This is a genomic window from Ochrobactrum sp. BTU2, from assembly GCF_024539785.1.
Taxonomy (GTDB): Bacteria; Pseudomonadota; Alphaproteobacteria; order Rhizobiales; family Rhizobiaceae; genus Brucella; species Brucella anthropi.
Genome location: NZ_JAHWRG010000003.1, coordinates 57,672 through 115,342, shown reverse-complemented (window position 1 = coordinate 115,342; position 57,671 = coordinate 57,672). Strand labels below are relative to the sequence as shown.

Below are 57,671 nucleotides of genomic sequence, written 5' to 3'. Positions count from 1 at the left end.
ATGTGTCGAATATGGCGAGCTTCGGACAGGGTAAGAACAAGAAAGAACGGATTGACTACAAGCCTCGCCCCGACCTGGTTCGTCCGGCTCCGGGGGATAAAGGTCAGTTGCCCGCTCCGCAACAAAGCGTTGTTAGCGCCAACGATCCGAATTGGCCAGAATCGCCGGAACAGCGTCGCAAGCGTTTGCGTGACGAGATCACGGCAAACCGCGATGATCCGAATTTCGTGTCGCCGGTCGTTCAGGATGGTCCGGTAGCGTCCAACATTCAGGCAGCATTGCCGCGTGGTAACAGCCGCCGCGAAGATTATGAGTCCCGTACGCCGACATTCGACCCGGCAAAGGTTGCGGCCTACAAGGCTGCACGCCAGCAGCAGGTTCAGGGTTCCTCCACGACACGCCGTTATTTGAGCGAACCGCCGCTTACTTATCGCGAGCCTGCGTCTACTGCAGCTGTAGGCGAATTGGGTACGGACGAGGCGCAAAAGGAACGTGAGCGCAAGAAGGCATCCGGCAAATCCAAGGGCTGGCGCGACTATCTGCCTTGGAACTAATCGTTTGCTGAATTTATTTTCTTGATAATAAGCCGCAGTAAATAGAATTTACTGCGGCTTATTATTTCAGTAGTTTTAGTGAATGTTTAATCTGTTTTCTCGCAGGAAAGATTATTAAATATTTTTAATGTTGGCAGTTCTGACGTATATTTGATTTCAATCAAAGATTTCTTTCATGCAGATCGTATCATGCCAACTTGGGAAGTAAGGTATGATTTGATGAACGATACGAACACTATCTGGGATACGCCGTCGGGATATGGTCTAATCAGTCGATCTCTTCATTGGCTGATGGCTCTCCTGTTTCTTTGGCAGTTTGCGTCAGCAGTTCTACGCGTCGTGGCTAAAGATACGACGATCTACAATATCTTCTGGTCGGCTCATTACCAGCTTGGTTTCGCGCTTCTGGTGCTTGTACTATTACGCGGGGTCTGGGGATTGTTGAACTCAGGTCGTCGTCCGCATAAGTCAGGCCATGTCGGCAAACTGGCTAAACTCGGGCATCTCGTTATCTATGGCCTGATGTTCGCAGTGCCTGCATTGGCTCTGCTGCGCACATATGGCGGCGGGCGAGGCTTCTCATTTCTTGGCATCCGGATTTTCGAGCAGACCGATGTGAAAAATGCCGCGCTGACCGCTCCGGGCAGCGCATTGCATGGTTTGCTGGGTTGGGGCCTGCTTGTGATAATTGCGGGACACGTTCTGATGGCTCTTATTCATCATTTCATGCTGCGAGATAATACGCTGCGCTACATGGCTGGACACAAGGCTCTGAGCAGAAGCTAGCGCTTGTCGCGGAAGAAATCCCGCAGGATTTTCTGTGAATCCCCCTCGGAGAAACCCGCATAAATCTCCGGTACATGGTGGCAGGTGGGCTGCGTATAAAACCGTGGCCCATGTTCAACGCCGCCACCTTTCGGGTCGGAGGCGCCGTAATAGAGGCGACGTATACGGGCGAAAGAAATGGCGGTTGCACACATCGCGCATGGTTCCAGCGTCACATAAAGATCGCAGTCGACCAGACGTTCGGATTGTAGGGCTTTTCCAGCCTCACGAATTGCAAGCACTTCGGCATGGGCTGTTACGTCATTGAACTCACGTGTACGATTGCCTGCTCGTGCAATGATCGTGCCCTGATGCACAATGACTGCGCCAATCGGAACCTCTCCACGTGAACCTGCAGCGCGCGCTTCTGCAAGTGCTATCTCCATGGGGGTAGCCATCTTTGGGTCCGGGATTTTGGCACTCTTATTCATGGCTGTTCCATTTCGTGCATTCTTTCGGAAATTTCGCTCGCAAGCCATGAAGCGATTTGTTACTGCATAATTCCCGAAATCGAAACCGATTTGCGAACGGATTTATACAGCGTTCCTGTTTCCGGCTGTCCCTTGCCTGTCATTAAAGGTGTAAGGTGACACGGCAGCGCTGCTGAAAGGCCAATACCAGATGACTAAAGATGATGACAACAAGGATGGCAAGCGTCCGCATGGCCGTGGAGGGCGCTCCGATCGTCCCGCTCGGCCAGATCGTGACACTCGTCCGCGCCGCGATGACGGCGGACGTGACAAGCCACGTAAATTCGGACCGCGCGACGCCGAGGGGCAAGAGGACACGGGCGAACGTATCGCCAAGCGTCTGGCACGAGCAGGCATAGCTTCACGCCGTGAAGCGGAAACGATGATCGCTGCTGGCCGTATTGCCGTGAATGGCAAGGTGCTTGAGAGCCCTGCGGTCAATGTCAAGCGCACGGATATTATTACGGTCGACGGCAAGCCATTGAAGCAGACCGAGCGTACCCGTCTCTGGCTTTATCACAAGCCTGCGGGTCTTGTGACGACCAATCGCGATCCTGAAGGTCGCCCAACGGTTTTCGAGGCACTGCCTGCCGAGATGCCACGCGTACTTTCAGTTGGTCGTCTCGACATCAATACCGAAGGTCTGTTGCTGCTCACCAATGATGGTGGTCTGTCGCGCGTTCTGGAGCTGCCTTCCACCGGCTGGCTGCGCCGCTATCGCGTTCGCGCCCACGGCAAGGTCACACAGGTACAGCTTGATGAGCTGAAGAACGGCATTGCCGTCGATGGCGTCTTCTACGGCAGTATTGAAGCAACGCTTGAGCGTGAGCAGGGTGCCAATGTCTGGATCTCTATCGGATTGCGCGAAGGCAAGAACCGTGAAGTAAAGAATATTCTGGGCGCTCTTGGTCTGACTGTTGGACGTCTTATCCGCGTTTCATTCGGTCCTTTCCAGCTCGGTGATCTTGAAGAAGGTGCAGTCCGCGAAATCAAGGGACGTATCCTGCGAGATCAGCTTGGTGACAAGTTGATTGAGGATTCAGGCGCGGATTTCGATGCGCCTGTTCTGAACGAGTTTTCCAATGCCGCTGTTCAGGGACGGACTCGTCGCGACGTGGAAGATGAGGGCGAGGAAGGCGAACGCCGGCGTGGCCCGCGCGAACGTGAATGGATTTCCAGCAGTCCTCAGCGTCGTCGCGGTCGCGACGACAAGGGAGCCGAAAAGGTTGAACCGCGTCGTCGCGGAAACGCCAATGTCTGGATGGCTCCAGGTGCGCGTCCAAAGGGCGAAAATGCGGCTGCCAAGCCCGCCCGTGTCGAACGTCAAGTTCCGCATCGTTCAGCGAAATTCAGTGGCGATCTGCAGATGCGCCCGCGTCGGGCTGGTGATGAGGAGCAGGGACGCGACGAAGGTGGTGAACGCCGCTATAACAAGCGACCGGAAGGCCGCTTTGATAAGGACGCTCGTCCACAGCGTCCGCGTCCGGAAGGAAACCGCTCGGAAGAGGGACGTCCAGAGCGCCGTGAGCAGCGTGAGGATGGACGCAAGGAGCGTCGTCCCGGCAAACGCGAGCGTGCAGAATTGCGCGACGCGGAAGGCCGGACTGTAGAGCACGGTAAGGGCGGCTTCGAGGGCCGCAAGACGGGAAAGCCGGGCGGACCGCGTGGTGAAGGCCGTTTTGGTGCATCCGATCGCGATACGCGCTCAGGCCCGCGCAGCAGCGGACCGGGTAATAAATCTCGTCGTTTTGATGATGGTTCGAAGGATGGACCGCGTCGTGGACCAGGAAACAAGCCGGGTGGTAAACCAGGTGGAAAGCCGGGTGGCAGCAAGTCAGGCGGTGGCAGAACTGGAGGCGGTGGTGCGGATCGTCGGCGGTAGGTTCCGCGGGCGTGCGCTCGTAACACCTTCGACCAACGCCATTCGTCCCACCACCGATCGCACACGCGAGAGCCTGTTCAACATCCTCGCGCATAATTTCCCCAACAAGGTAGAGGGCGCACGCGTCCTCGACCTATTTGCAGGGACAGGCGCGCTTGGTCTTGAGGCCCTATCGCGCGGTGCGCGCTACGCGACCTTCGTGGAAGAATCTGCGGAGGGGCGGGGATTGTTGCGTCAGAATATCGAGGCTTTCAGTCTGCAGGGGCACACCAAGATTTTGCGGCGCGACGCCTGTCAGTTGGGTATCGTCGGTACGATGGAGCCGTTCGACCTGGTTTTTGCCGATCCGCCTTATGGGCGGCGTATGGGGGAAAAGGCATTTTTGTCTGCACTTCAAGGTGGTTGGCTTAATCCTGACGCACTTTTGGTGCTTGAAGAAGATGCTGAGGCGGCGCTCGAGCTTGATGAGCGATTCGTCGTGTTGGAAGAGCGCAACTACGGGGGCACGATTATTCGGCTGATCCAGTTGAAAGCCGCCGGTTGAATTAGCGGACGCTTCTGTTCGCATAAAAATTGAAATGCTGCCCGGAAAAACGGGCGGGAATGAAACCGATTGGAGATGTCGCTTGGTGAATAACCCCTCACTCCGGCGCTTGCTGTTGTCCACCGCCTTGGGTTTCGTGCTGGCTTTACCGGTGGCAAGCGGTGCAGTCCGGGCAGAAAGCCAACCTGCCGCTGCCGCCGAAACGCAACCAGCGCCCGTGTCGCCCCCAGTCGCTGAACAAACAGCGCTTCCAGAAATCATCCAGTCGGATGGGGTCAGTCATTTCACATTGCCAAATGGTCTGGAAGTGGTTGTCATCCCCGATCATCGCGCTCCAGTCGTGACCCAGATGATCTGGTACCATGTAGGGTCGGCCGATGAAGCGCCCGGCGTTTCAGGTATCGCGCATTTCCTCGAACATCTGATGTTCAAGGGTACGAAGAACCACCCAGCTGGCGAGTTTTCGGCGAAAGTCGCCTCCATCGGCGGGCAAGAAAACGCCTTCACCTCCTATGATTATACGGCCTATTTCCAGCGGGTATCTCCCGAAGCGCTGGAAATGGTGATGCAGTTCGAGTCGGACCGGATGGAAAATCTGGTGCTCAATGAAGAAGCGGTGAAAACCGAACGGGATGTCATTCTGGAAGAACGCCGGATGCGAGTTGATTCCAATCCGGCTTCCATGCTGATGGAGAATAGCGACGCTGTTCTTTTCTATAACCATCCTTATCGCAAGCCTGTAATTGGCTGGCAGCAGGAAATGGAAAAGCTAAGCCTCAAGAACGCCATCGACTTTTATCAGCAATATTACACACCGAATAATGCAACGCTCATCATCGCTGGAGACGTTTCACCGGAACGCGTACGCGAGCTGACGTTGAAGACATGGGCAAAGGTGCCGAAACGCGCCGAAGTTCTGCCGCGTGAGCGTCCTCAGGAGCCCGCGAAGCACGCCGCCCGCGTCGTGACGTTGCACGATGAGCGTGTAAGCACCCCCTCATTCCGTGTGTCGTGGCTTGTTCCTTCCTATGCGAACGAAAAACGGTTTCCGAATGTAAAACCAGGGGATGCCCCCGCCCTTGATCTACTGAGCGAAATTCTCGGCGGTTCGTTGCGTTCACGCCTTTATCAGGAATTGATCGTCAAGCAGGGTATCGCTGCCAATACTGGCGCGAGCTATGGTGGCGATGCGCTTGATGACGGCACGTTTTCTGTATATGGCGCGCCGCGCAATGGCGCGACGCTTGGCGATGTCGAAAAAGCCGTTGAAGCCGAAGTGGCACGGATCATCAAAGACGGCGTAAGCCAGACCGAGCTCGATCAAGCTCGCAATCGTTTCCTGAAAGCGGTTATCTTTGCACGCGACAGCCAGACAGGTATGTCCCGGATTTATGGCTCGTCGCTGTCTGTTGGGCAAACGGTTGACGATATCCAGAAATGGCCGGAGGTCATCAAGGGTGTGACAGTCGATCAGATCAAGGATGTGGCGACGCGTTATCTCGTTAAAGACCAATCGGTAACGAGTTACCTGCTTCCTCCGGACGCCGAGCCGGAGAGCGCTCGCGAGAACCCGGATGCGTCAGCGGGAAGCGCCGGGGCCAATGGTGCGGGAGGAGCGATCCAGTGAAGAACATTCTTACGTTGAACTTCAGACGTGTTTTCGACTTTCGCTATGCCGGGTCGGCTGTGGGTGTTCTTGCCGCATCCGTGACATTGTTGATCGTGTGCGCCTTGCCGGCGCGCGCAATCGAAATTCAGGAAGTTGTTTCGCCAAAAGGTATTCATGCCTGGCTGGTAGAAGACGATTCAGTCCCGCTTATTTCCATGCGGTTCTCATTCAAGGGTGGCACATCGCAGGATCCTTCCGGGAAGGAAGGGTTGGCTAACCTGATGACAGGGCTGTTCGATGAGGGGGCGGGCGACCTGAAATCGGATGCGTTTCAGGAGAAGATAGACAATCTGGGCGCGGAAATGAGCTTTTCTGCAACACAGGATTCCGTTTCGGGCGGTATTCGCATGCTCGCGGAAAATCGCGACGCAGCCACAAACTTGCTTGCTCTTTCTGTCAACAAGCCTCGCTTCGACCAAGATGCTATTGATCGTATTCGACAGCAGGTGGTTGCGAGTATCGAATCCTCACAACGCAACCCTTCGACGATTGCATCGCGTAAGTTCTCCGAAGTTCTCTATGGGAACCATCCTTATGCACGTCCCGATGATGGCACGGTGAAATCACTGCAGTCGATCACGCGTGACGATCTGGTGAACTTTCACCGCAAGAACTTTGCGCGTGACCGTCTGACTATCGGCGTTGTGGGTTCGATCAATGCGAAGGATTTGGAGGCGTTGCTGGATAAGGTGTTCGGCGATCTCCCCGCGATGGCCGAACTGGTTCCTGTACCCGATGCCAAACTGGCACTTGGCACGACGACCAGCCTCAATTTCGATATGCCGCAGACCTCGATCAGCTTTGTCTATCCGGCTATTCCGCGCAAGGATCCCGAATTCTTTGCAGCCTATCTGATGAACCATATTCTGGGTGGTGGCTTTACATCGCGTCTTTATGCCGAAGTGCGTGAAAAGCGTGGCCTTGCCTATTCGGTATCGTCATCCATGGTCATGCGTGATCATGTTTCGGCATTGATGATTTCGACTGCGACCCGTCCTGACAAAGCGCAGGAATCCCTGAAGATTATCCGCGAGCAGGTTGCTGCTATGGCCGCGGACGGGCCCACGGAAGAAGAACTTGCTGCTGCCAAAAACTTCCTCAAGGGATCTTACGCCGTCAACAATCTGGATTCATCCGCCGCTATTGCTGAAACTCTCGTTAGCTTGCAGGAAGCAGAACTTCCGCGTGATTATATCGACAAGCGCTCGGAGTTGATTGATGCTGTAACGTTGGATCAGGTCAAGGCTATTGCTAAGAAACTGCTTGAAGCGGAACCGGCAATATTGATTTTCGGCCCGGCCCAAAGCTAAAAGGTACCAAATTGGAAAAGGCAGTGCCGTCATCGCCCCGAATTGCCGTCGCTTTCGGCGGAGGTGGGGCACGCGGCATTGCCCACATCCATATTGTCGAGGTGCTCGATGAACTTGGTATCAAACCGGTTGCAATTGCAGGCTCGTCGATAGGTTCGATTGTTGGCGCCGGAATGGCGAGCGGCATGACGGGCAAGGAAGTTCATGAATATATGGCGGCGATTTTCAATCGCCGCTCCGAAGTCGCAAAGCGTATGTGGCAGACCCGCCCTGCGCGCTGGGTAGAATTGCTGAAAGGTGGCTTGCGCGTCAGCCAGTTCAATATCGAAAAGGTGCTGGACGTCTTTTTGCCTGCAAGCCTGCCGATGAATGTAGAAGAGCTGAAAATCCCGATGACTATCACAGCGGCGGACTTTCACGCCGCTCGGGAAATCCATATTCGCGATGGCGATCTGCATTCGGCCATCGCAGCATCCTGTGCCATACCACCAGTTTTCGCACCAGTACGCCGGGATGGCCGCATTCTGGTCGATGGCGGCTTGTTCAATCCAGTACCCTTTGATCTGCTGTTTGATGAGGCCGATATTGTCATCGGCATCGACGTTGTCGGCACGCCGGTCGGACCAGATGACTACATGCCAACCACATTCGAGGCAGTGATCGGGGCGAACCAGCTGACCATGTGCTCCATCATCGAAAACAAATTTCGAATTCGCCCCCCGCATATTTTCATTCGCCCTAATGTCGAGCGGATCGGTCTTCTGGATTTCCTGAAGTTCGAACAGATATTGTCACAGAGCGCCAGTGTTCGCGACGAACTGAAACGTGCTCTCGAACTGACAGTTGAGGGAAAAGTGGTGCCGATAAATTCAACGCTTGCAACCTGAATCTACCGGCTTCCTATACGTTTGCTATTCCGCCGGAACGGGTGATCCGACTGTGTCACTTGACGACGAGGCGGATACGATATCATCCGCGCCTTTGTCGATGCGCTGACCTTCGCGGACAGGTTTGACCAGAGGCTCTGGTGTGACCGGTTTGTTGAAGAGCAGATGGCGACCAGCCATGATTCCTTCCGAAGCCTGCACGTGGAGACGATCTTCGTCGCGCTGGCGAACGTCTTCACGAATTTCGTAGGCTTGGGTTTCGGCTATGCCGAGCCCTTCGAGTGTACGCTGACCAAACAGCAAACCGGATTCGAACGTTTCGCGCAGTTCATACTCGACACCTTGAGCGCGCAGTTGCAGCGTATGTTCCCGATCATATGAACGAACGAACAGCCGCACATCCGGGTATTCGGATTGTATAAGGTTGATGATGTGGTTGGTCGTTTCCTTCTTGTGGGTACAGATGGCAACGATCTTCGCTTTTCTTATACCTGCCGCTTCCAGCACGTCTTTACGAGTACCGTCGCCAAAATAAATACGGAAGCCAAATTTTCCGGCAGCACGCACGCGATTGGGCGAACTGTCAATCACGGTTACGTCGATACCGCCAGCGAGCAGGATTTGCGATGCAATCTGACCGTATCGCGAGAAGCCGATCATCAATACGTCAGAACCGGCACCTTCGAAGTTTTCCTCAATTTCATCGACAGTCTTGTCCTTGATAAGCAGCTTTGAGCCAATCAAAACGGAAAGCGGTGTTAGCGCCATGGATACGGTGACGGCGGCTACAAGCTCTGAACCGAGTGCGCTTGAGACTATGGATGCGGCAGAAGCTGCCGAGAAAAGAACAAAGGCAAATTCGCCGCCTTGCGGCAGAAGAAACGCAATTCGCACAGCATCGTTATGGTTGGACCGGAAGACACGGCACAGCAGATAGATGATCGCGATCTTGGTTGCCATGAAAATGGGAACAGCAAGAAGGATAACCTTCCAATACTGTACGATCACAGTGAGGTTCAGCGAAAGACCAACCGCCACGAAAAACAATCCGAGAAAGATTCCGCGAAATGGTTCGATATCCGCTTCAAGTTCGTGTCGGTAGGATGATTCCGCCAGCAAAACACCGGCGATAAATGCACCCATGGCCATCGAAAGGCCAGCCGCCTGAAGCAGGCTGGCTGATCCGAGCACCACAAAAAGCGCTGCTGCGATCATCACTTCGCGAGCGCCGGTATTGGCGATAATGCGGAACATCGGATTGATGAGATAACGTCCGGCGACCACCAGTGCCGCGATGGCCGCAATTGCTGTGGCAAGGTGGAAACCCGCGCTCGCCTGCGACGGTTCGGTCGGCGAAAGTGCCGGAATAATTGCAAGGATCGGCACGATGGCGAGGTCCTGGAACAGCAGGATCGAAAAAGCACGTTGACCGTGTTTCTGGTTCGTTTCGGCCCGGTCCTCCAAAACCTGCATGGCAAATGCCGTAGACGAAAGCGCGAGACCGAAACCGATGATGATCCCTGCTTCGGGGCTGAGGCCCGCAAAGTAAATGCCAAGAGTAGTGAGGGCTGCTCCACAAAGCAGAACCTGCGCGGTACCAAGACCGAAGATCGATTGGCGCAACGCCCAAAGTCTTGAGGGTTTCAGCTCAAGTCCGATGATGAAGAGAAGAAAGACAACGCCAAGCTCGGAGAAGTGCAGAAAATCTTCTCCGTCTGCAATGAGGCGAGCTACGGGGCCAATCGTGATGCCTGCCGCAAGATAGCCGAGGACTGTACCAAGCCCTAATCGCTTGAACAGCGGCGCAGCGATAATCGCACCGCCCAAAATCATCAGACACTGCAGGTAGAGACTTCCGCCAGTTGCAACCATGCCAAGCTCTTGGAATTTGGAGAAATGTAGGAGGGCTTGCCTTGAAGCCCTAGGATTTCGGCAATATAGAAACAAGATATGGCTGTAATCAGCCCGATGTCGAACAATTTGACGATATTTTTTAGCAAGTCCCGGTTTCGGTCCCGCTGCAAATCGTACTGCGAGGTTGAACCGTGATGAACTTGGGAAACTCGGATTATATAATGATTTCAGATAATTCGGCGGAGAAACTTGTCGATCGCGCAGCCGTTCTCGTGGCTGCAGCCAAACGGGCGGGAGCTGATCAGGCTGACGCAGTCGTGATGCGGGCACGGTCAGTTAGCGTATCAGTGAGGTTGGGCAAGGTTGAGGGAACCGAATCGTCGGAAAGTGATGATTTCGCTCTGCGCGTTTTTGTAGGCCGTCGCATTGCGAGTGTTTCTGCCAATGCGAGCGCCGATCCCGACCGTCTCGCCGAGCGTGCCGTTGCTATGGCACGCGTTGCGCCGGAGGATCCCTATGAGCAACTCGCAGACCCATCGCTGCTTGTTGTTTCGCCTCGTGATCTTGATCTCTACGATTCAACGGAAATCGATTCCGATCGTTTGACGCAGGACGCACTTGCGACGGAAGCAGCTGCACTCGCAGTCAGCGGCGTGACGAATTCAGGTGGAGCTGGTGCCTCGCGCAGCCTTGGTGGTCTGGTGCTGGTCACATCGACAGGCTTTTCGGGGCATTATGCTGCTACACGCTTTGGACGATCGGTCTCGGCCATTGCGGGCGAGGGCACGAAAATGGAGCGCGATTATGATTTCAGTTCGCGCCTGCATTTTTCTGATCTTGATACGCCTGATGATATCGGTCGTCGCGCTGGTGAGCGCGCTGTGCGGCGGTTGGGTGCACGTCAGGCAAAGACGGGGCCTGTCACAGTTATCTACGATCCTCGCCTTGCGCGCGGTATTGCGGGACATCTTGCAAGCGCGATTAATGGCGCTTCTGTTGCACGCAAGACGAGTTTTCTTCGTGACAGTCTCGGTAAACAGGTTCTCAAGAACGGCATAAATGTTACTGACAATCCGCTGCGTGTGCGCGGTTCGTCTTCGCGTCCGTTCGACGGCGAAGGGATTGAGGGGCAATCTTTGACGATGGTGGAGGATGGCGTTCTCAAACACTGGCTGCTTTCTGGATCGAGCGCCCGGGAACTGGGCCTGCAAGGCAATGGTCGTGGTGTTCGTTCGGGCTCTGGCGTTTCGCCTGCTTCAACCAATTTTGCCATCGAGCCCGGTTCGCAGTCGCCGGAGGAATTGATCCGTGCAATTGGCACAGGTTTTTATGTGACAGAGGTGTTCGGGCAGGGTGTTGACATGATCACGGGCCAATATAGCCGCGGCGCATCGGGGTTCTGGATCGAAAATGGCGAACTTGCCTACCCGATCAGTGAAGTGACGATTGCTTCGAACCTCAAGGACATGTTCCTCAATATGACACCCGCCTCCGATATTGATCGAAACTTCGGGATGACAGCACCGACACTCGCAATTGAAGGCATGACTCTTGCCGGAAACTGACAAGCACAACGAAATTGTCAGTGAACTGACGCTTCTGCGTGATGCTGCGCGTGAAGCCGGACGTATCGCGATGCGCTACTTTGGTCGTTCTCCGGAAGTCTGGCTGAAGGATGGTTCATCGCCCGTCAGTGAAGCTGATCTGGCCGTTGACCGCTATCTAAAGGATGTCCTTTTGAAAGCGCGGCCAGATTATGGCTGGATATCGGAAGAGACCGTCGATGAACGGGCAGCTGAAAAACGCAGCCGCGCCTTCGTTGTCGATCCGATTGACGGCACCCGTGCATACATCGCTGGGCAGGATCAATGGTGTATTAGCATAGCCGTTGTGGAAAATGGCCGCCCGTTGGCCGGCGTTCTGGAATGTCCGGCGCGCAACGAGCTCATCGAAGCAGGGAAAGGCGTTGGGGCTTCACAAAACGGTGCTGTCATACGTGTCAGATTACCATTGCCCGGTGAACAGGTGACAATAGCATCAGCCCGCAATATGGTGACGGCACTCCCGGAAAGCTGGCGGGATCGTGCAAAGATTCATCCCTACGTTCCCTCGCTGGCCTACCGTATCGCTATGGTGGCGCGCGGAGATATAGCGGGCACCTTCATTCGGCCAAATTCACATGATTGGGATTTGGCAGCAGCTGATCTGATCCTGAGTGAGTCGGGCGGGGCAATCCTGACAAGCGATGCCCTACCGATCCAGTATGGTGGTCCGACGTTGAGCCATGGCGCTCTCGTTGCCGCCAGCGGAGACCTTCTGCAAGAAATGTTGAGTGTTGTCGCGGGCTGACCCTTGGGTTAATCATGCCGCGAACCAATTTTGTTCAGGGATAATTGTCATGAGCGTCGAAGGCGACAAAAAGCAGCTTCTTCATCTGGTGTTCGGCGGTGAGCTGAAAAAGCTCGGTACCGTTGAGTTCCGCGATCTTGAAAACGTCGATATCGTTGGCATCTACCCGGATTACGAGTCGGCCAAGACCGCATGGAAGTCGAAGGCACAGCAAACAGTAGACAATGCTCATATGCGCTATTTCATCGTGCACCTGCATCGGTTGCTCGATCCAGAAGGCGTGACGCTGAAGGCGGATTGAGCAGTTTGACTGCTCCCGGCCAATATCGGATGCAAAGCGGAGATAGTCCGGGTCAGACCACCGGGCATAAGAAGCAAGGATTCGCGAAGCGCCTCTGGCGACGTATTCGCGGGCCGCTGGCGCAGTCTGCCGTGGTTAAAGCCATGCTGGTCTGGCTGATCACCTCCTACTTCAAGCTTGTCTATTTCACAAATTCTCGCTTGAAAGAATCAGCAGACCCACAGGCGCTGGTGGGTAAGGACGATCCTTTCATCGTGACTTTCTGGCATGGGCAACATCTCATGGGACCGTTCATCTGCCCCAAGGGAATTGAACTTGTCGCCATGTTTTCGCGCAGTGCAGATGCGGAACTGAACGCTCGTGTTGCGGAAAAACTTGGATTGTTGACAGTGCGTGGCTCTGGTGGACGAGGTTCTCGCTCCAAGCCTGAAAAGGGAGGCGCACGCGCGCTTCTGACGTTGAAGAATGCTCTCAAAAACGGGCAATCGGCATCAATTATAGCGGACATCGCTCACGGCAAAGCGCGTGAGGCCGGAGAAGGCATCATTTTATTGGCGAAATTGTCCGGTCGTCCAATAATACCGGTTGCTTATGCTTTCTCGCGGAACCATGTTCTGGAAAAGTCCTGGGATAAAACGACGATTCCGCTGCCCTTTGGGCGTTCGATTATCGTGCGCGGCGACAATGTATGGGTCGACGCGGATGCCGATGAAACGCAATTGGAAGAAAAACGCATGGAGCTAACGCGCCAACTCAACGACGCGACCGTCAAGGCCTATGCTGCGTTGGAGAAAGCGAAATGAGCGAACGCTGGGCGCGCAATATGTTGTCTGCCTACCGTGCACTCGGTTCCGCGGCCTATCCATTTATGGGGCCTTACATCGCCTATCGTGCGTCTCGCGGCAAGGAAGAGCGCATGCGTCGCGGCGAGCGCTACGGCAAATCCGCCATAGCACGTCCGCAAGGACCGGTTATCTGGGCCCACGCGGCAAGCGTTGGTGAAACCGTCGCGATCACGCCATTGATTGAGCGGATCGCTGCGACTGGTATCCATATCGTGCTGACGACAGGTACTGTGACTTCGGCAAAAGTTGTCGCAGATCAGTTAGGTAGTAAGGTCATTCACCAATACGCGCCGCTGGATTTGCAACCGGCGGTCAACAAGTTTCTCAACCACTGGAAACCTGATCTTGCCATCGGTTGTGAATCTGAAGTCTGGCCTGCTACTGTGCTTTCACTCGGCAGTCGCCACACGCCGCAGGTTCTGGTCAACGGGCGCATGTCTGATCGCTCCTTTGCTGTCTGGCAGAAAAGACCGGCTCTGGCCGAAGCGCTCTTTGAAAATTTTGCCTATGTGGTCGCACAGTCGGAACTAGATGCAGATCGCTTTCGTACGCTGGGAGCGCGGCCTGTCAGTGTTTCAGGTAATCTCAAGGTCGATACGAATCCGCCGCCGGCTGATCCACAGGCTCTGGCCGCATTGCAACGCCAGATCGGTGGACGGAGAACGTGGGCCGCAATTTCGACCCATGACGGCGAAGAAGCGATCACAGCAGAAGTTCATCAGATGCTGAAAGTACGCTATCCGCATCTTGTCACGATCATCGTGCCGCGTCATCCAGATCGTGCTGCGGCCATTCAGGCTATGCTGGCTGAAAAGGGGCTCAAGGTTGCGCGTCGCAGCGCCAATGAGCCGATTGAAGCTGACACAGATATCCTGCTCGGAGATACCATTGGGGAGATGGGACTTTATCTCCAGCTCACCGAAATAGCATTTATTGGCAATTCGCTGACCAAGGAAGGTGGACACAACCCTCTGGAACCGGCGATGATGGGAACTGCTGTGCTAACAGGACGAAATGTCCAGAATTTTCGTGAATCCTTCCAACGCCTCATCAAGAATGGGGGCGCACGCATTGTGAAGGATCGCAATATGCTCGCAGGAGCGATCAATTTCCTGTTCAACAACCCTCAGCATCTCCGTGCCATGATCAATGCTGGGGTGAGCACGGTCAGGGATATGCGCGGCGCACTGGATCGTACGCTTGTCGCACTCGAGCCGTTTATCCAGCCATTGATCCTGCAGGCACAGTTACCCGGCAATCGCAATGAGGCTGCCTATCAGACAGGCGGTCACTGAGTATGGTGAGTGAAGCGCCGCCTTTCTGGTGGGATAAACCTGATTGGCGCGCTTTGTCTTTGGCGCCTGCTGCCTGGCTCTACGGAGCCGTGGCGGGCCGTCGGCTTTTGAAAGCGGAACCACCAAAAATTTCTCTGCCGGTTCTTTGCGTGGGCAATTTTACCGTAGGTGGGGCCGGAAAAACACCGACTGCAATTGCTTTTTCTGCTGGCGCAAAAGCACGAGGTCTAAACCCCGGCATCGTCTCACGCGGCTATGGCGGCGCTTACAAGGGACTACACGTTGTTGATCCCGCGCATGACAGTGCGCGTTACGTCGGGGATGAGCCACTCCTGCTGGCACGTCATGCTTCGGTGGCTCTCTGTCCTGATAGGCTAAAGGCGGCTCGACATTTACAGGCGCTCGGTTGCGATTTCATCATCATGGATGACGGTTTCCAGAGCGCACGACTTTTTGCCGATTTTTCGTTGCTGGTTGTGGATGCTGCCCGTGGTATTGGCAATGGAAAGGTCATACCGGCAGGCCCCCTGCGGGCTCCACTGACTGATCAAATGCGTAAGACCGACGCTTTGCTGCGTATCGGCAAAGGTGATGGTGCTGATTTCGTTATCCGTCAGACAGCACGAGCAGGTAGACCGATATATGAAGCCCGGCTTAAGCCGTCGTCTACCACACCAATAGCGGGCAATCGTTGGCTTGCATTTGCGGGCATAGGCAATCCTGAAAAATTCTATGCAAGTGTTGCTGAAGCAGGCGGTGAGATTGTGGAAACATGCTCATTCCCCGATCATCACAGCTTTGCATCAGACGATATTCGCAATCTGACAGACACAGCACGTCGTCAGGGATTGGGATTGATCACTACGGCGAAGGATCAGGTGCGTCTGGCAACGATGATTGGAGTTCCTGCCGGTTTTCTGACGAAACTCGCTGTCCTTAACGTTGATCTCAAATTTGATCGCAACGATGCGCTTGACCACATTCTGGATACGGTCATCGAGCGCTTCAAAAGCCGTGTTACAAGCTGATTTTAAGCCTTCTTTCGGCTACGCATTTCAGGATTGACTTCCAACTCACGTTCAAAAGAAATCAGGCCTGTTGCGTAGGGTTCCTGCCGCGAAACACTCCAATATTTGAGTTCATCGAGCGGGATATGGGCGCCTGTCACCGCACACGCGACATAGGCTCCATGCCTGACGATTTCATAATCACCGTCGAGATAGCGCAGAACAGCTTCGGAAGAACGGGGGGATTCAAATTTATTCATGTGTGTAAAACCTTTGTAGCCGACTCTAGCAAGCGTCGTGCGTTGCGTCCAGCAGTACAACATCATACGTCGTTGTAATTCTATCAGCGCCTGCCAAATAGCCGTTCGATATCTGTCAGTTTCAGTTCGATGTAGGTTGGGCGACCGTGATTGCAGGTGCCTGAGCCGGGGGTGGCTTCCATTTCACGCAGGAGCGCATTCATTTCTTCAGGCTTCAACCGTCGCCCCGAGCGAACGGAACCATGACAGGCCATTGTTGCGGCCACATGGTTCAACATGGCCTTCAATCCTTCAGATGTGTCGTGTTCCGCAATCTCATCCGAAAGATCGCGGATCAGCTGCTGCACGTTCATTTCTCCGAGCATTGCGGGCGTTTCACGCACCGCGATAGCACCTGGCCCGAATTGCTCGATGCCAAGGCCAAAGCGGGCAAGTGTTTCCGCGTGGGTTGCCAGTCGCTCGGCGTCTTCTTCCGGCAGATCCACGATTTCAGGAATAAGCAGCATTTGTCCCGATATGGGACGAGAATGCAGGGCGTTTTTCAACGCCTCATAAACGAGACGTTCGTGAGCCGCATGCTGATCTACAATGACGAGACTGTCTTCGGTCTGGGAGACAATATAGTTCGCGTGGATTTGCGCGCGGGCCGCCCCGAGTGGCTTCTGCTGGAGTTCCACCGGTGCTTCGTCACGCGTCGCTCGGGCATCTGCCGCCAGCACGTTAACGGTGGCGAGCGTCGCCTGGTCACTTTCCTGAAAGGAGGGTGCCGCTCCCAAGTCCAGCGGCCGATGCGCCGGATGTGCGGTCTGCGGTGACCATTCGGTTCTCGGCGAGGAAACTGCGGGGTGCCAGCTCCCCGATGCATAACCAGCCGAAGAAGGCCGCGATGTGAATGATGGTGAGGGCGGCTGGAATCCTTCTGCACGGAACGCTTGCAGCATGGCATCGGCACCGCTGGTCGCAGGCCGAATACCTGATTGCGCCAGTGCTTGTTTGATCGCCCCGACGATTAGCCCGCGCACAAGACCTGGATCACGGAAACGCACGTCAGCCTTGGCAGGATGCACATTAACGTCGACAAATGCCGGATCCAGCGTCAGAAACAATACGGCAACCGGATGACGATCACGTGCCATGACATCCGCATAGGCTCCACGCAATGCGCCGAAAAGCTGTTTGTCCCGCACCGGGCGCCCATTCACATAGGCGAACTGATGCAGGGCGTTGCCACGATTATGGGAGGGGATGCCGACAAATCCGGCCAGACGTACGCCGTCGCGTTCCGCGTCAATGGCAAGCGCATTTTCGCCGAATTCTTTTCCGAGCACCTGATTGATGCGCTCAAGCGTTGCTTCTGCGCCGCTGCCGGTTGCGGCCAGTTCCAGTGGTGTCCTGTCGGTGCCTGCAAGCGAAAAGCGGACATGGGGAAAGGCAATTGCGATGCGCTTGACGACATCGGTTATGGCGGAAGCTTCCGCACGATCCGTTTTCATGAATTTGAGACGGGCAGGCGTCGCGAAAAAAAGATCGCGGACCTCGGCAATTGTCCCGCGATTGAGCGCGGAAGGACGGGGACCGTCGAGATGTCCGCCGGAAATCGATACTTCAAAGCCGGAGTCAGCGTCCTGCGGACGAGATTTGAGGGTCAGTTTTGCGACCGAGCCAATAGATGGCAGAGCTTCCCCACGAAACCCAAGTGCACGAATGTCGTGCACATCGTCCGAAAGCTTGGAGGTACAGTGGCGGGAAACTGCCAATGGAAGCTCATCGACCGGAATCCCCGAACCATTATCCGTCACGCGCAACAATGTCTTGCCACCGCCACCGGTCACGACCTCAATGCGGGTCGCGCCAGCGTCGATAGCATTTTCGACAAGTTCCTTGATAACGCTGGCGGGGCGTTCGATGACTTCCCCCGCTGCGATCTGATTGATGATGGTTTCGCTTAAGTGTCGAATTGGCATGATGGAACTATAGAAGGATTCGCTTCTGTAAAGAACACGCTTCTACAGTCCATCCAGACTGCCTTTTGTGCGTCTGAGGGGCCGCCGAAGTGCACAGTATTGTTAACAGGTAACCACCTTACTGCGGGGCATAATCCTTATATGCTGGCAAATTCAAATCCTTAAGGCTGTCTGCATTGACAACCGCACGTGCCACGGCTTCTGCCATAACAGTCGCTGCAATCGCTCCAATCGCAGTTACATCGGCTTCCACGCTTTTTGCCTTGCCTGTGGAAAGTGCGAAGATCGTGTCACCGTCCCACATAGTGTGGATTGGATTGATAGTGCGCGCAAAACCGTCATGCGCCATGCCCGCAATCTTTTTCAGTTGAGCCTTGTCGAACGGGACGTTGGTCGCTATTGCGCCAATCGTGGTGTTGGCGCCGCCGGACTTGACCACGCCATGGCCCTGCATGATGGCGGACATCGTATCACGGAAGCCCTTGCCGTCCTCGGTCCGCGCACCAGCCAGAATCTGGCGCGAGTTCGGTGCATAGACGTCACCAACAGCATTGACGGCAACAATTGCGCCGACAACGATTTCGGTGCCAGGCACCTTGTAACTGGCTGTGCCGAGCCCGCCCTTCATGGCGTAGTCCATGCCGAACATTTTGCCGACGGTAGCGCCTGCACCAGCACCGATGTTGCCTTCTCCAGAAGCTTCAGCCTTGGCGGCCTGGCATGCCAGATAACCGGCTTCCTCATCGGGACGCACAGAAAAATCTCCGACACCGAGATCCATCAGGATTGCTGCTGGTACAATCGGAACGACGCCTTTGCCGATCTTGAAGCCGAGATTGTTCTCTTCAAGATAACGCATAACGCCAGTCGCAGCCGCCAGACCATAGGCACTGCCGCCGGAAAGCAGAATAGCTTGAACCTGCTGCACATAATTGATCGGATCGAGCAGATCGGTTTCACGCGTACCGGGCGCCGAACCGCGTACATCAACACCCGCGGAAGCGCCTTCTTCGCAGAGAAGAACAGTGCAGCCGGTCGGGCGTTTTGTCAGTGTGTGGTGTCCCAGCTTGATTCCGGGTACATCCGTGATGCTTCCACCCATAAGCTCCAGCATGCCTGCTCCTCCCTCAGTAGCTGCCGATGCCGCATTGACGACAAAGGGCATTGCCCCAAGTCCCGCAAGCGACTTGGCGAATGTTCTGCGATCCATGAACAGTTTTCTCCTCCATTTTCGCTCTATTGAGAGAACGTATTCTTTTCGCGCGCCCGGCGCTGGCGCAGTACGTCTGCCACGTAGTCACGTGACAAAGCATGGTAGAGCGGCTCGTGAGAGATCAGCCGTGCAGTGCCGTAGCCCAGCATCGATGCGCACATGAGTGGAATGACGTTGTTATGATTGCCGGTCATTTCCAGAATGATGACGAATGCAGTCATCGGCGCTTGCACGACGCCAGCAAAATAGCCTGCCATACCGAGAACAGCAGCAAGACTCGCACTGGTTCCAAGAACCAGGCCGATTGTGCTGCCTAGTCCCGCACCGACCGACAAAGAAGGTGCAAATATTCCGCCCGGTATCCCCGAAATCATGGAAAGGAGACCAGCAAGGAACTTCCCTATGAAATAAAGAGGTGGAAGAGCCAACCCTTCCACGGCGCTCCGTGCCTGATCGTAGCCTGCTCCAAAGGTCGATCCGCCGGACGCAATGCCAATGATAGCGACCAGAAGACCGCAAATTCCCGCGAAAAATACTGCGTTGCGAAGAGGGGCCTTTTGTATGCGGCGTCGCACACGACGTCCTAGTTCGAGTGCGAGCGCACTGAAGGCAGCCCCGAATGCTCCACCAATTACACCGCACGCAATCACCAGAACCCAGTCTTTACCGCTGGAAGCAGTAACGGTGGTCAGCCCGAAATAATTATAGTTTCCAACGAGGCCCAGCGAAGCAAGACCGGCGAGAATAACAGCAGATAATACGAGACCGTTGGTTCGTGCGGCGTAGGCGCGCCCCATCTCCTCAATAGCGAAGACAACACCTGCAAGGGGGGTATTGAACGCAGCCGCTATACCTGCGGCAGAGCCTGCAAGGATGAGACCACGCGCTTGTTCCATGCCGCCGAAACGCGCTGATTGCATCATGATGGACGCACCGATCTGCACGGTTGGACCCTCACGACCGATAGATGCACCACTGAAAAGCCCGGCCAGAGTAAGAATGATCTTACCGATCGCGGTTTTGAGTGAAAGCAGCAGAGTTCGATCTTCATGATCGTGCAAATGGCGTGCGGCAATTGCTTGCGGAATGCCACTGCCTCCAGAATTTGGAAACCAGGATAAGGCTATCCAGGAACAGGCCATAAACCCCACCGGCGTGATAAGCAGGGGAAGCCATGCACGCCAGCCGCTTCCACTTGTGAGGCTCTTGAACCAATCTTGTGCAATGTCCGCAGCTTCGGCAAAGCCTACACTGATAAGACCGATGGCCAGTGCGCCGCACCAGAAGACCAGTCGCGGTTTCCAGACATGTGGTGAGATCCACATGGCTTTTGACCGGCGGATGAGTGGAACGCGTCTATAGGATTTTCTCACTTTGCCCCTGCAAGCCTGCTGCTGCCCGATTTCGATGTGTGCAGAGATTTATCACGTAAATCCTTATCGGTAACTGAAACTTGTCAGCAAAAGGCTTTCCATTTGGTCATAACCGTGTTACCAGCCGGTGCCAATTCAACCTAGCAAACCAGATGTGTCGCTGCTCCCGGACCTATTCCGGAGAGGCGGCTTTTCTCATTCGATAAAATAGGCAAAGGAATTGGCAATGGCTAAAATCGTGGAATCGCCCACTGGCGCTCTCGCTCTCACATTTGATGATGTGCTGTTGCAGCCGGGCCATTCCGAAGTAATGCCGGGGCAGGTTGATCTGCGTACGCGCATCGCCAAGGATATCGAGCTTAACCTTCCTCTTCTTTCTGCTGCCATGGATACGGTGACGGAATCCCGTCTGGCTATCGCGATGGCGCAGGCCGGTGGTATTGGCGTCATTCACCGTAATCTGACGCCGGAACGTCAGGCGGAAGAAGTCCGTCAGGTAAAGAAATTTGAATCCGGCATGGTTGTAAATCCGGTTACCATCGGGCCGAATGCCACACTTGCCGACGCTCAGGCATTGATGAAGGCACATGGAATTTCCGGTATTCCAGTCGTTGAAAATGCTACCAAGGGGCCGGGCCGTCTTGTCGGTATCCTGACCAATCGCGATGTCCGTTTTGCGTCCGATCCGAAGCAGAAAATCCACGAGCTGATGACCCGTGAGAACCTCATTACGGTTCGCGAGAATGTCAATCAGGACGAAGCAAAGCGTCTGTTGCACGCGCATCGTATTGAAAAGCTTCTCGTTGTCGACGATCAGGGCCGTTGTGTCGGTCTCGTTACCGTCAAGGACATTGAAAAATCGCAGCTCAATCCGAACGCCGCCAAGGACGCTCAGGGACGTCTGCGCGCTGCTGCAGCAACGAGCGTTGGTGAAGACGGTTACGAGCGCGCCGAACGTTTGATCGAAGCCGGTGTCGATCTTCTGGTGGTGGATACGGCGCATGGCCATTCGCAGCGCGTTCTTGATGCAGTGGCCCGTATCAAGAAAGCCTATCCGAATATAGCAATTCTTGCAGGTAATGTGGCAACGACCGCTGGTGCACAGGCACTGATTGATGCCGGTGCGGATGCGGTCAAGGTTGGTATCGGGCCGGGCTCGATCTGCACCACGCGTATTGTTGCCGGTGTCGGTGTTCCACAGCTTTCGGCCATTATGTCAGCCGTTGAAGCAGCGCAGAAGCAGAATATCCCGGTAATCGCTGATGGCGGCATCAAGTTTTCGGGCGATTTCGCCAAGGCGTTGGCCGCTGGAGCGGTCGCGGCAATGGCTGGTTCGCTGTTGGCCGGTACGGAAGAAAGCCCCGGCGAAGTCTATTTGCATCAGGGCCGCTCGTTTAAAGCCTATCGCGGTATGGGGTCGGTCGGCGCCATGGCGCGCGGTTCGGCAGACCGCTATTTCCAAGCGGAAGTGCGCGATGAGCTGAAGCTCGTACCGGAAGGCATCGAAGGACAGGTGGCTTACAAGGGGCCGATTTCCGCGGTCCTGCACCAACTTGCAGGCGGTTTGCGTGCTTCCATGGGCTATGTAGGCGCGAAGACGCTGGAGGAATTCCGCGAGAAGGCGACTTTTGTGCGCATTTCCAACGCCGGGTTGCGGGAAAGCCATTCGCATGGCGTTGCAATCACCCGCGAGAGCCCGAACTATCCCGGCGGCATGTAAGGTCAGTTCCCTGTGTACTTATAAAAGGCGGCTTCAAGCCGCCTTTTCATTTTGCGAGAGTTTCTAGTTCCTTTGGATCGATGAGAAGCCCGTTGGCGCTTTCCACGATACAATCACCAAGCGCCTGAAAGTCTTTTCGGCGCATACTCTGTCGCCGCCAGAACAAGGCGATTTCCCGCTTTGGTTGCTCGCCGTCAAAGGGCACGATACGCATATGATTACTGCGTGCTTCTGCGCGCACCGCGATTTCGGGAATGAGAGTAAGGCCCATTCCATGACTCACCATTTGTAGAAGCGTGGTCATGCTGGTGGCACCATATTTTACAAGCTGGCGCTGAGAAGGCAGCGAACAGACGGCCAATGCCTGATCCCGCATGCAATGCCCCTCTTCCAACAGGAGTAAACGGTCGAGAGCGACGTTGTCCTGTGTCATAGGCGAAGCGAGAACCGTTTGATCATTGGTTGAGGTCGCAATCAGGAAGCGGTCGTCGAACAGCTTTCTTTGGGCAAGCCGCTCATCATCAATGGGAAGGGCAGCGACAATTGCATCGATTTCGCCCGCGTGCAGTTCATCAAGAAGTTTCGCGGTTACGCTTTCTCGCAATTGGAGGCGGAATGACGGATGACGTTCGCGCAAAAGAGGGATAAGAACCGGGACCAAATACGGAGCAACAGTTGGAATGATACCCAACCGCAGCCGTGTTTGTAACAATCCCCGGCTTTGCGCGGCAATTTCCTCAAGTGTGTGGAGTTCGCGCAAGATGGTCTGGATACCCGGATAAAGCTGCTTGCCGAGCTCCGTCATTATCACCTGTCGCTGTGAGCGCTCGAAAAGGGGCGCGCCTGCAAGAGCTTCCATTTCCGCGATCTGGGCCGAAAGGGCCGGCTGGGACACGTGTGCCAGTTGCGCGGCTTTGCGGAAATGCAGCGTGGCGGCAAGCGCTTCGAAATAGCGCATTTGACGTACTGTAAACATGATAAGAAAAACTTATCGAAAATAATCGGAAAAGCAATTGGAGATTATGATTGGAATAGGTCTAATCTGAGCCAGTTACCTAGCCACGGCACGACACGGACGAACTGTGTCGTGCTTATAGCAAGGCTAGTTGTATTCCAATATTGGCTTTTCAGGAGGGAATTCCCATGACAGATCGCCCAATTATGACGACGAGTGCAGGCGCTCCGATACCGGACAACCAGAATTCCCTGAGCGCAGGTGAGCGCGGCCCGCTTTTGATGCAGGACTATCAGCTCATTGAAAAACTAAGCCATCAAAACCGCGAACGTATCCCGGAACGTGCCGTTCATGCCAAGGGCTGGGGCGCTTATGGTACGCTGACCATCACCGGCGATATTTCGAAATACACCAAGGCCAAGGCACTGCAGCCGGGTGCCCAGACGCCGATGCTGGCGCGTTTCTCGACCGTTGCCGGCGAGCAGGGTGCTGCTGATGCCGAGCGCGACGTGCGCGGCTTTGCTCTCAAGTTCTATACGGAGGAAGGTAACTGGGATCTGGTCGGCAACAACACCCCTGTGTTCTTTGTACGCGACCCGGTCAAGTTCCCGGATTTCATCCACACCCAGAAGCGTCATCCCAAGACGAACCTGCGTTCGGCGACCGCCATGTGGGACTTCTGGTCGCTCTCGCCTGAAAGCCTGCATCAGGTGACGATCCTGATGTCTGATCGTGGTTTGCCGACCGATGTGCGTCATATCAACGGTTATGGTTCTCACACCTATTCGTTCTGGAACGATGCCGGTGAACGCTATTGGGTCAAGTTCCATTTCAAGACCATGCAGGGCCACAAGCACTGGACCAATGCTGAAGCCGAAGGTGTGATTGGTCGCACGCGAGAATCCACGCAGGAAGACTTGTTCACTTCCATCGACAAGGGCAATTTCCCGAAGTGGAAGGTTCAGGTGCAGATTATGCCGGAACTCGACGCCGACAAGACACCGTACAATCCGTTTGATCTTACCAAAGTCTGGCCGCATGCGGACTATCCGCCGATCGATATCGGTATCATGGAGCTGAACCGTAATCCGGAAAACTACTTCACCGAAATAGAAAATGCGGCTTTCTCGCCGTCGAATATCGTGCCGGGTATCAGCTATTCACCCGACAAGATGTTGCAGGCGCGTATTTTCTCCTATGCGGATGCGCATCGTCATCGCCTTGGCACGCATTACGAAAGCATTCCGGTCAATCAGCCGAAGTGCCCGGTTCATCACTATCACCGTGATGGTCAGATGAATGTCTATGGCGGTATCAAGACCGGCAATCCGGACGCCTATTACGAGCCGAATTCGTTTAACGGCCCGGTTGAACAGCCGTCGGCCAAGGAGCCGCCGTTGCGCATTTCCGGCGATGCCGCCCGTTATGACCATCGTGTGGGAAATGACGATTACTCGCAGCCGCGGGCCTTGTTCAATCTGTTCGATGACGGACAGAAACAGCGTCTGTTCTCCAATATTGCGGCGGCAATGGGTGGAGTTCCGGGCTTCATCGTTGAGCGTCAGCTCGGCCACTTCAAGCTGATCCATCCCGACTATGAGGCTGGTGTGCGCAAAGCCTTGAAGGATGCACATGGTTATGAAGCCAACACGATTGCTACAAATGAAGAGGCAACGGCAGCCGAATAAACCGTGTTTATAAGACATAAAGAAAGCCGGAGGTCGTTGCTCCGGCTTTTTTTGTTTTGATTTGCCGATTGCCTTTTCCCTGTAAGGAAGGCTATGCCCGAGCAGGCATTTGAGAAGGAGACACAATGCGGCTTGGCGGACGCCTGCAGGCGGCTATCGAGGTATTGGATCAGATTGAAGCGGGCACACGCCCGGCTTCTGATGTGTTGAAGGATTGGGGCGCTTCCCATCGTTTCGCAGGCGCGGGCGATCGCGCTGTGATCGGCAACATTGTCTATGATGCACTGCGCCGCAAATTATCCATCGCATGGCGAATGGATGCCGATGACGCACGCGCTCTGGCTTTTGGCGCATTATTGGCCGACGGCGGCATGGATATTGCGGCCATCGACGCTGCTCTCGATGGAGACAAGTTTGCGCCGGAAGTGCTGGAGCAGCCGCGTCGTATTGCTTGGGAAAGCAGGGATGTCACCGAAGCGCCTGCCCATGTTCAGGCGGATGTGCCCGAATGGTGTGCATCGTCGCTTGAGGAACTTTTCGGCGCGCGCTGGGTGGATGAAGGCAGGGCGCTGGCAACGCGACCGCCAGTCGATCTTCGTGTGAACAGTTTGAAGGCGACGCCGGAAAAAACGCTCACAGCACTTGAAAAGGCTGGTGCTGCACCCGCGCCGTTCCTTGCGCAGGCGCTACGCATCCCGCCGATTGAAGCACTTGGGCGCCATCCGAATGTGCAGGGCGAGCAGGCCTTTCTCGACGGCTGGTTCGAGGTCCAGGATTTGGGGTCACAGCTTGCTGCGCTCTTTGCCGGTGCCAAACCCGGCCAGCAGGTACTGGACTATTGCGCTGGAGCTGGTGGAAAGACATTGGCTTTGGCCGCTGCGATGCAAAATAGCGGCCAAATTCACGCCTATGATGCTGAACGCTCCCGATTATCGCCGATGCATGAGCGACTGCAGCGTGCTGGAGTGCGTAACACGCAGGTCCATGGAAATCTCGATGCACTGGACCCACTGACAGGGCAGATGGATCTCGTGCTGACCGATGCACCGTGCACTGGTTCCGGCACATGGCGCCGCCGCCCGGATGCGAAATGGCGGTTGAACGACCAGCAGCTTGAGCGGCGCGTTCAGGACCAGAAGGAAGTGCTGGAATCTGCCAAGCATTATGTGAAACCGGGCGGACTTCTGGCCTACATTACCTGTTCATTGTTCGCAGAAGAAAACACGAGACAGGTTGCACAGTTTCTCACAGGGAATGCTGATTTTACGGAAGTTGCGCCAAAGGCTTTGTGGGATACAATTGTAGCGGACGCTGGTGATGTGAAGCCAGTATTCTCGTCGCACGGCGCGGTATTCTCGCCATTGTCCACTGGCACTGACGGGTTTTATGTGAGCCTTCTGCAGAGATCAAACTAAAGCATTTCCAGCAAAAGTGCGAAGCGGTTTTCCGTTGGATAATGCGTGATAATAGATGGAAAGAAGGGGGGACGATGTCAGCACATCGTGTAGCAGAACCGGATTTCAAAGAGCGCGTCGAGGAAAGTTTTGGTCGACAAGCAGCCATGAAACTGATAGGCGCTGAACTGACACGGTGTGAGCCCGGTATCGTTGAAGTTGAGATGCCGTTTCGTGAGGAGCTGACGCAACAGCATGGCATTCTCCATGCGGGTATGATTTCTGCCGCTCTCGATTCTGCTTGTGGCTATGCGGCACTGACACTGATGCCCTCCGACGCAGCTGTACTGACCATCGAGTTCAAAGTGAATCTGCTTGCTCCGGGCAAAGGGGAACGTTTCCTCTTTCGTGGAGAGGTCACCAAACCCGGGCGGACGATCATGGTTAGTGATGGACAGGCATTCGCCGTAACTGACACGGAAGTGCGCCTGATCGCAACCATGACCGGAACAATGATGGTCGTGCAGGACAGAAAAGGCCTGCAGGGATGATTAAAACTGTCGCCGGAAAGCGTCTCCTCTACGTCATGGCAGTGGATGCCGAATATGGGCGTCATTTGGCGAAGCTCTTTACGCCGGTCATGATCGGGGTAGGGCCAGTCGAGGCGGCTGCCAATCTTGCATATACTCTTGCAGGTCTGGCGCAGGCGGGAGAAAAGCCCGACCTCGTGGTCTCGCTTGGCTCAGCAGGCTCAGCCAGATTACCGCAAGCTGAAGTGTTTCAGGTATCTTCCGTATCCTATCGCGATATGGATGCTTCACCTCTCGGGTTTGAAAAAGGCGCAACGCCTTTTCTCGATCTTCCCAAAGTGATCGAGCTCCCGGTTTCTGTACCAGAAATCCCTGTCGCTTCGCTCTCAACAGGTGCCAATATCGTTTCCGGCAAAGCCTATACGACGATTGATGCGGATATGGTCGATATGGAAACCTATGCCTGTCTGCGCGCATGCCAGCTCGCAGGAATTCCGCTTTTTGGGCTTCGCGGTATCTCCGATGGTGCAAGCGAGTTGCAGCATGTCGGGGACTGGACGCAGTATCTGCACGTTATCGATGAAAAACTGGCCCATGCTGTCGAGCGATTGGAGGCTGCAATCGCGGATGGTCTCCTGTGGGATCCTGACAATGGTATGTCAGTATAGGTGGATTTTTGCCAACGCACTTGTTGAGCATGATGTCTATAACCCATATAGGCATTGCATCCCGGTCACTTTTTAAATAGATGCTGCACATGAGCACCACGGCACATCCCGACACAATCCTAATCATCGACTTTGGCAGCCAGGTTACGCAGCTGATTGCGCGTCGCGTGCGCGAAGCCAACGTCTATTGTGAAATCGTCCCTTTCCAGTCTGCGGAAGAGGCTTTCAAGCGGCTGAAGCCGAAAGGTGTTATCCTTTCAGGCAGCCCCCATTCGACGACTGATATTGGGGCGCCGCGAGCGCCGCAGGCCGTTTTCGAGGAAGGCATTCCCGTTCTCGGCATCTGCTACGGCGAACAAACGATGTGCGCCCAATTGGGTGGTAAGGTCGAAAGTGGCCATGATCGCGAATTCGGTCGTGCTTTCCTGGATGTGCAGGAAGATAGCCCACTCTTCGAAGGCATCTGGGCCAAGGGCACCCGTCATCAGGTCTGGATGAGCCATGGTGACCGTGTTACGTCGCTGCCCGATGGTTTTACCATTATAGGCACTTCGCCAAACGCACCTTTTGCGGCTATCGCTGACGAGAAGCGCAAATATTACGGCGTGCAGTTCCACCCGGAAGTCGTGCATACACCGGACGGTGCAAAACTTCTTCAGAACTTCGTTCATCGTATCGTCGGTGTGAAGCCGGGCTGGACCATGGGCGCCTATCGCGAACAGGCAGTCGAGGCGATCCGGAAGCAGGTTGGTAGCGGCAAGGTGATCTGTGCGCTTTCCGGCGGTGTGGATTCTTCTGTTGCAGCACTCCTGGCGCATGAAGCCATCGGCGATCAGCTGACCTGTATTCTGGTTGATCACGGGCTGATGCGTAAAAACGAAGCTAACCAAGTCGTTGAAATGTTCCGCGAACATTACAACCTGCCGCTCATTCTCGTTGATGCTGCTGATCGTTTCATCGGTGAGCTGGAAGGCGAAACCGATCCTGAAAAGAAGCGCAAGACGATTGGCCGTCTCTTCATCGAAGTGTTCGAGGAAGAAGCAAAGAAGCTCGGCGGTGCGGATTTCCTCGTGCAGGGCACGCTCTATCCGGACGTTATCGAAAGCGTTTCGTTTACCGGCGGTCCTTCTGTCACGATCAAGTCGCACCACAATGTAGGTGGTCTGCCGGAGCGCATGAAGATGCAGCTCGTCGAACCACTGCGGGAACTGTTCAAGGACGAGGTACGCTTGCTCGGCAAGGAACTCGGCCTGCCGGATAGCTTCATCGGCCGCCATCCGTTCCCGGGACCGGGTCTCGCTATCCGCTGCCCGGGCGGTATTACGCGCGAGAAACTCGAGATTCTGCGCGAAGCCGACGCGATCTATCTGGATGAAATCCGCAAGGCTGGTCTCTATGATGCCATCTGGCAGGCTTTCGCCGTTCTGTTGCCGGTTCAGACCGTGGGCGTGATGGGCGATGGCCGTACCTACGAATTCGTCTGCGCACTGCGCGCCGTGACGTCTGTGGACGGCATGACCGCCGATTTTTACCATTATGACATGAACTTTCTTGGCAATGCGGCAACTCGCATCATCAACGAGGTACGCGGCATCAATCGTGTTGTTTATGACGTGACCTCAAAGCCGCCCGGCACGATCGAGTGGGAATGATTTGGGTTCGCCTATCACACCAAATGTGATTTAAATCGCCGAAAACCCTTTGGATTTATGCCCGTCAGTTCTTGCTGGCGGGCATATCATTTTTATAGCTCAGCATTGGCCGCTCCCGATCAAAACAACAACGACGCGATTAAAACTATGAGCGTTTCAAGTTCTGGACCGCGTAGGGATCGAGAGTAATCTTGGCGAATTGAGCGATGCTGACAGTCTGAGGCTGTGACGTGATGTTTACCAGCCAGAATTCGTGCTCTGTTGCAAAGGCCAGAACGTGATCAGGCCGCGACGAAATAAGCTGCCACCAATCCTTTCCTGCAAGTCCGGACAATGTTTTTATCGTGGTGAAGAGTGGACGTTTCCCACCTGCGAGTGTTGGTTCGCCTTCACCTGCAGTAAGTCCGAAAGGTCCGGTGAGGGCTGAAAGTGTAAGGCTGTCGAGACCAGCATTCAGCACCGATATGGCATAGGCCAATGCGAAGCTTTCCGCGAATTTTCCATTATGGCGCGGATCGCGATTGGCCATCGCAATGCGCTTGCCATTCGGGTTTTCCATCGTTCTGCTGCCATAAGGATTCTGGCGCATGGGGATGGTAGACGGCCCGATGCGATAGGGCTTGTCGCCATAGACTGCTCGCACCGAACGGGTAATGAAAGGCAGCGCCTCCAGTGTTTGCATGACGCTTAGATCATCGGCGGCATGAACAATCGGATTGGTGCAATGGGTGACGAAATCAACAAGCTCGCCTGGAACGCACTTGCGATTAAGCTCGGTGAAATAGCTCAGCATTCCGCCACCAAGCCGCGCATTCGGGAAGGCTGCTCTTGCTGCCGCATAGACATCTTCGAGCGGGGGGCAGGTTGGCCATTCGCTGCCGGGTGGTGTCGACTGCCGATCTATAGCCGGTGAAACAATGACCGCATCTGGGTTAAAGCCAGCCGCTTTCATGTCAGAAGCGATTGCTGTCGTCTCTTCGATGAGCGATTTCTCGCAAGGTAATGCAATTTCGAGCGAAACGCGCGCGCTATGCTTCGCAGCCAAGGTCGCGAAATCAGCAAAAGCTGATCCGTTATGACCTGCCATTGGATCGTATTGAAATAACAAATCCTGCGGGTCAATTTCCTGCAACAGATCAATTGCAGCAAGGCTTGCCTTGGCTTCTTCCGGTGTGATGATGATGCCGATATTTGGCAATTTGCCACTTGTGTTGCCGAGCGTAATGCTCACCGGCTCCGCATTCATGCCCGCTTGTAATGCTGCTTTGCGTGTGTCGGAAATGTTGAGCACGATGCGCTGATGCTGAGGTTTGGAGGCTTCGATCTGGTAAGGCCATGGCAAGGCCAGCGGACGTACATAGGTCTTGTAAGATGCATCGGACCAGTTGCGCTGATCTTCCATCTCAAATGTATCGCCTTCCATGCGGCATTCGGCCGTAACGCCAGGCATGGCCTCATGGGTGATCGCACGCATATCCTTGAAAGGCTGCCATGGCTCAATCAGATAGGGCAGCTGTGTTCTATCGAGCGTGCCATCGACATGCTCGACCCTCACAGGCGAACCGGCAACGCCGACGATTGGATGCAGGATGCAGAAGCCGCACCGGTTGGTTTCAAAGCCTGTCGCAGTATTCGCTACGGCGTCGAAAGTGAGCGTACCGCCACTCTTTGCCTGAATGCAGACATCAATGGTGAGTTTGGTCGCATCCGGGCCTTCGCAACGTGCCTGATAGGTGACGATGAAACCGCTGTCGCTTTGCTCGACGTTCAGATCATGGATTTGCGGATTATAGGTCCCCCAGTCGCGATCCCGCACCAGATAGGAGACGGCACGCAGAACTTCGACACCGTCGTAAGTGATGGTGCGAAGATTGCCGTCGTTCAAATCCAGGCTAAGCAAGCCCGCTTTCAGATGCGTCGGCTTAGCTTCGGTTTCACGCGTTCCATAGAGCAGGAAAGGATCGACGTTGCTCATTTGAGCAACGCCGTAATGTCGACGCGGTTGCCGCTTGCGGCACTGTCATAGGCGGCTTCGACAAGCGCGAAAGTCTTGAGATTATCCGCACCCGATGTCGAGGTTTCTTCGCGAGTTTCCAGCTTGTCCACCCAATGCTGCTGAATGGCAAAAACGCTTTCCTGAATATTGTGCCATGGACGTGAGGCCCACGAGAGCAGTTTTGGCGAAACGTCGGAAACCGTGGTGCCGTTCGGCGTAATCACTTCAAGGCGATAACCCTGATAAAGCCGGATCGAACCTTCGGTGCCATCAATTTCAATGAGTGTTTCCGGGAAAGGATCGGTTTCGAGCTTGGTGGCATAGCTTACGTCAACTATGGAAGTAGCACCATTTTCATGGTCCATGAGGATGGTTGCAACATCTTCACCCTTGATCTTAGGGTTCACACGCTTGGTGCGTGCGACAAGGCTCGTAACGTCGCCCAAGATAAAGCGCGCAATATCAAGCGTGTGGATCCCGAGGTCTTCGATGATGAAGCGTTCGCCTTCTGCAAGATATGGCTGCCCGGAAAACACGTCGAAGCCCGAGCGGAAGGAGAAACGTCCCCAGAACGGCGTGCCGATGACGCCACTGTCGAGTGCCTTGTGCACTGCCTGAATAGGCGTCTGCCAGCGGAAGTTTTCATGGACCATGAGCGGAATACCTGCTTCATCGCAGACCTTCACCATGGCCTTTGCATCATCAAGCGTTTTGGCAAAAGGCTTCTGGCAGATTGCTGGCACCTTGTGGGCAGCAGCAAGTTCCACCAGAGCACGATGGCTTGAAACTGTGGTGGCGATATCGACAAAGTCGATGCCGCCATCTGCAAACAGCGCTTGCGCATCCGTGTAGTGGCGTTCGATGTCAAACTGGTCGCCGACAATCTTCAACCGCTCAGGATCGCGGTCGCAGATTGCCACGATTTTGGCACCTGAAACGTCATTCCATGCGTGCATCTGGTTGATTGCGAAGAAACCGCAGCCGATCAGAGCGCCATTCAATTCCGCCATTTACTGAGCCTTTATCCTGCTTTTGCCATTTGCATAAGTGTAACGCGCTGCTGGAGGCGGCGCTGTGCCTGATCAACCACCACGGCAATGATGATGACAAGGCCCTTGATGACCATCTGCCAGAAGGACGATACGCCCATCATAACCAGACCGTCGGAGAGAATACCGATGACGAATGCCCCGATGATTGTACCGCCAATGGTGCCGCGTCCGCCTGACATCGAAGTGCCGCCGAGAACGGCTGCTGCGATGGCGTTCAGCTCGAACGAGTTGCCGGTTGCTGGATGCGAAGACATCAGTTCAGACGAGATGATAAGCCCGGCAATTGCGGCACAGAAGCCCGAAAACATGTAAACGAACATCTTTACGCGGTCGACGCGGATACCCGACATGCGTGCCGCACGCTCATTGCCGCCGACTGCGAAAATCTGGCGACCAAGCGGTGTGTATCGCGCGATATAGGCTGCGGCCAATGCAACGACGATCAGAATCCAGATCGATACCGGAAGACCGAGAATGCTGCCCGATCCGAGAAATGCGAAGCCGGTTGTGCCCAGGTCTTCACGGCCCACGAGGTTCGGGAAGGTTTGGCCGTCCGAGGACAGAAGAGCCAGACCGCGCGCCACATAAAGCGTGCCGAGTGTCGCGATGAAGGGCGCAACATTCAGTTTGGTTATCAATAGCCCGTTTATGAAGCCGACTGCGACACCAACGGCCAATGTGATCAGCGAGATTTCGATGATGTTGAAATAGATCGTATAGCCGATGCCAAGATCGATGCCGTAGATCAGAAGGCCACCGGCAACCATGCCGCAAAGCCCGACAATGGAGCCGACGGAAAGGTCGATGCCGCCTGTGATAATGACGAAGGTCATGCCCATTGCAAGAAAAGCGTTAAGCGCAACGTGCTTTGACATCAGGATCAGGTTGGCGGCTGAAAGGAAGTTCGGTGCCGCGAACGAGAAGAAGATGAACACCGCAAAAAGCGCGATGAAGGTTCTCAGTTTCATCAGCGTCAACAGGGCCGAGCCGCTGTTAAAGGTTGAGTCAGTGGCGGCCGTCGTCGTGTTGGCTGTCATGACGCGCGTTCCCTTGTTTGTTTGTTGTGATCGTTGTCATGTGTGTGCCCGTGGCCTTTGGCCGAAGCGGCAACAATGTCGGCTTCCGTCGCTTTGTCGCGGTCGAATATGGCGACCAGTTTCCCATTGCTGAGCACCGCGATGCGATCGGAGAGCGCCATGACTTCCTCCAGATCAGAGGTTGAAAAAAGAATGGAAAGACCTTCGGCAGCAAGTCTGCGCATGGTGCGGAAGACATCGGCCTTGGCACCGACATCGATGCCGCGCGATGGCTCATCCATCAGAAGAACTTTTGGATTGGTCATCAGCGCCTTGCCGATGACGACCTTTTGCTGATTGCCACCTGACATCGAAGTGACTTCGAATTCGGGGTTTGGTGCCTTGATCGAAAGGTCTTTGATCGCCTGTTGAATGGCCTGCTTTTCACGCTTTGGCGTGATGTGGAAGAAGCGCGCCAAACGATCAAGACTTGCCAGTGTCAAATTGCTGGCAATCGACAAAATCTGTACCAGACCTTCGCGCTGACGATCTTCCGGTATGAGGGCAAGGCCGCGCCGGATGCGACGGGTCGTATCGCGTTCCTTCACTTGCCTGCCATCGATATAGATATGGCCGGTGGAGTGTCCATGCTGGCCCATCACACACTCGAAAAACTCGGAACGTCCCGCGCCCATAAGGCCGTAAATGCCCAGAACTTCGCCTGCGCGCACGGTCAGGGAGACGTCATCAACTGCAAGCCCGCCAGTCGCACGCGGCAGGGTGATGTTTTCAGCGCGAAACCGTTCTGCACCGATCTTGTGGGTCACAGGCTTGGCGAAGTCCTTGGCATCGGAGCCGATCATCGAACGCACAATCCATTGCGTATCGATATTTTTGATCTCTTCCTGGCCGGTGATTTTTCCGTCGCGCAGAACCGTGATGTAATCGCCAATCCGCATCAGTTCTTCAAGACGATGCGAAATATAGACGATTGCAACGCCCTGGCTTTTCAACTCGGCAATCACCTTGAACAGAATATCGACTTCGGCTGCAGAAAGGGCCGATGTCGGTTCATCCATGATGACGATGCGTGCATCGAGCGAAATAGCCTTGGCGATTTCGACAAGCTGCTGCTGACCGATTGGCAGATCGGCGACGAGCGTAGTTGCACTGATGCCTGCGTCAAGGCGGTCGAGATATTCATTGGCCTTGACGACCTGCGCCTTGTGATCAATGCCACGCAAACCGCGTGTGATCTCGCGTGTGGCAAAGATATTCTCGGCCACCGTCATGTTTGAAAACAGGTTCAGTTCCTGAAAGATCATCGCAATGCCGCGCTTCTGCGCGTCGGCAGGGCTGTCGAATGACACTTCCTCGCCATCGAGAATAATCTTCCCCATGGTCGGACGCTCAACGCCTGCGATGATTTTCATCAGCGTGGATTTACCCGCACCGTTTTCGCCGACAAGCACATTGACCGAACCACGGCGCAATTCAAGATTGGCGCGCTTTACCGCGACAATGCCTGAATAGACCTTCGAAACATCCTCAAGCTTGAGGACGATATCGTTTTTCTCGTTTAATTCCGTCTCCATGGCTTACTTCTCCAGAGAGATGGAAACAGGCGTCACAAGAGGAAGCTGGCCCTTCGATGGCAACGGGAAAGCACCTTCGGCCTTCACCTTCATGCCAATGAGTTCTTCGCGTGGCAGCTTGGACAATACGTCATCGTTGATGCGGGTGTTGAAAGCCTTGCCAAATTGCGCCCAGTCGATCTGATTGCGAAACTCGTTGAAGTTCACAAAGGACAGGCTGTCACGGATTGCGCTGCCGCGAACGGTCGGCCCGATCTGCACGCGTGCATCGGCCTTGCCATCGCCATTGCTGTCGACATCGACATAGGCGGCACGTGACTTTGTTTCAGCGGCGACCACTGCGCCTTCAAGCCTGGCTGCAAAGGTCCAGGGGGCATTGCCCTGCTTTTCGCGATGACCGTATTTCGCTCCGGCTGCATCCGCATCTGTGTTTGCTGCCTGCATCACTTCATCAAGCGTTGCGGTTTTCTCGGTAAAAAACGGCTTAACTTTTGAGTCCCAAATGTCGGCAACCGAACGATCGGGATTGAAATTATCGCCGCGTGCTTCTGCGGCTTCTTCTGCTGTCGGAGTCTTGATGATTTTGCAGCCCGAAAGCGCGACACCGCAGGCCAGCAGGATAATGGAAGCTGACTTCAGCACTGACATGAATTTATCCTCGGTATTAGGAGCATTTCGGGAGCGCTAACATTTGTCGGCGCTCCCGATGTCGCAAGCCTTGGGAGTTAGTCCTTCAAAGCGAAAGTTTCGAGCTTGTCTGCGTTGTCAGGATTGATGAGGACGCAGTCCATCAGCTGCTTTTCTTCAGCAGGGCCCTTACCGGTCTTGATGAATTCGTCAGCCTGAACGACAGCCATCTGTGCCTGAGCATAGGCTGGCTGAAGAACCGTTGCCTTGATGCCACCGGCCTTGATGGAGTCGCGGACATCGTTGGAGCCGTCGAAGCCGACAACGATGACGTCCTTGCGGCCTGCAGCTTCAAGCGCTGCCCAGGCACCCATGGCCATGGTGTCGTTGCCGGAAATCACACCCTTAATGTCGGGATTTGCCTGCAAAATGCTCTGCATCTTTGTGAAGGCTTCGGTCTGGCTCCAGTTGGCCGACTGCTGCGCAACCATCTTCATGTCTGGATATTCATCGATGACGTCGTGATAGCCCTTGGAGCGGGTGCCAGCATTGAGGTCGGATTCGCGACCGAGAAGCTCGACATAATTGCCTACTTCGCCCATCAGCTTGACGAATTCTTCCGCACCGAGCTGCGCGCCCTGATAGTTGTTGGAAACAATCTGCGACACTGCAACGCCTGAGGCATTGATTTCACGGTCGATCAGGAATGAAGGGACTTTGGCATCCTTGGCCTTCTGAACGGCGGCAATCGATGCTTCCGAGCCAGCATTGTCGAGAATGATTGCCTTTGCGCCACGACCGATTGCCGTATCGACAAGCTGTGACTGCTTGGTTGGATCGTCGTCATGCTGAAGGATCAGTGTTTCGTAGCCAAGTTCCTTGGCTTTGGCTTCAGCACCCACGGCTTCAGCTTTGTAGAATGGATTGTCGTGCGATGGTGTGATGATTGCGATCAGATCAGCGGCCCATGCTGGCATGACAACACCGCCTGCCAATGTTGCCGAGACGGCTGCAATCGCAAAACCGCGCGCAATTGTCCTGCGTGTAAACTTCATATTTTCCTCCCAAATCAAGCCCCGTTTCCCAAGAGGCGGTAAAAAGGGGAAGGCGCATTGCGCCCTCCCGGATAACGTCACGTAATGCGACGGATGCTTTCTGCGATTTCTTCCGGTTCGAAAACGTTCTTCCAGTCGTCGCGCATCAGCGCAGGAATGCCGAATTCGATTGCCTTGTTGCAGGCATCGGAGAATACGCCCTGGACTTCGCCAAAGATGACGGCGCCGAGAACATTCATGTGGCCGAGCAGGAAGTCGCGCGCTGCTTCTTCAGGAACGCCGCGACGAACGGTTTCATCCATGGCCTGCTTCATGACAACGAGAAGCGAAGCTGCAACGGTTTCCGAGAGGCCCGGCTCGAGAATTGCGAGCTGCTCAACAGTTACGCGATGCGAGCGCATCACTGGTGCCCAGATGACCTTGGCGATTTCTTCGCCCAGCGCATAAGCTTCTTCCGGTCCCTGCATCAGAGCCGAAACGATGTGCTGCTTTGCAAACAGACCGCCGAAGTGGTCCTTCTTTGCCTGCATATCCGTTTCGTCGTTGAAGATCGGCGGATGGCAAGGATGGGTCACGAAATAGGTGAGATCTGCGCGCTCTGGCAGATGACCGGCAAATGGTGCAGCTGCGTCGAGCGCAACAACCATCGTGCCCGGCTTCAGCTTGTCTACGATGCCTGCTGCGACCTTACCGATGATGGTATCCGGCACAGCCAGAATGACGACTTCCGCGCCTTCAAGACCCGCATCAACATCGATGGTATCTATGCCGAGGTCGTTCTTCAGGCGTGCCTTGCCTGCGTCGCTGACTTCGATGTGACGGACGTCAAAGCGCGAACCTTTGAGGTTCTTGGCCAGACGGTAGCCCATCTTGCCGCCCGCTCCGAACAAAGCGATAGCTGTCATGATTGTAGTTCCTTCCCAGACTTTTGGTAGCGTAACTGGTATAACCAGTCAATGAGTATTCCAGATTCAAGCGGTCAGGCCGTCGCGAATCTGACTGAAATAACCGTCAGAACCGACCTGACCGCCCTTGAGGGCAATCTGGAGGCCGTTGGTGGCGGCGTGAGCGCCGTGCGCCGTGCAAAGCGGCGACCCCGGTGTTTGTGGAAGTGGCAAAAGCGTGGTGAGTGCATCGACATGCAATTCACGCAATGCGTGGCTCGAAGTGTCGCCGCCTGCAATGACTGCGCGGGTAAGCCTTTCGCGCTCGACAAGGCTGCGGAGGATGAGGCCGAGGCTGCGGGCCAGCTTGTGGCGGCTGCCTGCAATCTTGTCGATTTCTGTACCTCGGTCAGCCGATGGACCAAGGGCGGTGTTGAGGATAACGCTGTTGCCCTGCTGGAGCGCCTTCTGGCCGTCAGCAATGGCAGCTTCGATTGCCTGATTGCCATTCTCACCCAGCAGATCGAGTGGGTTGAGATCAATGCCGGTAAAGCCTGATGCCGTCGCGTGACAAATTTGACGTTCTGTCGTCGGTGAGACGCTTCCTGAAACGACCGCAATGCGGTCGGCTTTGCCCGGAAGCGGAAACTCTTTTTTTGCACCGATCAGTCCGGCCTTGGCCCATGCGGCCAGAAGCGCATATTCAACACCCGACGAACCAGCAACAAACCAGCCGTCGCGGGAACGCAAACGCCAGAGCTGCTCGCCTGCCTGCAACTGGCTTTCGTGGCTGTCGACGTCAAGCAACAACATGCCGTCAGCATCTTTGACAATTGCGTTTATGCGATCATTTGCATCTGCGGCTGAAAGCGCTACGAGATCAGCAAGCACCGTTTTCAGTGCGGTCTGCTTTGCCAGATGCACGCGCAGGTCTGCTTCATGCATGGGCGTGACCGGATGGCGGCTCATGACGGGATGACGGTCGATACGATGGGTTTCGCCCTGATAGGCGGCAAAGAGATTGCCGAAAGATGTGTAACGCTTGAGCTGCGGCGCACCGACAATCAACGGCACATAGGCCTGATCGAAGATTGCTTTGCCGATTTCGACGGCCTTGCCAATATTGCCTACATGAGGTGCGGAATCGAATGTCGAGCAGACCTTGTAATGCGCAATCGCAGCATTCAGGCTTTTGAGCCACTTGAACGCTGGCGTGAGATTTTCCTGCATCCATTCCGGCGTTTCGCTGCGGCTGGTTCCAGCAAGACCGATAGCCTTGCAGTGCGAAAAGCGTGAAAGAAGCTCTTCATCCGGCACATTCATGAACAGCACAGTGTCGACGCCATTGGATGCCATGGCTTCCATAACATCGGTCGAGCCGGTCAGATCATCGCCGTAATAAGACAGCAGCGATTCGTTGGAAGCCTGTGACATTACTCGTCACCTTTCCCGAATTTCGCGAGCGAAGCTGCAAGTTCGGGGTGATCTGCGGCGTAAGTTTCAAGCGGAATACCCGCAACTGCTGCTTCCCATGCCTGCTGTACGGCGCGAACACCGGCAGCCGGGCCACCCGGATGGCTGACAATGCCGCCGCCGCACAGATAAAGCAGGTCCGTCGTGCGGCCCGTGCGCTCATAGGTTTCAGGTGCCTGTCCACCCCATTGCCCGGAACCGGCTACAGGAAGCGGACAATCGGACGGATCAAACAGGGGCGTGCTGACGGCCTTGAACGAATTGACGAAACTTTCGTCCGGCTCCCAATACTTCACGCGAATACCGTTGATCTGGAACTGATCGACACCGAGCAGACGCCAGAACTGCTGATAGACGCGGAAATCCATACCAGCGCCCGGATTGCGGGTCAGAATATCCCAGCCATTGCGATGGGCATGAAGCACGAGGCCCGAGCGCTTGCGCAGGAAGCTCATGCCGCCAAAGCCGACCGAGTTGATGTTGACCACAGCGCAATTGCCGCCAGCCTCGAGCACCATGTCATGATTGCGCATCATCTCGTCAGGATCAGCATGGGAGATGCCGAAGGCATACATGACCTTCTTGCCGGTCTTCTGTTCGTGATCGAGAATACGCGGCATGATCGCGGCGATGCGCTCTTTAAGCGGCGAGTAGGCCGGGCTCATCAGTTTTTCATCGTCCTTGATGAAATCGACGCCTGACTCAATGAGTTCACCGACGAGTTCTGCCGTCTCATGTGGACGCAGCCCGAGCGCGGGCTTGACGATGGTGCCGATGATCGGACGCTTTTCAACGCCTGTCAGACGACGGCTTCCGGCAATGCCGAACTGTGGGCCGGGATGCGCGTTTTTGAAGGCTTCCGGCAGCTTCATGTCGACAACGCGGATGCCTGTCATGCCCTTGATCGAATAGACGCCGCCAACGGCAATCGTCATCAGTGCTGCAAGATCGGTACCGATTGCATCGAGCGGAAAAGCAATATCGACATCGGCGCGCCTGATCGGGCTGTGTCCGGGCTCAAGCTCCGGCCATGCAGGCACCATTGCGTCTTCAAGCGGGCGAATCTCGAGCACACGTGCTGCAACCCGCGCCTTCAGTTCTTCCGTCTCACCCGGAACGGCGACGAAAGTGCCGGTCGACTGATCGCTCGCGATCTTGGCCGCCATCTGTTCGATGCCGCCGGTTGTCTCAATGCGATAGGTCAAGCAGATGTTCATCGGAATTGTCGTCACTCACGGTTTTCGTTGCGCCTGCAATAAGCGCATGGTGTTTGAGTGCAAACTGGTATAATGAGTATTCCAATATCTGCAAGCGGAAAATTGTTAACCGGTCGCGAGAGTGTGGGTAACGGCTTTCCTCAGAGCATTTGAAGATGCATAAGGGAGAAAAGCTCATGAGCAGTGAGACGCATGACCCAAGCAATTGAACCCATCATTCGCCGCAAACTATCCGACGAAGTTTTCGACCGGCTCGAAAACATGATTACTTCCGGTGAATTGACGCCGGGCGACGAGATGCCGTCCGAGCGCGTTCTGATGGAGCGATTTGGCGTTGGGCGGCCCGCGATCCGCGAGGCGATGCAGTCACTTGCCAAGATGGGGCTGGTCAGCATTTCGCATGGTGAGCGCGCCAAGGTTTTGAAGTTGACGGCAAAGTCGATCTTTCAGCAGGTGGATCCGACTGCGAAGATCATGATTGCGCAATCAATGGACACGCTGGAAGATTTGAAGAGCGCGCGAATTTTCTTCGAACGTGGTATTGTTCGCGAGATTGCACAGAAGACAACGGAAGATGATATCGCCGAGCTGCGGGAGATCATCGAACGGCAGCGGAAATCGCTCGGTGATGCAGAAGCATTCATCGCTGCCGATATGGAGTTTCATGTCCGGATAGCTAGAATTGCTGGCAATCCAATATTGGTCGCAGTAAGCGAAGCTATGCTGGCTTGGCTGAAAGAGTATCACACCCATATGCTTATCTGGACCGGCAAAGAGAAATATACCCTTGTTGAGCACGAGGAAATATTGGATTGCTTGTCGGCTAAGGATGCGGACCGCGCCGAGGCTGCCATGCTCCGACATCTTGAGCGGTCGCGCACGCTATACAAGAAAGAATAGAGCTTCTCGCCTGAAAGCTATTGTCGTTTCATCAGGCAGTAGACCAAAAGCGAGGAGGCGATGGCCACGATTGCAGAAACCAGAATTGCAACCGAGAAGCCGGCAGAATAACCTCGCATGGCAAGTTCGGTTGCGGCGATCCTCGCTGAAGGTGCGACCATACCAAGTGCGTTGGGCAAGTCGCCCGCGACTATCGCGTCAGCAAAATTTTCACGGCATGTCGGATCGTTGCAGCCCGCCTGCATTAAGTGAGTCCGGACAGCACTTGCAAGCACTCCGCTCAGGACCGCGAAGCCGAGCAGAATGCCGGTAAATCGGGCGGTTGTGCTGATGCCCGATGCCATCCCGGCACGGTCGCGTGCAACGGTACTCATGATCGCTTTTTGGGTTTCACCATTCAGCAAGCCGCCACCGCTCCCAATCAGAAACATACCGCACATAACGATAGACCAGGCGCCGGAATGTGCGCCGAAGCTTGTCACAAGACTACCGATACCCACGATCATGAGTCCAAAGGACAGAATTTCCCGTGACGACATTCTCTTTCCGAGAAAACGCCCGACATTGGGGAAGATCAGCATCGCGCTTGCAAATGGAAGCATGGCAAAACCAGCTTGCAATGGCGGCTGACCGAAGCCGTTTTGAAGGAATAGCGGCAGCATGGATGCCATCACCTGTGCACAGGCGGCATAAGCAAACATAGCCCAAACACCACCGATGAAACGAGGATTGCGGAACAGGCTGAGATCGAGCATCGGGCGCTGCTGGATATTCTCCGCAGCCAAGAAAATAGCGAGGCCGGCTAAGCCGCCGACAAATCCTGCAATCGCGGTTGAAGAGGTCCAGCCATGTGCCTGTCCGTTGATAAGTCCCCATGTGAGGCCGAACATTGTACTCGCAAATGCAACGATGCCGATTGGATCAACGCGCCGCGCATTTTCATCTTTTGAATCGGTGATGGAACGCAGCGTAGCCAGTGCCAACACAATGCCGGTAGGTATGTTTATGTAGAATGCCCAACGCCAGCCGAGACTATGGGCGATAAGGCCTCCGATAATCGGTGACAGCACCATGGTCAGGCCCATGATGCCGCCCCAGATTGACCATGCACGGTTACGTTCCTCATCGCGATGGAACGTATGGCCAATGATTGCGAGCGCAGGTGCGAGCTGGAAGGCGGCACTGGCGCCTTGCAACGCGCGAGCAAGGTAAAGTGAAGCGGCTGAATCTGCTACACCGCAAAGCCAGGATGAGAATGCGAACGCACCAATTCCAATCAGAAAAACAGTGCGACGTCCGAACCGGTCGGCTAGAGCGCCAGCCGGCAAGAGCAGCGACGCGAAGCAAAGGACATAAGTGCTGATGACCCACTCTACGTCAGCAAAACTTGCCGAAAATTCCCGTGCAATGGTCGGTAGGACCATCGCGACGACATTTGTGTCCAGCACGGTCATTGCGCAACCGGTCGAGGCTGTCAGCAAAATGAAAGTTGAATTGGTAACGCGCGGCGCGGATGCGAGAACAGTTGTCATTTGGTTGTCAATGCTGCTGCACCAGCTTTCGCAATCTGCTGGTCATGATCGGGTGTGTCGGCTGATACGCCAATGGCGCCAACAATTGTACCATTCACCGTGATTGGAACTCCTCCGCGCATGAGTACGAAACCTCGCGCCGTGATAGCGGCAGGGCGAGCCCCGTTGATAGCATCCTCGAGAGCGCCGCTTTCCCGACGGAAAAGCGCGGCTGTGCGAGCTTTGCCGGGCGCTAGCTCGACTCCAGCAGGTACTGACGCGTTGTCCATGCGTATCGTGAGGATCTGCAGACCTTCTGCATCGACGACTGAGATCACGCAGGGCCAGCCGTTCGCTGTCGCTTCTTTTTCGGCAGCAGCTACGACGGAGCGGGCAGCTTCAAGAGTAAGATAAGGCTTTGTCGGCAATTCGATTGCCAATGCCGGGAAGGCTGCGGCGAGGGTCATCGTTGCGGTCAACGAGGCGAGGATTGTGACAGAACGGGCGGACATTGGACTTCCTTCATTACGTTTGAGGTGCCAATAAACAGGATGTTTGAATTTCTTTCATTCGTGGCATTTTGAGATAATATTAGTTTTTACCTAATTATTGGAGCCACTCATGGAACTCAGGCATCTTCGTTATTTTTTGACACTCGCCGAGGAGCTTCATTTTTCAAGAGCGGCAGAACGGTTGAACATTGCGGCTCCGACGCTCACGGTTCAGATACAGGAAATCGAGCGGCGGCTCGGTACGAAACTTTTCTTCAGAACCAAACGCTCAGTCACAATCACTCCCGCGGGTGAGGTGTTTCTGAAGGAAGCGAGATTGGTGTTGGATCAATTCGATAAGGCGGAAAGTGTCGGCCGCAGAGCTGGACGAGGGGAGATCGGGCGGATCGAAATCGGCTATGTCGGCTCGGCGGCTTATGCCGGGGCCTTGCAGAAGCAAATCAGCCGTTTCTCGCATGATTGGCCTCAAGTGGAGCTTCATTCGCGCGAATTTCCGATGGAGGATCTACCGAAGCTCATTGAGGACGGGCATCTCGACATTGGCTTCGTCCGTATGCCGATGACGCTCCCACCGTCACTCAGCGCTCATGTTTTGCTACAAGACTATTTTTGTCTGGCGCTGCCCTCTGGCCATCGGCTTGCGGTTGCTGAGTTGGAGGATCAGCATGCTCTTCTTGCGGAAAGCCGGTTTATTCTGCCGGAACAGGAGGCGGGCACATATGAGGTCGCGAAACGAGGAGGCTTCACTCCGAGGATCATTGCAAAGCCGGGCGGTCTTCTTGCTGTTCTGACACAGGTATCGCTGGGTGCCGGTATATCGGTCATACCGGGCGTGGTGAGAAACGTCGTGCACATGCCCAATACGGTTTTCCTTCCAATAATCGGAAAGCCGATCATGTCGGAAGTGGTCGCCATTTTCAGAAGTAGGGAATACGCGGGCAGTGTCAAAAATTTCATCGACCAGTTATGCGCTTCGCCACCGATCCAGCTTGACTATAAGCGAAATGAACAAATGGTATGAAATATATTTCATATACTGAATTATATTGACAGTCGCGTTTCTTTGCGATTAGCTATCAATACTGGTCTTCGAGGAGGAGGGCCGGTCTTCATAAAGATCAACGGCGTTTTTGGGACGCTTTCCGCGCGTTTGGGAGGGGCTTCGGCCTCGAGGAGGACACTTGCGCAATTTTCTGAGCACGACCGCAATGGCGGTTCTTGCGGTAACGCTTCTGGCCGGTTCCGCAACGGCAGCCGAGACCGAGAATCCGTTCCGCTGTAAACCGGGCGAAAAATATGTGATGAACGTCATGGTTTCTGGCGTTGAATACTGGTTTCCCGTCTATGAAATGTTCAAGCAGGCTGGCCAGCAGTTCGGCTGCGAGACGGAATATACTGGCACACCGGAATATGACGTGAACAAGCAGATCGCCACGTTCGATCAGGCGTTGGCGCAGAATCCAGCTGGTATTCTTGTTCATCCGATGAACTCTGACCCGTTCATCGAACCCATCAACCGGGCGATCGATCAGGGTACGGCGGTCGTCACATTCGCAGCAGATTCTCCGCTGTCGAAGCGCGTGTCCTTCATCACTTCCGACAACACCCGCGAAGGCACCTATGCGGCTGATGCCATCGCCCAGAAAATGGGTGGCAAGGGCGAGTATGCTGTTCTTGAAAATCCGGGGCAGGATAATCACGACAAGCGCATTGCGGCTTTCATCGCCCGCATGGAAGAGAAGTGGCCTGACATGAAGCTGGTTGGTCGTGCTGCTTCCAATCAGGACCCGACGAAAGCGTATCAGGGGCTGTCGAGCCTCATTCAGGCCAATCCGAACCTCGGTGCGGTTTTCATGCCGGAGGCCAACTCCGCAATTGGGGCTGCGCAGGCGAACAAAGAAGCTGGTGGCAAGGTTCTCGTCATGTGTGCCGACGTCAACGCCAACATCCTCGACATGATCAAGGCTGGTGAAGTCTTCGGTTCGATCAATCCGAACCAGGGCATGCAGGGCTATATGGGCTTCATGCTGCTGTGGCTTGCCAAGCATCCGGAACTGATCGACCCGATGAATGACGCCAAGCGTTCCGGCTTCAACCCGATGAGCATTCCCGTTGTCGATAATGGCCTCTCGATTGTGACCGCAGAAAACGCGGACGACTTCTATTGGGACAAATATCTGAAGCGTCGCGGTACTAAGGGCATTGAGGAATAGGCTCCGTTCAAGAAGCCATCCGCGCCCTGTGGTGCGGATGGTTGGAATGAAGAGGGAGGAAAAAGATGGCTGAACCGGTGCTGACCATCCACGGGGTAACCAAGCATTTCGGAGCGGTGAAGGCGCTGACGCAAGTGGATTTCACGCTTGAACGTGGTGAGGTCCATGCGCTCTGTGGCGAGAACGGTGCTGGTAAATCGACGCTGATGAGCATCATCGCTGGCGTTTTGCAGCCGACCGAGGGAGAAATACGCATCGACGGGAAGATGGTTCACATTGCTTCTCCCGCCGTGGCGCAATCGCTCGGTATCGGTCTGGTGCATCAGGAAATAGCGCTTTGCCCGGATGCCACAGTCGCTGAAAACATGTTTATGGCGACGACCAATCGTCGTCGTTCGCCTTTCATGAATTACCGCGCGCTGGAACGTGATGCACAGATCGTGATGAACCGCTTGGCGGCTATCGATGTTCGGCAAAAGGTCGCCAACTTGCCGATTTCCAGCCAGCAGCTCGTGGAGATCGCCAAAGCGCTGACACTCGATTGCCGTGTGTTGATTCTGGATGAACCGACGGCTGCGCTCACCGAAACGGAGGCACAGCAGCTCTTTTCGATCATCCGTGATCTCAAGGCAAACGGTATTTCCATCATCTATATCAGTCACCGCATGGCCGAGATTTTCAACCTCTGCGACCGGGTGACGGTTTTCCGCGATGGTCGTTATGTATGCACCGATCGCATTGCAGATGTGAAACCCGACGATGTGGTGCGTCGGATGGTGGGTCGCGAGATCACGCAGCTCTATCCCGATAAGCTTGGATCGCAGGAGGCGCCGGGTGAAGTCATTCTTGAAGTTGGTGATATTGGCGATGGGTTGCGTTTCACAGATGTAAGCTTCTCTCTGCATAAAGGTGAAATTCTTGGTGTCGGTGGCCTCATCGGATCGGGGCGAACGGAGATTGCCGAAGGTATCTGCGGCCTTCGCCCACGTACCGCAGGAACAGTTCGCCTCCATGGCAAGACCCAGAAGATCAATTCATATTCCGATGCCGCCAAGGCCGGCATTGTTTATCTTTCAGAAGACCGCAAAGGTTCTGGCGTATTCCTGGAGATGTCCATCGCGCGGAATATTTCCGTGCTGGACCTGAAATCGCTGACCAATGCCGCCGGACTTCTGAACGGTCGAGCCGAGGCCGCACTTGCGGAGGACTTCGCGAAACGGCTCTCCGTGCGCATGGGTGGCATCGAGGCGCCGGTGAAATCACTTTCAGGCGGCAATCAGCAGAAAGTGGCAATCGCCAAGCAACTGGCCGTGAAGCCTAAAGTCATTTTGATGGATGAACCGACACGGGGCATCGATGTTGGCGCGAAGGCGGAAATTCATCGCCTGCTGCGGGAGCTTGCGCGCGCCGGTATCGGCATCATCGTCATCTCATCGGAAATGCCGGAACTGCTTGGTCTTTCAGACCGCGTGCTGGTGGTCCGGGAGGGGCGCATTGCGGGAGAGCTTTCAGCGGATGCCATGTCGGAAGAGGCAGTGATCCTTCTTGCTTCAGGTGTTGGCGCGGAACGGGCATCGCATCATGCCGCATGAAAAGAAAATGGGAGAGGGTGAAATGGCAATCGACACAATGGCAGCGGCTGCGCCAAAAAAATCGTCGATAAGGCGCATAGGAACCATGCGTGAAGCCGGTTTGATTGCGATCATTCTGGCATTGGCCGTGGTGATGAGTTTTGCGTCGCCGCATTTTCTGACGCTCGGCAATTTTCGTGCGATGTTGATGAGCTTCTCGGTGGAAGGCATCGTCGTGGTGGGGATGACGATCCTGTTGATTGTCGGGGGCATCGACCTTTCGGTCGGCTCGGTGGTCTGTTTTTCCATGGTCCTTTCCGGCGCACTCTTTCTGGCCGGGCTCGATCCATGGACGGCTTCGCTTGTCGGTATCGCGACGAGCGCAGCCATCGGCGGTATTATGGGTTTCTTTGTAACCGTCGTTGGCCTCAACCATTTCATCACGTCGCTGGCAGCCATGGTAATTGTGCGCGGTCTTTGCCTTATCATCACCAAAGGAACGCCGCTGTCGCTTTTCACGCTGCCGCCAAGCTTTAAAGCGGTGGGGCAGGGCACATTCTATGGCATCCCCTATGTCATTTTGATTTTCGTCGCCGTCGTCATTCTGTTCGACTTCCTGCTCCGTCGTGCCACGGCCTTTCGCAAGGTGTTCTATACCGGCAGCAATGAGAAAGCGGCGCTCTATTCAGGCATAAAGACGAACCAGGTCAAATTCTGGGTTACGGTGTTGTGCTCGACGCTCGCCGGTGTTGCAGGCGTCATTTATATGTCCCGCTTCGGTGCTGCTACGCCTACTTTTGGTGTTGGCATGGAGCTGAATATTATCGCTGCGGCAGTCATCGGCGGTGCATCGCTCAGCGGTGGTTCAGGTACTATCCTTGGCGCTATTCTCGGCATGGCTCTGCTTTCGCTGGTCACATCCTCGCTGATCCTTCTCAATGTTTCGGTGTACTGGCAGGACATGATCAAGGGCTGCATTCTTCTTGCCGCCGTTTCCATCGACCATTTCCTGCACAAGAGGAAGGCGTCCTGATATGTCCGTTGCCAAACTGAAACCGAGAACAATAGCGCCGCGTGAGGAAATCGTCATTGCCCGCCAGATGCATCAGGCGCTCGTCCTGCATTTTCTGGAAGGGCTGACACAGGCGCAGATTGCGGACCAGCTCGGGATTTCTCACGCAACTGTAAACCGGCTCATCAAACGCGGCCGCCAGCTTGGCCTTGTAGAAATCAAGATCAAGTCGCCGGTCGAGCCTCTTATCGATCTGGAAGAACGATTGCTGGCGCTTGGTGGCATTAGCCGCGCCATCGTTGTGCCGACCGCATCCGACAACCCGCAAACGGCTTTGCTGGCGGTGGGGGAAGCCGCTGCCCGCCTGCTTCTTGAAGAAATCGCCGATGGCGACACAATCTGCATCACCGGCGGCAAAGGTGTCAGCGCCGTTGTCGCAGGCATTCAGGCACCGCGCAACTTCAATGTAGAGGTCATTCCGGCGACGGGTTGTGTGCAGGGAAAGCACTATACCGATGTCAATCACGTCTCGACGTTGATGGCCGAAAAGCTCGGCGGACACTCATATCAGATACATGCGCCTTTGTTTGCAGATGACGCCGGACAACGTGCGATGCTGATGAACATGCGCTCCGTAGCGGAAGTATTCCAGCGGGCACGGGAAGCCAAAATTGCAGTTGTCGGCATCGGGTCCATCGTCAGCACGGATTCGACCTATTACGACCTGCACCCTTCTTCGAGCGGAGATCGCACTGCTATCGAACATTCCGGTGCCAGTGCGGAACTTCTCGCCCATCTGCTCGATGTGGAGGGACGGATTTGCGACTATAGCCTCAACCGTGCGCTGGTCTCGCTAACGCTGGATGAGTTTGCGCATATCCCGACGAAGATCGGTGTAGCAAGCGGATTGAACAAGGCCGAGTCTATCCTGAGTGTTCTCCGCGGCAATCATCTCGATACGCTTGTCACCGACGAAGCGACTGGCGCCCGCATTCTCGAACTTGCATCCCAAGAAGGATATTCCGCATGAGCGGCGAACAGTTGATCCGCGAAATCGGGCGTTCCGGCGTCAGGGCGTCCGCAGTCGGTCTCGGTACATGGGCTATAGGCGGCTGGATGTGGGGCGGAACGGATGAAGCCCAATCCATCGCAGCAATCCAGGCATCGCTGGACGCTGGCGTGACACTGATTGATACGGCGCCAGCCTACGGCCTCGGACGCTCCGAGGAAATAGTCGGTAAGGCGATTGCCGGGCGTCGTGACAAGGCGGTGATCGCGACCAAATGCGGCCTCGTCTGGCACACCCAGAAAGGGCAGCACTTCTTCGATCAGGATGGAAACCCAGTTCATCGCTATCTGGGGCGGGATGCGATCATCCACGAGGTAGAAGAAAGCCTGCGTCGTCTCGGTACTGATTATATCGATCTTTACATCACCCATTGGCAGGACCCGACGACGCCAATCGAAGAGACTGTAGCGGCGCTTGAGGAACTGAAACAGGCTGGTAAAATCCGGGCTGTTGGTGCCAGCAACCTCAACCGACCGGAACTGGAACAATATATCCAGACTGGCGCGCTCGATGCGATCCAGGAGCGGTTCAGCATGATCGATCGGGAGATCGAGCAAGACTTGCTGCCGCTTACCACTGCAAACAACGTATCGACGTTGAGCTATTCCTCACTCGCGCTTGGTCTTCTGTCAGGCATGATCGGGCCGGAACGTGTGTTTTCCGGGGACGATCAACGCAAGGACAATCCACGCTTTTCCGTTGCCAACCGACAGAAGGCAAAGGATTTCGCGACGACAATACAGCCGGTCGCTGATCGCCATAACGCGACGATCGCCCAGATCGTGATTGCTTGGACGCTGGCGCAGCAGGGGGTGACCTTCGCACTTTGCGGGGCGAGAAATCCGGCGCAGGCTCTCGACAATGCGCAGGCAGGAAGGCTCCGGCTTTTGTCCGATGATCTTGCGGCTATAGACACGGCCATTTCGGCACAACTGGTTAACATGGACGGATAACGGACGGCCATCATGAACCGTAAAGAAGTATTGGACGGGCTCCGCCAGAGCCCGAAGGTGGACGTTTGTGTCGTCGGTGGCGGCATCAACGGGCTCAGCGTTTTTCGCGAGCTTGCGCTGCAGGGCGTGAACGTGCTGCTGGTCGAGCAGTCCGATTATTGTTCGGGTGCCAGCGCGGCGCTTTCGCGGATGGTTCACGGCGGTTTGCGTTATCTGGAGAATGGCGAATTCAGCCTCGTGAAGGAATCCCTTGTCGAGCGTGACAGGCTGCTGCGCAATGCTCCCCATTATGTGGCACCACTACCGACAACTGTTCCGATCTTCGATACGTTCTCGGGACTAGGCAATGGGATCGTGCGCTTTCTGGGGCTTACCCGTCGTCCAAGCCGGCGTGGTGCAATCGCTGTCAAGACGGGTCTGAGCATCTACGATTTCCTGACGCGCAAACGGGCATTGATGCCGAAGCACCGTTTTCGCAGCCGCAAGACGACGCTTGCGAAATGGCCTTCGCTTAATCCCGCAATACGCAGTTCCGCGACCTATTTCGACGCCTGGGTCAGCCATCCCGAGCGGATCGGGATCGAGCTTCTTCGCGACGGTCTTTCAGCTGGACCGAATGCCAGGGCGCTGAACTATGCGGCAATTTGTGAAAGTGGCGGTGGTGATTTCCAGTTATTCGACGGTATTTCCAGCGAAACACTCTCTATCCAGCCGCGGCTGGTCATCAACGCGACGGGCGGCTGGATCGATATCGCGAATGGCACACTGTTTCCGAAAGAGGCACTACCTGCCCCGCTGATGGGAGGCACCAAAGGTTCGCATCTCATTGTAGATAATCCTGCTCTCAGTGACAGTCTTGATGGGCACATGATCTATTACGAGAACGAGGACGGGCGCATCTGCATCCTGTTTCCCTATCTCGACAAAGTTCTCGTCGGCTCGACCGATATCCGCGTCGATGACCCTGGCGTGGTTCGCTGCGAGACAGATGAACGGAACTATATCCTGCAATCGCTCACCTTCGTCCTACCGGAGATCAAAATACATCCCGACCAAATTGTCTTTCAGTTCGCAGGTGTGCGCCCGCTGCCAGTTAGCAATGACAGTTTTACGGGGCGTATCCCACGCGACCATTTCTGCACGGTGCTCGAAGGGCAGAACGGGCGTCCGCCGGTCCTCTGCATGATCGGTGGAAAATGGACGACTTTCCGCTCGTTTGGCGAAATGGCTGCCGACATGGTGCTAAAGCGATTGGGTCTGTCACGACGGATCGACACGGCGGAACGCGCAATAGGCGGCGGACGTTCATTTCCGAAAGACAGCAAAAGCTGGATCGGAAAACTGGCTGTCGCCACCGGGCTGCCTGCGGATCGCCTTGAAATCCTCTTTGAACGCTATGGCACCGATGCCGCCGAAATAGCCCGCTTCATTGCCACAGGGGCGGATCACGTCTTGCCCAATACCGACTACAGCACGCGGGAGCTCCTGTATCTCATCCGCACAGAGGCGGTCGAGCGTCTCGATGACTTGCTTTTGCGGCGCACGACATTGGCGATTTCCGGCGAACTATCTCTCGCCATGACCGAGGCTGTGCTTGATTTGCTGGCGACGGAGAAAAGCTGGTCACCAAAGTACAAAAAAGCAGAGCTGACGCGATTTCTAACCCTCATGCGCGAGCGCCACGGCGTCGCCGAAGAAACCCTTTCCGCAAGGAACGAACAAAGGAGTGAATTATGCGAGAAAACCGCAAAGTCCGGATGAACCGGCTGTTCGGCAACGGTCGCTGTCTGGATGTGGCTGTTGACCATGGCGTGTGCAATGAGCCCTCTTTTCTCGACGGCTTGGAGAATATGCCAGCTGTCATCAAGGCATTGATCGACGCTAAGCCTGATGCAATTCAGATGAACTATGGTCAGGCCGATCTGCTGCAGGATATTCCCGGCAAGGATAAGCCAGCGCTGGTTATGCGCCTCGATATGGGCAATCCCTATAACCGCATTCGCCATCGCGACATGTGGGCTGTGCTGCAGAACGAGGCCGATCCGCTGATCGGAGCGCTGCAGATGGATGCGGCCTGCGTGGTGGTGAACCTCTTCATGCTGCCGGACGAGCCAGACCTCTTTCGTCAATGCGTGCAGAACATTTCCCGCGTCCGGGCAGATTGCGAAAAATACGGTATGCCGCTGATGATCGAACCGCTCGTCATGCAGCCAGTCACAGAGCGCGGCGGCTACATGGTCGATGGTGACGCCGACAAGATCGTGACGCTTACGCGGCTTGCCCGCGAAATGGGAGCCGACATCATCAAGGCAGACCCGACAACAAATGCAGAGGATTTCCATCGTGTCGTAGAGACGGCGCGCTGTCCGGTGCTGGTGCGTGGCGGCGGTAAGGAAGATCTCTCCGCCGTTTTTGCAAAATCTGCAGCCTTGATGCAGCAAGGTGCAATGGGCATGGTCTATGGACGCAACATATATCAGCATGCCAATCCAAGCGCCGTGGTGCGCGGGTTGATGGCGATTATTCATAAGAATGCGAGCGGCGAGGAGGCCTACTCGCTTTATCAGCAGGGCTGAGTTACTGGATTGGTTGGACCTTGGGAGGGGTTCTTCATGCAAAAATATCTGTTGGGGCTCGATGCGGGCAACACTGTCATCAAGGCGGTGGTTTTTGATCTTTCGGGACGGGAGCTCGCCCATGCAGGTGAAGAAGGACGTAGCCGCATGCCGCATCCCGGTCACGTCGAGCGTGACCTTGGCGAGCTCTGGTCCAACGCCAAGAGGGTTATTCGGGCTTGCCTCGATAAGGCGGGGATAGCGGCGAGTGATATTGCCGCTATAGGCTGTGCCGGACACGGCAACGGGCTCTACGCGCTCGACCGGGAGGGAGATCCTCTCATAGGCATCCAGTCGCTCGACACCCGCGCGACCGGTCTCGTTGAAGAGTGGACGGCAAAAGGGGTGGGCGCAAAGACCTATCCGATAGCACGCCAGCGTCCATGGCCCTCCCAAACCCCGACGCTGCTTGCCTGGCTGAAGCGCTACCAGCCTGAACTGTTTGACCAGATTGGCACGGTATTTTTCTCCAAGGACTTCGTGGTCAATCGCTTGACGGGCAAACGTTTCAGCGAAGTTTCCGACATGTCGGGGGCAGGCTTGCTCGATCTTGCAACGCGCCGTTACGACAGTGCTTTGATGGAAGCTTACGGTTTGGGCGACTGTATGGATATCCTGCCACCGCTCATCGAAAGCGACAATATTGCAGGTAATGTAACCGAGGCTGTGGCGCGGGAGACCGGGCTTGCGGCGGGTACACCCGTTGTTGGAGGTCTCTTCGATGTCGTAGCTTCGGCGCTAGGTTCTGGTGTCTCACGCACAGGAAGTGCATCGATCATTGCGGGTACGTGGAGCATCAACCAGATTATTGTCGACGGCCCTGATCTCAAGGGGCCGGTCTTCATGACCTCTACTTTTGATCGCAGCCGTTACATGGCGATGGAAAACAGCGCTACCTCTGCGGCGAATCTTGAATGGCTGGTGCGGGAATTTTTCGAAGGAGACCATCATGCTGATGTCTCGCCATTTGATGTTTGTTGCAGTCTCGCCGCAGCCATCGAACCTGCAAGTGATGATCCGCTTTACCACCCTTATCTCTACGGAGCGCAGCAGAACGGCCACGCCCGCGCAGGGTTTTACGGTATCGCGGGCTGGCATACGAAGGGGCATCTGATACGCGCTTTGCTTGAAGGCGTTGCCTTCGGTCATCGCCAGCATGTGGAAACCATCCGAAAAGCAGGCGCGACCTTCGAGGAGGCTGTGCTTTCCGGTGGCGGCTCACGCAGCCGTTTATGGCCCCAGATATTTGCCGATGTACTCGGCGTGCCAGTTTCTGTTGCCGTCTCACGAGAAACAGGCGCACTTGGCGCAGCCATTGCGGCGGGGACCGGTGTTGGGCTGTTCTTCGATTTCACAGAAGGTGCCAATGCCATGGTGCGCGCCGATCGGCATTACAAGCCGAACGCCGCGCTGGATGGACACTATAATCGCCGTTACGCGCTTTATGGAGACATCACAGCTGCAATGACGCCTCTATGGCGCCAGATACAGGCTAAACCGGTACAAAGCGTCCAGTTAGCGGAGACCGTTTAGTCAATCGTGAGTCATCAGGTGGGAATTGCCCAAGCTGCTTTACCCACCTCTTGGCTCGCCGAAACTGGTATAAATATCCGCTCTCGTCTGCGGCACAGCGGAAATGCCGCGTTTGCGTTTTGAAGCCACGGTCTGGTTAATCTGGACGGTGCCTCTCTCAAATGCCAGTGAACATCCCGCAAGATAGAGCAACCAGAGACGCGCTTTTGGATAACCGATTTCGGCAACGGCCTTGTCGAAATTGGAATAAAGTCGTTCGCACCATAACCGGCAGGTGCGGCCATAATGTTCGCGCAGATTTTCGACGTCGTGGACTTCGAACCCGTGTCCTTCGAGGTTTTCTATCGTCATTCCAAGATGATCGAGTTCCCCACCGGGGAAAATATACTTCACAAGCGCCTTATGCTCTGCACTTTTGCGGTTGAAGGATTTCTTGTCCTTCTTCATGCGCCGTGTGATTGCGTGGTGCATGTAAAGCCCACCGGGGCGCAGAAGCCGGTTCACGGCATTGAAATAGCTGTCGTAATTGGCGATACCAACATGCTCGAACATTCCAACAGACGAAATTTTGTCGAACTGCCCGTCAAGCTCTGCATAGGATTTGACGTGGATGGTGATCCTGTCTTCGAGACCTGCCTGCTTGATCCTCTCTCGGGCAAGTGCCGTTTGTGCCTCCGACAATGAAACGCCGGTTCCGATGACGCCAAAGTTTTGCACTGCATAGATCAGGAGGGCACCCCAACCGCAACCGATATCCAGAAGACGGTCACCTGGTTTCAATCGTAGTTTTCGGCAGATGAGTTCCAGCTTGTCCTTCTGGGCCTGATCGATATCATTGGCCCAGTCCGTGAAGTAGCCGCATGTGTAAACCATTCGCTCATCGAGGAATAAGCGATAGAACTCGTTGGACACATCGTAATGATGGGTAATTGCCTCCTTGCTCGACCCACTGACGAAAGGCTCCTTGCCGTCAAGAACCTCGCGCGCATCGGTTTTGCCAGCGAGCAGAAGAGCCGGAAGATCCTTGAGTAGTTGCCATTTTGGCAGCTCTTTCAGCCTGTTCTTCACACTTCCATCGGTTTTGGCATTTGCGAGGTCGAAGATCGTACCATTGCTGATATCCACACGACCGGATGTCCAGATATCGATCAGAGAATCATAGTTGGGCTTGAGGAGAAGCTGTCGAACGATTGTCGGATCGTTGATTACCAATGATGGGCCATCGAATGCACCGATGCGCGTGCCGTCCCATAACTCCACATTGAACTGTGGGCGCAGTGTTTCAACAACTGTCCGAATAATGCGAACGGACCTGGTTTCAACCGTCATGCCATGCCTCTCTATTGAGGTTTCAGAAGATAATCTTCCCGCGCTGACCCTAACCGAAGGCATCTGCGATTGCAGTCATAAAATCGTGACAGTTACTGCTATGCCTTCAACAGGAACAGCACCTGATATGCAGGATTGCTTGCGCGTTGCGTTTCGGTCAAAACAACGCCGTTGATTTACGATTCAGGAAAAGGAGCAGCCGATGGGTAAACGTTCGAATACAACTCGATGGCTTGTAATATTCTCGGCCATATCTTGTATTCTGAGTTTTCCAGCGGACTTGCACGCGCAACAGGCAGCAGGTGCTGAGGTGTCGGCAGGGACTGAAGAGACATCGCATCATTCTGCACCGGCAACCGACACCTTTGGTCAGACCCAGTTCGTTCTGAGTGGCGATCCCGTTGTCCCCCCGCGCGATTATGCCAAAGGGTTGGAGATACCAAATCCTGATGAGTATGATCCTATCGCGTCCGGCACGATTTTTGACATCGTTTATTTGGGCGTCGCCGATGGCAGAATGCGTTTCGAGATTCGCGGTTATACCGCGACTGATCTGCAAAACCCGGATACGGGACAAACAGTCGATTTTCCGGTCGAGCAACAATCTATCGAAATCAGGAATATCCGAATTGACGTGGAGGCTGCTGAGTCGGGAAGCCTGACTTACAAGGCAAACAGATTTTCTGAAACTTCAGGAAATTAGTTCTCTGATGTATCCCAACCTGGGTAGACGCCCGAACGTATGTTGCCCCAGGTCGGATCAATGTCGTGGTACTCGTGATAAAGTCTGATAATCACGGCAGTCACAAGGAAAACTGCGCATAAAGCCAGTATGATTTTAAAGAATAAGTCCGGCTTCAAGCTCTGCCTCGCCCATTGCTAAATGTAGCCCTCAGCGTTTTATATCCGTGCAGATCAATGTTTTCCGTTAACGGGTGCTGTCGAACGAAAGTTTCGTTCAATGCGGCATTGTTGAGAAGTGCCTGCTATATTGAATTGTGAAACGATAGAAATGGCGGGTAACAGCTTGCGATTCGACGAGCCGAAATTTTTGCGCATTGAACCACGTGAAGAGGCAAACGGCATGGAATTTCCCCGTGATATTGAAGATGCGGCCAGAAATTTGTGGCTCGAAGTCTCAGAAACGAACGAAAAAGTTGCACCCATTGATATAATTGCACTTGCTATCCTGAGGGAGAGGCAGCGATGTGCGACAATTGCGCTTTGCGTATTTGATGATGAAGAATGGTCGGATGAATACCGCATGGCAGGTGGATTGGCTGCGGATGCAATACTTGCAGGCAATAGCAATATTTCAGATTAAGCGGTGGCATCGCACGTGAAGCCTGTCGCATAAAGAAACGGAATGAAATGGTATTCGAACGTTTAGGGGCAGGGATTGCTGGCCTGCTGTCAATGACTTTGGTTGGATGCACGACATCGCCGCAGAATTATGCGTCCTCGCTTTCAATTCAGGATCCCAAATGGCAGTCGCCGCAGTGCGAAGAAATTCGTGCCGAGGCCGCGAATTATGAGGCGAGAGAAAAGAAGGTTTCCGACCTGGCTCCCGGACTTCTCATCGGCCCGTATGGGCTGGGTATAGCGGCGGCAATAAAGGAGAATGACGAGAAGCGGCGAAAAGTGTTCGTTCGCGAGATGCACCTGCGCTGCTCAAGTTTGCCTCTTCCGAGAGAGCTCGAAAATACACAAAACGAAACGAACCAATCAAAACCAGCTGATACATTTCGATAGTTTGCGTACTTCTTCGCATAATTCCGATCCGCAATAGCGACGTCAACAGCGAGTTAATGAAGATGCCCGAATTTGTACCTGTCATCGCGTTGCATGGCGGCGCTGGGACCATTCTTAAAGCCAATATGACGCCAGAGAAGGAAGCAGCCTATCATGCCGGCCTGCGGGAATGCCTGCAGGCTGGACTGGATGTTTTGCGTAAAGGCGGCAAAGCACTCGATGCCGTGACGGCATCTGTGATTGCCCTGGAAGAAAATCCGCTTTTCAACGCCGGGCATGGAGCCGTTTTCACGACGGATGAAACGCATGAGATGGATGCGGCTATCATGGATGGTGCAACGCGCGCATGCGGTGCCATCTCCGGAATTTGCGGGCCACGCAATCCTGTTCTGGCGGCACGTGCAGTCATGGAGCAGACCGAACACGTATTTTTCGCAGGCGAAGGGGCAAAGCGATTTTGCGAAGCTGCCGGTCTGGAAATGATGGCGCCGGAATGGTTCTCGACGGAACAGCGTCGCAAGGCCTTGCACGACGAAATGGCACGTCGTCGCAGTGGTGCCGCCGACGATGGCGATCC

General features: G+C 55.0%; 52 protein-coding genes (2 of these 52 cut by a window edge). 33 read left to right on the top strand and 19 right to left on the bottom strand.

The features are described 5' to 3' along the window. Both KWJ32_RS09590 and KWJ32_RS09585 read left to right on the top strand, forming a co-directional pair. Window positions 1–554 carry the 3' portion of a hypothetical protein gene (locus KWJ32_RS09590; protein ID WP_011982750.1) on the top strand. Its footprint begins 121 nt before the window's first position, so 554 of the gene's 675 nt are visible here — the last part of the coding sequence; its start codon lies beyond the left edge, outside the window; the stop codon is at window positions 552–554. 219 nt (window positions 555–773) lie between these two features. After that, the gene (locus tag KWJ32_RS09585) at window positions 774–1,340 is read left to right on the top strand and encodes a cytochrome b (RefSeq protein ID WP_011982751.1); all 567 of its coding nucleotides are present in this window, start codon (window positions 774–776) and stop codon (window positions 1,338–1,340) included. Here the strand turns inward: KWJ32_RS09585 and KWJ32_RS09580 are convergent. Continuing rightward, window positions 1,337–1,810 carry a nucleoside deaminase gene (locus KWJ32_RS09580; RefSeq protein WP_040128440.1) on the bottom strand — a complete coding sequence of 158 codons (474 nt, stop codon included), beginning with the start codon at window positions 1,808–1,810 and terminating at the stop codon, window positions 1,337–1,339. The genes KWJ32_RS09585 and KWJ32_RS09580 overlap by 4 nt on opposite strands. A 190-nt stretch (window positions 1,811–2,000) precedes the next feature. On the opposite strand from KWJ32_RS09580, the gene KWJ32_RS09575 reads away from it, so the two are divergent. The 5 genes from KWJ32_RS09575 to KWJ32_RS09555 all read left to right on the top strand — a co-directional run bounded on the left by KWJ32_RS09575 (window position 2,001) and on the right by KWJ32_RS09555 (window position 8,141). Continuing rightward, complete coding sequence (locus tag KWJ32_RS09575; RefSeq protein WP_011982753.1) at window positions 2,001–3,731, top strand: pseudouridine synthase; 1,731 nt, start codon at window positions 2,001–2,003, stop codon at window positions 3,729–3,731. Further along, on the top strand, window positions 3,712–4,275 hold the full coding sequence (gene rsmD, locus KWJ32_RS09570) for a 16S rRNA (guanine(966)-N(2))-methyltransferase RsmD (RefSeq protein ID WP_011982754.1): 564 nt from the start codon (window positions 3,712–3,714) through the stop codon (window positions 4,273–4,275). The genes KWJ32_RS09575 and rsmD overlap by 20 nt, the downstream gene beginning before the upstream one ends. Before the next feature lie 85 nt (window positions 4,276–4,360). Continuing rightward, on the top strand, window positions 4,361–5,902 hold the full coding sequence (locus KWJ32_RS09565; RefSeq protein ID WP_011982755.1) for a pitrilysin family protein: 1,542 nt from the start codon (window positions 4,361–4,363) through the stop codon (window positions 5,900–5,902). A gap of 5 nt (window positions 5,903–5,907) precedes the next feature. Beyond that, entirely contained in the window at window positions 5,908–7,254 is a 1,347-nt protein-coding gene (locus KWJ32_RS09560; RefSeq protein WP_231771621.1) for a pitrilysin family protein, read from the top strand. Window positions 7,255–7,265: 11 nt separating this feature from the next. Beyond that, entirely contained in the window at window positions 7,266–8,141 is an 876-nt protein-coding gene (locus KWJ32_RS09555) for a patatin-like phospholipase family protein (RefSeq protein ID WP_011982757.1), read from the top strand. Window positions 8,142–8,165: 24 nt separating this feature from the next. Here the strand turns inward: KWJ32_RS09555 and KWJ32_RS09550 are convergent, their stop codons facing one another. Next, a complete protein-coding gene (locus KWJ32_RS09550) occupies window positions 8,166–10,013 on the bottom strand; it encodes a monovalent cation:proton antiporter-2 (CPA2) family protein (protein WP_011982758.1) in 1,848 nt (615 codons plus the stop codon). Window positions 10,014–10,216: 203 nt separating this feature from the next. Here KWJ32_RS09550 and KWJ32_RS09545 point away from each other — a divergent pair, with 203 nt between their 5' ends. The 6 genes from KWJ32_RS09545 to lpxK are packed head-to-tail and all read left to right on the top strand — an operon-like array spanning window position 10,217 to window position 15,813. Further along, entirely contained in the window at window positions 10,217–11,560 is a 1,344-nt protein-coding gene (locus KWJ32_RS09545) for a TldD/PmbA family protein (protein ID WP_040128437.1), read from the top strand. Further along, a complete protein-coding gene (locus tag KWJ32_RS09540) occupies window positions 11,547–12,344 on the top strand; it encodes a 3'(2'),5'-bisphosphate nucleotidase CysQ (RefSeq protein ID WP_011982760.1) in 798 nt (265 codons plus the stop codon). Before KWJ32_RS09545 ends, KWJ32_RS09540 begins: the two co-directional genes overlap by 14 nt. A gap of 49 nt (window positions 12,345–12,393) precedes the next feature. Beyond that, window positions 12,394–12,645: a DUF4170 domain-containing protein gene (locus KWJ32_RS09535; protein ID WP_010661008.1), complete on the top strand. Its 252-nt coding sequence runs from the start codon at window positions 12,394–12,396 to the stop codon at window positions 12,643–12,645. A 29-nt stretch (window positions 12,646–12,674) separates the two neighbouring features. Beyond that, window positions 12,675–13,448: a lysophospholipid acyltransferase family protein gene (locus tag KWJ32_RS09530; RefSeq protein WP_010661009.1), complete on the top strand. Its 774-nt coding sequence runs from the start codon at window positions 12,675–12,677 to the stop codon at window positions 13,446–13,448. Next, a complete protein-coding gene (gene waaA, locus KWJ32_RS09525; protein ID WP_011982762.1) occupies window positions 13,445–14,785 on the top strand; it encodes a lipid IV(A) 3-deoxy-D-manno-octulosonic acid transferase in 1,341 nt (446 codons plus the stop codon). Before KWJ32_RS09530 ends, waaA begins: the two co-directional genes overlap by 4 nt. A 2-nt stretch (window positions 14,786–14,787) precedes the next feature. Then, window positions 14,788–15,813 carry a tetraacyldisaccharide 4'-kinase gene (gene lpxK, locus KWJ32_RS09520; RefSeq protein ID WP_011982763.1) on the top strand — a complete coding sequence of 342 codons (1,026 nt, stop codon included), beginning with the start codon at window positions 14,788–14,790 and terminating at the stop codon, window positions 15,811–15,813. Window positions 15,814–15,815: 2 nt separating this feature from the next. On the opposite strand, the gene KWJ32_RS09515 is transcribed toward lpxK, so the two are convergent. From KWJ32_RS09515 to KWJ32_RS09500, 4 genes are all read right to left on the bottom strand, one after another. Further along, entirely contained in the window at window positions 15,816–16,052 is a 237-nt protein-coding gene (locus KWJ32_RS09515; protein WP_010661012.1) for a DUF2093 domain-containing protein, read from the bottom strand. A gap of 83 nt (window positions 16,053–16,135) precedes the next feature. After that, window positions 16,136–18,016 carry a DNA mismatch repair endonuclease MutL gene (gene mutL / locus KWJ32_RS09510; protein WP_151610214.1) on the bottom strand — a complete coding sequence of 627 codons (1,881 nt, stop codon included), beginning with the start codon at window positions 18,014–18,016 and terminating at the stop codon, window positions 16,136–16,138. A gap of 118 nt (window positions 18,017–18,134) precedes the next feature. Further along, window positions 18,135–19,226, bottom strand: coding sequence for a P1 family peptidase (locus KWJ32_RS09505; RefSeq protein ID WP_011982766.1), 1,092 nt, complete (start codon window positions 19,224–19,226; stop codon window positions 18,135–18,137). Window positions 19,227–19,252: 26 nt separating this feature from the next. Continuing rightward, complete coding sequence (locus KWJ32_RS09500; protein WP_011982767.1) at window positions 19,253–20,602, bottom strand: chloride channel protein; 1,350 nt, start codon at window positions 20,600–20,602, stop codon at window positions 19,253–19,255. Between the two features lie 226 nt (window positions 20,603–20,828). Here KWJ32_RS09500 and guaB point away from each other — a divergent pair, with 226 nt between their 5' ends. Next, entirely contained in the window at window positions 20,829–22,322 is a 1,494-nt protein-coding gene (gene guaB / locus KWJ32_RS09495) for an IMP dehydrogenase (protein WP_011982768.1), read from the top strand. 46 nt (window positions 22,323–22,368) lie between these two features. On the opposite strand, the gene KWJ32_RS09490 is transcribed toward guaB, so the two are convergent. Then, window positions 22,369–23,298, bottom strand: a complete 930-nt coding sequence (locus KWJ32_RS09490; RefSeq protein ID WP_011982769.1) for a hydrogen peroxide-inducible genes activator — start codon at window positions 23,296–23,298, stop codon at window positions 22,369–22,371. A 167-nt stretch (window positions 23,299–23,465) separates the two neighbouring features. On the opposite strand from KWJ32_RS09490, the gene katA reads away from it, so the two are divergent. The 5 genes from katA (at window position 23,466) to guaA (ending at window position 29,209) form a co-directional block, all read left to right on the top strand. Further along, window positions 23,466–24,965 carry a catalase KatA gene (gene katA, locus KWJ32_RS09485; protein WP_011982770.1) on the top strand — a complete coding sequence of 500 codons (1,500 nt, stop codon included), beginning with the start codon at window positions 23,466–23,468 and terminating at the stop codon, window positions 24,963–24,965. Between the two features lie 125 nt (window positions 24,966–25,090). Beyond that, complete coding sequence (locus tag KWJ32_RS09480) at window positions 25,091–26,380, top strand: RsmB/NOP family class I SAM-dependent RNA methyltransferase (RefSeq protein WP_011982771.1); 1,290 nt, start codon at window positions 25,091–25,093, stop codon at window positions 26,378–26,380. A gap of 74 nt (window positions 26,381–26,454) precedes the next feature. After that, entirely contained in the window at window positions 26,455–26,910 is a 456-nt protein-coding gene (locus KWJ32_RS09475) for a PaaI family thioesterase (protein ID WP_010661020.1), read from the top strand. Next, window positions 26,907–27,557, top strand: coding sequence for a 5'-methylthioadenosine/S-adenosylhomocysteine nucleosidase (locus tag KWJ32_RS09470; RefSeq protein ID WP_011982772.1), 651 nt, complete (start codon window positions 26,907–26,909; stop codon window positions 27,555–27,557). The genes KWJ32_RS09475 and KWJ32_RS09470 overlap by 4 nt, the downstream gene beginning before the upstream one ends. Before the next feature lie 89 nt (window positions 27,558–27,646). Next, window positions 27,647–29,209: a glutamine-hydrolyzing GMP synthase gene (guaA, locus tag KWJ32_RS09465; RefSeq protein ID WP_040128756.1), complete on the top strand. Its 1,563-nt coding sequence runs from the start codon at window positions 27,647–27,649 to the stop codon at window positions 29,207–29,209. A gap of 145 nt (window positions 29,210–29,354) precedes the next feature. Here guaA and KWJ32_RS09460 read toward each other — a convergent pair whose 3' ends face one another. The 9 genes from KWJ32_RS09460 to oiaX all read right to left on the bottom strand — a co-directional run bounded on the left by KWJ32_RS09460 (window position 29,355) and on the right by oiaX (window position 40,124). Further along, window positions 29,355–31,184 carry a hypothetical protein gene (locus KWJ32_RS09460; RefSeq protein WP_011982774.1) on the bottom strand — a complete coding sequence of 610 codons (1,830 nt, stop codon included), beginning with the start codon at window positions 31,182–31,184 and terminating at the stop codon, window positions 29,355–29,357. Then, entirely contained in the window at window positions 31,181–32,215 is a 1,035-nt protein-coding gene (locus KWJ32_RS09455; RefSeq protein WP_011982775.1) for a Gfo/Idh/MocA family oxidoreductase, read from the bottom strand. Before KWJ32_RS09455 ends, KWJ32_RS09460 begins: the two co-directional genes overlap by 4 nt. Before the next feature lie 11 nt (window positions 32,216–32,226). Next, on the bottom strand, window positions 32,227–33,294 hold the full coding sequence (locus KWJ32_RS09450) for an ABC transporter permease (protein ID WP_010661025.1): 1,068 nt from the start codon (window positions 33,292–33,294) through the stop codon (window positions 32,227–32,229). Further along, a complete protein-coding gene (locus KWJ32_RS09445; RefSeq protein WP_011982776.1) occupies window positions 33,291–34,868 on the bottom strand; it encodes a sugar ABC transporter ATP-binding protein in 1,578 nt (525 codons plus the stop codon). Before KWJ32_RS09445 ends, KWJ32_RS09450 begins: the two co-directional genes overlap by 4 nt. A 3-nt stretch (window positions 34,869–34,871) precedes the next feature. Then, window positions 34,872–35,516 carry a DUF2291 family protein gene (locus KWJ32_RS09440; protein WP_011982777.1) on the bottom strand — a complete coding sequence of 215 codons (645 nt, stop codon included), beginning with the start codon at window positions 35,514–35,516 and terminating at the stop codon, window positions 34,872–34,874. A 77-nt stretch (window positions 35,517–35,593) separates the two neighbouring features. Next, window positions 35,594–36,550 carry a D-ribose ABC transporter substrate-binding protein gene (locus tag KWJ32_RS09435; protein WP_011982778.1) on the bottom strand — a complete coding sequence of 319 codons (957 nt, stop codon included), beginning with the start codon at window positions 36,548–36,550 and terminating at the stop codon, window positions 35,594–35,596. Window positions 36,551–36,627: 77 nt separating this feature from the next. Next, the gene (locus KWJ32_RS09430; protein WP_011982779.1) at window positions 36,628–37,455 is read right to left on the bottom strand and encodes a phosphogluconate dehydrogenase C-terminal domain-containing protein; all 828 of its coding nucleotides are present in this window, start codon (window positions 37,453–37,455) and stop codon (window positions 36,628–36,630) included. A 66-nt stretch (window positions 37,456–37,521) separates the two neighbouring features. Continuing rightward, on the bottom strand, window positions 37,522–38,868 hold the full coding sequence (locus tag KWJ32_RS09425; protein WP_011982780.1) for a four-carbon acid sugar kinase family protein: 1,347 nt from the start codon (window positions 38,866–38,868) through the stop codon (window positions 37,522–37,524). Then, window positions 38,868–40,124: a 3-oxo-isoapionate-4-phosphate decarboxylase OiaX gene (gene oiaX / locus KWJ32_RS09420; RefSeq protein WP_011982781.1), complete on the bottom strand. Its 1,257-nt coding sequence runs from the start codon at window positions 40,122–40,124 to the stop codon at window positions 38,868–38,870. The genes KWJ32_RS09425 and oiaX overlap by 1 nt, the downstream gene beginning before the upstream one ends. A gap of 192 nt (window positions 40,125–40,316) precedes the next feature. Here oiaX and KWJ32_RS09415 point away from each other — a divergent pair, with 192 nt between their 5' ends. After that, window positions 40,317–41,024, top strand: a complete 708-nt coding sequence (locus KWJ32_RS09415; protein WP_012092514.1) for a transcriptional regulator NanR — start codon at window positions 40,317–40,319, stop codon at window positions 41,022–41,024. 17 nt (window positions 41,025–41,041) lie between these two features. On the opposite strand, the gene KWJ32_RS09410 is transcribed toward KWJ32_RS09415, so the two are convergent. Together KWJ32_RS09410 and KWJ32_RS09405 are read right to left on the bottom strand one after the other, a co-directional pair. Continuing rightward, window positions 41,042–42,556: an MFS transporter gene (locus KWJ32_RS09410; RefSeq protein ID WP_012092515.1), complete on the bottom strand. Its 1,515-nt coding sequence runs from the start codon at window positions 42,554–42,556 to the stop codon at window positions 41,042–41,044. Beyond that, window positions 42,553–43,047, bottom strand: coding sequence for a heme-binding protein (locus KWJ32_RS09405; protein WP_012092516.1), 495 nt, complete (start codon window positions 43,045–43,047; stop codon window positions 42,553–42,555). Before KWJ32_RS09405 ends, KWJ32_RS09410 begins: the two co-directional genes overlap by 4 nt. 109 nt (window positions 43,048–43,156) lie before the next feature. Here KWJ32_RS09405 and KWJ32_RS09400 point away from each other — a divergent pair, with 109 nt between their 5' ends. The 9 genes from KWJ32_RS09400 to KWJ32_RS09360 all read left to right on the top strand — a co-directional run bounded on the left by KWJ32_RS09400 (window position 43,157) and on the right by KWJ32_RS09360 (window position 54,013). After that, window positions 43,157–44,068 carry a LysR substrate-binding domain-containing protein gene (locus tag KWJ32_RS09400; protein ID WP_012092517.1) on the top strand — a complete coding sequence of 304 codons (912 nt, stop codon included), beginning with the start codon at window positions 43,157–43,159 and terminating at the stop codon, window positions 44,066–44,068. 160 nt (window positions 44,069–44,228) lie between these two features. Then, on the top strand, window positions 44,229–45,260 hold the full coding sequence (locus tag KWJ32_RS09395; protein WP_012092518.1) for a substrate-binding domain-containing protein: 1,032 nt from the start codon (window positions 44,229–44,231) through the stop codon (window positions 45,258–45,260). A gap of 65 nt (window positions 45,261–45,325) precedes the next feature. After that, a complete protein-coding gene (locus KWJ32_RS09390) occupies window positions 45,326–46,852 on the top strand; it encodes a sugar ABC transporter ATP-binding protein (RefSeq protein WP_012092519.1) in 1,527 nt (508 codons plus the stop codon). A gap of 22 nt (window positions 46,853–46,874) precedes the next feature. Continuing rightward, window positions 46,875–47,864: an ABC transporter permease gene (locus KWJ32_RS09385; protein WP_012092520.1), complete on the top strand. Its 990-nt coding sequence runs from the start codon at window positions 46,875–46,877 to the stop codon at window positions 47,862–47,864. A gap of 1 nt (window position 47,865) precedes the next feature. Next, window positions 47,866–48,873 carry a sugar-binding transcriptional regulator gene (locus KWJ32_RS09380; protein WP_012092521.1) on the top strand — a complete coding sequence of 336 codons (1,008 nt, stop codon included), beginning with the start codon at window positions 47,866–47,868 and terminating at the stop codon, window positions 48,871–48,873. Further along, complete coding sequence (locus KWJ32_RS09375; RefSeq protein ID WP_012092522.1) at window positions 48,870–49,865, top strand: aldo/keto reductase; 996 nt, start codon at window positions 48,870–48,872, stop codon at window positions 49,863–49,865. Before KWJ32_RS09380 ends, KWJ32_RS09375 begins: the two co-directional genes overlap by 4 nt. A gap of 12 nt (window positions 49,866–49,877) precedes the next feature. Continuing rightward, window positions 49,878–51,626 carry a glycerol-3-phosphate dehydrogenase/oxidase gene (locus KWJ32_RS09370; protein WP_012092523.1) on the top strand — a complete coding sequence of 583 codons (1,749 nt, stop codon included), beginning with the start codon at window positions 49,878–49,880 and terminating at the stop codon, window positions 51,624–51,626. Beyond that, entirely contained in the window at window positions 51,599–52,441 is an 843-nt protein-coding gene (locus KWJ32_RS09365; RefSeq protein ID WP_012092524.1) for a class I fructose-bisphosphate aldolase, read from the top strand. The genes KWJ32_RS09370 and KWJ32_RS09365 overlap by 28 nt, the downstream gene beginning before the upstream one ends. 36 nt (window positions 52,442–52,477) lie before the next feature. Further along, window positions 52,478–54,013, top strand: a complete 1,536-nt coding sequence (locus tag KWJ32_RS09360) for an FGGY-family carbohydrate kinase (RefSeq protein ID WP_012092525.1) — start codon at window positions 52,478–52,480, stop codon at window positions 54,011–54,013. Between the two features lie 39 nt (window positions 54,014–54,052). On the opposite strand, the gene KWJ32_RS09355 is transcribed toward KWJ32_RS09360, so the two are convergent. Continuing rightward, window positions 54,053–55,342, bottom strand: coding sequence for a cyclopropane-fatty-acyl-phospholipid synthase family protein (locus tag KWJ32_RS09355; RefSeq protein ID WP_012092526.1), 1,290 nt, complete (start codon window positions 55,340–55,342; stop codon window positions 54,053–54,055). A 202-nt stretch (window positions 55,343–55,544) separates the two neighbouring features. Between KWJ32_RS09355 and KWJ32_RS09350 the strand changes: the two genes are divergently transcribed. The 4 genes from KWJ32_RS09350 to KWJ32_RS09335 all read left to right on the top strand — a co-directional run. Next, window positions 55,545–56,045, top strand: a complete 501-nt coding sequence (locus tag KWJ32_RS09350) for a hypothetical protein (protein ID WP_012092527.1) — start codon at window positions 55,545–55,547, stop codon at window positions 56,043–56,045. A 309-nt stretch (window positions 56,046–56,354) separates the two neighbouring features. Further along, complete coding sequence (locus tag KWJ32_RS09345; RefSeq protein ID WP_231771515.1) at window positions 56,355–56,666, top strand: hypothetical protein; 312 nt, start codon at window positions 56,355–56,357, stop codon at window positions 56,664–56,666. A 47-nt stretch (window positions 56,667–56,713) separates the two neighbouring features. Beyond that, a complete protein-coding gene (locus KWJ32_RS09340) occupies window positions 56,714–57,094 on the top strand; it encodes a hypothetical protein (protein ID WP_010661047.1) in 381 nt (126 codons plus the stop codon). Between the two features lie 62 nt (window positions 57,095–57,156). Then, window positions 57,157–57,671 carry the 5' portion of an isoaspartyl peptidase/L-asparaginase gene (locus KWJ32_RS09335; RefSeq protein WP_040128753.1) on the top strand. 418 nt of this gene lie beyond the right edge of the window, so only the first 515 of its 933 coding nucleotides appear in the window; its start codon is at window positions 57,157–57,159; its stop codon lies beyond the right edge, outside the window.

Excerpts from the sequence above, each read along its gene's own strand:
- KWJ32_RS09585 (WP_011982751.1), top strand. The coding sequence starts at position 774 with ATGAACGATACGAACACTATCTGGGATACGCCGTCGGGATATGGTCTA.
- KWJ32_RS09580 (WP_040128440.1), bottom strand. The coding sequence starts at position 1,810 with ATGAATAAGAGTGCCAAAATCCCGGACCCAAAGATGGCTACCCCCATG.
- KWJ32_RS09575 (WP_011982753.1), top strand. The coding sequence starts at position 2,001 with ATGACTAAAGATGATGACAACAAGGATGGCAAGCGTCCGCATGGCCGT.
- KWJ32_RS09550 (WP_011982758.1), bottom strand. The coding sequence starts at position 10,013 with ATGGTTGCAACTGGCGGAAGTCTCTACCTGCAGTGTCTGATGATTTTG.
- KWJ32_RS09545 (WP_040128437.1), top strand. The coding sequence starts at position 10,217 with ATGATTTCAGATAATTCGGCGGAGAAACTTGTCGATCGCGCAGCCGTT.
- KWJ32_RS09535 (WP_010661008.1), top strand. The coding sequence starts at position 12,394 with ATGAGCGTCGAAGGCGACAAAAAGCAGCTTCTTCATCTGGTGTTCGGC.
- KWJ32_RS09530 (WP_010661009.1), top strand. The coding sequence starts at position 12,675 with ATGCAAAGCGGAGATAGTCCGGGTCAGACCACCGGGCATAAGAAGCAA.
- waaA (WP_011982762.1), top strand. The coding sequence starts at position 13,445 with ATGAGCGAACGCTGGGCGCGCAATATGTTGTCTGCCTACCGTGCACTC.
- lpxK (WP_011982763.1), top strand. The coding sequence starts at position 14,788 with ATGGTGAGTGAAGCGCCGCCTTTCTGGTGGGATAAACCTGATTGGCGC.
- KWJ32_RS09515 (WP_010661012.1), bottom strand. The coding sequence starts at position 16,052 with ATGAATAAATTTGAATCCCCCCGTTCTTCCGAAGCTGTTCTGCGCTAT.
- mutL (WP_151610214.1), bottom strand. The coding sequence starts at position 18,016 with ATGCCAATTCGACACTTAAGCGAAACCATCATCAATCAGATCGCAGCG.
- KWJ32_RS09505 (WP_011982766.1), bottom strand. The coding sequence starts at position 19,226 with ATGGATCGCAGAACATTCGCCAAGTCGCTTGCGGGACTTGGGGCAATG.
- guaB (WP_011982768.1), top strand. The coding sequence starts at position 20,829 with ATGGCTAAAATCGTGGAATCGCCCACTGGCGCTCTCGCTCTCACATTT.
- KWJ32_RS09490 (WP_011982769.1), bottom strand. The coding sequence starts at position 23,298 with ATGTTTACAGTACGTCAAATGCGCTATTTCGAAGCGCTTGCCGCCACG.
- katA (WP_011982770.1), top strand. The coding sequence starts at position 23,466 with ATGACAGATCGCCCAATTATGACGACGAGTGCAGGCGCTCCGATACCG.
- KWJ32_RS09480 (WP_011982771.1), top strand. The coding sequence starts at position 25,091 with ATGCGGCTTGGCGGACGCCTGCAGGCGGCTATCGAGGTATTGGATCAG.
- KWJ32_RS09475 (WP_010661020.1), top strand. The coding sequence starts at position 26,455 with ATGTCAGCACATCGTGTAGCAGAACCGGATTTCAAAGAGCGCGTCGAG.
- KWJ32_RS09470 (WP_011982772.1), top strand. The coding sequence starts at position 26,907 with ATGATTAAAACTGTCGCCGGAAAGCGTCTCCTCTACGTCATGGCAGTG.
- guaA (WP_040128756.1), top strand. The coding sequence starts at position 27,647 with ATGAGCACCACGGCACATCCCGACACAATCCTAATCATCGACTTTGGC.
- KWJ32_RS09460 (WP_011982774.1), bottom strand. The coding sequence starts at position 31,184 with ATGAGCAACGTCGATCCTTTCCTGCTCTATGGAACGCGTGAAACCGAA.
- KWJ32_RS09455 (WP_011982775.1), bottom strand. The coding sequence starts at position 32,215 with ATGGCGGAATTGAATGGCGCTCTGATCGGCTGCGGTTTCTTCGCAATC.
- KWJ32_RS09450 (WP_010661025.1), bottom strand. The coding sequence starts at position 33,294 with ATGACAGCCAACACGACGACGGCCGCCACTGACTCAACCTTTAACAGC.
- KWJ32_RS09445 (WP_011982776.1), bottom strand. The coding sequence starts at position 34,868 with ATGGAGACGGAATTAAACGAGAAAAACGATATCGTCCTCAAGCTTGAG.
- KWJ32_RS09440 (WP_011982777.1), bottom strand. The coding sequence starts at position 35,516 with ATGTCAGTGCTGAAGTCAGCTTCCATTATCCTGCTGGCCTGCGGTGTC.
- KWJ32_RS09435 (WP_011982778.1), bottom strand. The coding sequence starts at position 36,550 with ATGAAGTTTACACGCAGGACAATTGCGCGCGGTTTTGCGATTGCAGCC.
- KWJ32_RS09430 (WP_011982779.1), bottom strand. The coding sequence starts at position 37,455 with ATGACAGCTATCGCTTTGTTCGGAGCGGGCGGCAAGATGGGCTACCGT.
- KWJ32_RS09425 (WP_011982780.1), bottom strand. The coding sequence starts at position 38,868 with ATGTCACAGGCTTCCAACGAATCGCTGCTGTCTTATTACGGCGATGAT.
- oiaX (WP_011982781.1), bottom strand. The coding sequence starts at position 40,124 with ATGAACATCTGCTTGACCTATCGCATTGAGACAACCGGCGGCATCGAA.
- KWJ32_RS09415 (WP_012092514.1), top strand. The coding sequence starts at position 40,317 with ATGACCCAAGCAATTGAACCCATCATTCGCCGCAAACTATCCGACGAA.
- KWJ32_RS09410 (WP_012092515.1), bottom strand. The coding sequence starts at position 42,556 with ATGACAACTGTTCTCGCATCCGCGCCGCGCGTTACCAATTCAACTTTC.
- KWJ32_RS09405 (WP_012092516.1), bottom strand. The coding sequence starts at position 43,047 with ATGTCCGCCCGTTCTGTCACAATCCTCGCCTCGTTGACCGCAACGATG.
- KWJ32_RS09400 (WP_012092517.1), top strand. The coding sequence starts at position 43,157 with ATGGAACTCAGGCATCTTCGTTATTTTTTGACACTCGCCGAGGAGCTT.
- KWJ32_RS09390 (WP_012092519.1), top strand. The coding sequence starts at position 45,326 with ATGGCTGAACCGGTGCTGACCATCCACGGGGTAACCAAGCATTTCGGA.
- KWJ32_RS09385 (WP_012092520.1), top strand. The coding sequence starts at position 46,875 with ATGGCAATCGACACAATGGCAGCGGCTGCGCCAAAAAAATCGTCGATA.
- KWJ32_RS09380 (WP_012092521.1), top strand. The coding sequence starts at position 47,866 with ATGTCCGTTGCCAAACTGAAACCGAGAACAATAGCGCCGCGTGAGGAA.
- KWJ32_RS09375 (WP_012092522.1), top strand. The coding sequence starts at position 48,870 with ATGAGCGGCGAACAGTTGATCCGCGAAATCGGGCGTTCCGGCGTCAGG.
- KWJ32_RS09370 (WP_012092523.1), top strand. The coding sequence starts at position 49,878 with ATGAACCGTAAAGAAGTATTGGACGGGCTCCGCCAGAGCCCGAAGGTG.
- KWJ32_RS09365 (WP_012092524.1), top strand. The coding sequence starts at position 51,599 with ATGCGAGAAAACCGCAAAGTCCGGATGAACCGGCTGTTCGGCAACGGT.
- KWJ32_RS09360 (WP_012092525.1), top strand. The coding sequence starts at position 52,478 with ATGCAAAAATATCTGTTGGGGCTCGATGCGGGCAACACTGTCATCAAG.
- KWJ32_RS09355 (WP_012092526.1), bottom strand. The coding sequence starts at position 55,342 with ATGACGGTTGAAACCAGGTCCGTTCGCATTATTCGGACAGTTGTTGAA.
- KWJ32_RS09350 (WP_012092527.1), top strand. The coding sequence starts at position 55,545 with ATGGGTAAACGTTCGAATACAACTCGATGGCTTGTAATATTCTCGGCC.
- KWJ32_RS09345 (WP_231771515.1), top strand. The coding sequence starts at position 56,355 with ATGGCGGGTAACAGCTTGCGATTCGACGAGCCGAAATTTTTGCGCATT.
- KWJ32_RS09340 (WP_010661047.1), top strand. The coding sequence starts at position 56,714 with ATGGTATTCGAACGTTTAGGGGCAGGGATTGCTGGCCTGCTGTCAATG.